Consider the following 55,264-nt stretch of genomic DNA (forward strand, 5'->3'; position numbering starts at 1 on the left):
TGCACTCTGATGCCCAGTTTGCAGGCTCTTCTTCTGTTCCGGCTCACGTGGAAATGATGGGTCTGATCGGTATGGGAAATAATCCTATGGTTGGAGCTACTGTTGCGGTTGCTGTAGGCATCGAAGAGTGTGCTGCAGCAGGCAAGTTTTAAAGAGACTTTATAAAATAAATTTATGGGAGCGTTGCAAAACAGGTGGAGAATCATCTGTGGAGCAGCGCTCCTTTTTGTTCTGATATGCAGAGGGCTGCTGCAAATTCGTTTCGAATTTTTGTTACAAATTTCAAATTTATTGACATTTTTTTCCAGAAATGATATCATTAAAGAATTCTGCGCCAAAAAGTGACAAAATAATCGGATTTGTCATCAGACGGGCAGAAAACACATCTGTGTGACGAATATTATGAGGACAAAAGTGGAGGAAGAGAGAATGAGCGACGAGAAAAAAACAGTGCCCAAGAAGAAAGGAAAAAGGTTGAAGAAAAGACTTACCGGTTCAACATCCATTAAGAAAAGGCTTTTAGCCAGTGTGATCGGTTTGTCAGTAGCCATAACCGTTCTTTGCGGAATTGCCAGTGCTGTCATTTCATACCGCGAGGCTTTGAGCAACATGAATACCCGGTTGAATGAGAATGCAGCCGCCTACTGTTCTTCTATTGAAAATGCCCTTGAAATATACAGAAGCCGGATATATACCATTTCCCAGGACCCTGTGGTAACCAATAGGAATGTTTCCGAGAAGAAGCGCAACGAGGCTTTTGCCGAATACTGTAAAAAGTACGGTTTCATCGAGTTGGATATTGCTGATGCGACAGGACGCTCCTCCGTTGGTTTGGATGTGAGCCAGAGTGACTTTTTCCAGGAAGCCATGGGAGGAAATACCTACATATCTTCTACGATGATCAGTCCCACTATCGGCAGAGTAGTTTTGATGATTTCTGCTCCTATTACCAGGGGCGGAGAGACGCAGATCGTTTATGCTGTTTTGGATGCTGAAGTATTTACTAAAATGATTGACACAGTATCGGTTGGAAAATCCGGCTATGGATTTATTACGGATAAGGCTGGAAAGATTATTGCCCATGAAAGCCATACCGTTGTAGTGTCTCAGACAAACTACATTGAAAAGGCCAAGGAGGATTCCTCTTATTCCGAACTGGCTGCCATGAGCCAGAAAATGATATCCGGCGAAACCGGCACGGACAATGTCCTTATCAACGGTGTGAAGCATGTTGTCAGCTATACACCTATTCCCAATACCAATGGCTGGGCCATCGGGGTTACAGCGAGATCGACTGAAATGTTGGGCGGATTTTATATTTCTATTGCCATCACAGCCGTAATGACTCTTTGCTTTATTGTTCTCTCCATTGTTGTTTCCGTGAGGATTTCCAAGCCTATTGTGGATCCGATTGTGTCTTTGGTGGGCAGAATTGAAGCGCTTGCAGAAGGAGATCTGCATACAGAGGTACCTCAGATCAACACTGCCGATGAGATAGGAACGCTGTCTAAATCCTTTACTACAACAGTGAACTTTTTAAAGACCATCATTGAGGAAATTTCCTATATCCTGTCTAACCTGGAGGAAGGAAATTGTAAGGTAGAAACGAGCCAGGAGTATTCCGGTGATTTCGTTGCCGTTAAAGATTCCTTAAACCAGATTGTGCAGAATTTAAACTCTGTGTTCAGCGTGATCAAGGATGCGTCCAATCAGGTGGCTTCCGGCTCTGATCAGATTTCCAGCGCTTCCCAGTCCCTCGCTTCCGGTGCATCAGAGCAGGCCTCCACAGTGGAGCAGCTCAATGCCTCCATCACCGAAGTGGCCCGCCAGGCGGGAGAAAATGCGGATAACGTTCGCAAGGCTACAGGCTACGTTTCTCAGGTTGATAAAGGAATCGAAAAAAGTAATGAGCGGATGAATGACTTGAATTCAGCTATGGGAGACATAGCTGCGTCTTCTAAAAGAATCACTTCTATCACAAAGGTCATTGAAGACATCGCCTTCCAGACCAATATTCTGGCTTTAAATGCTGCTATTGAAGCAGCACGGGCCGGAGAGGCCGGAAAGGGCTTTGCCGTTGTTGCCGATGAGGTGCGCAATCTTGCGGCTAAGTCTTCTGAGGCGGCAAAGGAAACGGCTGAACTGATCCAGCATTCTTCCGAGATGGTGTTAAGGGGAGAGACCATTGCCAGAGAAACGACTCAGATTCTTGGAACGATAGCAGAAGAGGCCAGACTGGCAGATCAGACTATCCAAAAGATCGAGGTGGCTTCCACAGACCAGGCTCAGGCCATCGAGCAGATCAACCAGGGCCTGTTCCAGGTATCCGCCGTTGTACAGACCAATGCGGCTACCGCTGAGGAGAGCTCTGCTTCCAGCGAAGAACTGGCTGCTCAGGCACTGGCATTGCAGCAGGAAGTGAATAAGTTTAAGCTGAAGGAAGAGGAAGCTTTGCCTGTATGGGAAGATAAGGCGGAAGAGGTAACCTGTGCTGTTGCGTTTGATTCTTCATTTGATTATGAGGAGAGTTCCTGGGATGCAGGGAAGTATTAAGGTTTGTGGCAATGCGCTTTTATAAAGTGTCTAATCCAGGCTTGACATGTATATAGGCCTATACAAAAATATCCAGAGACTGATGCGGGAGAATTTCTCCTTCAGCCTCTGGATATTTTTATTGAAAGAGGTTTTTGACTGCGGAGACAGCCATTTACCAGGTGATATTATGAAAGTATTGTGTTATACTATCTGCAAAAGGTGGTGAAAGCATGGATTTATTTATTCCAAAAGAAACTTTGGATATATTGTCCTACAAATCAGCATTGGGAAGAAGTTTAAAGCAAATTTCGTTACAGGCGACGCCTTTCGATGCGATATTAGAAGACGTTGCCAGATATAGAGCAAGTTATATTGATATATTAATACAGGAAAACTTGATTGGCTCCAGATTTAAAAGCGATGATTCTATTATGCGTAAATATGAAAAAACGATCAAAACTGGCGGTGGATTCAAGCAATGTTTTAACGACGTTCTTGGGTTCAGACTTCGATTTGATCAATACCCGGAAGAATACCCGGATTATTTTAGAGTTGTTGATTTACGAAAGGGAAAGAAGATAGATGATGGTTATCGCGCGATCCATCTGTATTATCAAAGGGATAATTTAGCCTATCCGATTGAGGTGCAGTTGTGGTGCGGAGAAGATTATTTATTTAATATATGGAGTCATCAATACGTTTACAAGTATAAAAGTGGTGAAATAGGACGAATACTTTATGAAGAGTATGCAAAAAAAGAAATTTGCAGCAAGCAGGAATTTTTGGAACGTTTGAAATATTGGGAAGGTGAATTGTATGGGAGATAAAAAGATATATATTGTAGCTAAAATTTTTGATAAACAGGGCTGTCTGGCCTATCAATGCAAGACAGTGAATGAGGCAAGGTGCCTTCCCGGAACACTGGAGGCATTGAGGGCTGATGGGGTGCAGATTGTTGTGCTGGATGATCCGGATATATATTCTGAATATGCCCCCTATTCTTACATAGAGGATATGAAGGAATTTATTGATAAAGTCAGCCAAATGAACCGTGTTGCATAAGTACGGAGCTGTTGCAAAAGCAGATCAATCATCTGCCAAAGCAGCAGCTCCGTTTTTATAACTTCTGCGGATCAACATTTTAGGTTGAATATTAATCTTTCTTTTAATATAATAAGATAAAGTTCAATTACAGAACAACATACATTCACAGGAGGCTATTATGAGAGATGAAACAAAATGCCTGCATGCCGGATACCATCCCGGAAATTCGGAGCCGCGGGTTGTACCCATTGTGCAAAGTACGACTTATGTTTATGATTCCACAGAAGAGGTTGCGGCGGTATTTGATCAGCCGATGAAATCTCTGATCTATTCACGCTTTGGTAATCCTACAGTCATGGCGGTAGAGGATAAAATCGCTGCATTGGAAGGCGGTGCGGGCGCCATGTGCACCACTTCAGGACAGGCCGCAACACTGCTGGCAATACTGAATATATGCAGTGCAGGGGATTCCATTATCAGCACCTCAGAAGTTTATGGCGGTACCATTAATCTGTTCTCATCAACTCTCAAAAAGCTGGGAATTGAATGTGTTTTTATCAATAAAAACGATTCCGACGAAGAAATTGGAAAGGCATTTCGCGAAAATACAAAGGCAGTGTTTGGAGAAACCATTGCAAATCCTGCTTTGACGGTTCTCGATATCGAGAGGTTTGCCCGCATTGCACATGAGCATCACGTTCCGCTTATTGTGGATAATACTTTTGCAACGCCGATTCTTTGTAAGCCCTTTGAATTTGGAGCTGATATTGTCATTCATTCCACTTCGAAATACATGGATGGACATGCCGTTCAGATTGGCGGTGTGATTGTGGACAGCGGCAAGTTTAACTGGGCAAACGGGAAATTCCCGGATTTGACGGAACCGGATGAGACTTACCACGGTATTTCCTACACCGAGACATACGGAGAAAAAGCATATATTATAAAGGCCAGAATGCAGCTGATGCGTGATTTTGGCGTATACCCTGCTGCCCATTCGGCATTTTTGCTCAATCTGGGTCTGGAAACTTTGGCAGTGAGAATGGAACGGTATTGCCAGAATGCAATGGAAGTTGCACACTATCTGGAGCGCTCTGATAAAGTTGAATCCGTGAATTATCCAGGTCTGGAAAATAACGAAGATCATGGGCTTGCGAAAAAGTATTTAAAAGGATGCAGCGGGGTTATTTCATTTATTATCAAAGGCGGAAAGGAAAATGCCATAAAGTTTATGGATTCCTTACAACTGGCCTCTAATGAAGTTCACGTAGCCGATATACGGACCTGTGTTCTTCATCCGGCGAGTGAAACACACAGGCAGCTTACGGACGAACAGCTGCGCGCTGCCGGTATATCCAGCGGAATGGTGCGGTTATCTGTAGGGTTGGAGAATATTGACGATATTATTGCTGATTTGGAGCATGGCCTTTCAAGCATTTAAAATAGTTAAGAGGCATATTGAATGCATAGAATTATTGATAAAGATCAGCATAAGTAAGAGGAGCTGCTTTGAAACAGCTCCTCTTTTAAAATGGAACAAATCCTGTGATCAAACAGGCCATTCAAAATCAAAATATTGCCAGTTGATAGAATATAAAGTATACTATAGGAATATAAAAACACATTCCCATAGTCGGAAGGACCGCAGTAAAAAGCACTGCCTTTTAACATAAATCTGAAAAGCGATTTCTGCTAAGTTATACCATGAACCAGATGAGAATAAACAGCTCTCAGAAATTATTTCACCAAATCCCCATATTCCGGATGCTTTTCAAACCACGCAACCGCATAGGAGCAGGTAGGAACAGCCTTTTTTCCCTGGGAACGAAGCTGTTTGGCGGCGGCCTCTAAAAGCTGCCCTGCAATACCCTGTCCTCTGAGGGAATCATCTACAAAGGTGTGATTGATATTGACCGTATTCTGGTCTACATCGGGGAAGGTGACCTCGGCCAGCAGATTATCATTGGAATCATAGAGCGCGATTTGGTTTGGATTATAAGTGAAGTTCATTATGATTTCCTCCTGTCTTTGTAATAAATGGATTATATCATTTATTTTATGGAGTATCAAGGAGGGATCAAAGACTGGATAAAACAGATAAAAGGAGAGTCAGGATATGAGCTATTTAAACGGAGTTACGGGTTACAGAAAGGACTTGCTGAATACCCGTTCCATCATAAAAAGAGGAAATTATGCGGTCATTGAGCCTGACGGTCTGGTGAAGAACACGATTCCTGGTTTTGAAAAATGCCAGGTGACCATACTCTCTTCCCCAAAACTGGGAGCTTCCTTTGTGGACTATCTGGTTGGAATTGAGCCGGAAGGGTATCATCATGAAGGCTTTGGGCAGCCGGGAGAGGAAGTCTTCTTTTACTTATTTGAAGGAAATGTAAAGGTATGGAATCAGGAGAAAGAGGAGGTGCTTAAAGACGGAGGATATATTTTCTGCCCGGAAGGCACAAAGCTCTTTTTCGAAAATATCGGTGATAAGCCTGCAAGAGGATTTCTCTATAAAAGAAAATACCGGAGAATTCCGGGGCATGAAGCTCATACGGTCATTGGAAACATCAACAGCGTTCCGGGAATCGCCTATGAGGGCATGGAGGATGTGATGGTAAAGGATTTCCTGCCTTCTGCCAAAGACTTGGGATTTGATATGAATTTCCACATCCTGTCCTTTAAACCGGGAGCCGGCCACGGCTATATCGAAACCCATGTCCAGGAACATGGGGCTTACATCTATTCCGGAGAAGGGATGTATGTGCTGGACAATGAGTGGATACCAGTCAAAAAGGGAGATTATCTCTTTATGGGAGCTTACTGTCCCCAGGCGGCTTACGGCGTAGGACGGGATGAGGAGTTTGCATACATTTATTCCAAGGACTGCAACCGGGATATGGATTTATAAAAACGGGGAATGCAGTGCTTCATCCCCCGTTGATACAGTTTATATAACGGTCATTTGCGACCTGCCAGCTCACTACGTGGAACCAGTCTTCTATATAGGCGGCCCGGTCAGTAAACCGCTTTAAGAAATAGGCGTGTTCCCAGACATCAATTCCTGCCACAACACAAAGGCCGTCGGTAATGGGAGTGTTCTGATTGGGTGTCATGACAATTCTCAGCCTGCCGCCCGGTTCCACCACCAGCCAGGCATACCCGGAGCCAAAGACAGCCAGGGCATAAGCCTTGAATTCGTCAAAAAACCGTTCCACCGACCCAAAGTCCCGTATAATAGCCGGATACAGGGCCTGTGCCTCGGTCCGGGTTTCAGAAGGGGTCATGCCGTAAAAATAAATCAGGTGATTATAAACGCCTCCGCCGTAATTGATAATTCCCTGCCGGACTGGATCAGGAAGCAGTGAAGGATCTCTCAGCAGCTCTTCCAAAGACAGGTTTTGAAGCTCCGGATAATTGTTTAAGATGGCATTTAGGTTTGCCACATATCTTTGTAATTGCCTGTCATGGTGAATGTACATGGTCTGGGTATCAATATAAGGCTCCAGTGCGTCGTAGGCGTATGGAAGAGGGGGATTCACAAATGGATAATGTTCATTCATAGATTGCGTTCCCGTTTCTATTATTTGTATATGTATATTCAGCGGGGGAAAATATATGATGGATAAGCCGGGACCAAAAAACACGGCAGCAGGAAAGTGCCATGCAGCATGGCTATAGGTTATGCCTATATCCAGTTCCTGTTTATAGATATTAACACTACTTTTTAAAATGGGATATAATACAAATCAGACAGATGTAAAACAAAAAAGACCCGGAAAAACAGGAGGAGATAAAATGGCTAAGAAAGTAAGAACAGAAAGAAATTTTAAATTTGAAACATTGCAGCTTCACGTAGGACAGGAGAGTCCGGACCCGGTTACAGATGCGAGGGCAGTTCCCATTTACCAGAGCGCTTCCTATGTGTTCCATAACTGCGACCACGCAGCAGCCAGATTTAACCTGACAGATGCAGGCAATATTTACGGAAGACTGACCAACCCCACCCAGGGCGTTTTTGAGCAGAGAATGGCAGCCTTAGAAGGTGGTTCAGCAGCTCTTGCAGTTGCTTCCGGCGCAGCGGCAGTTACATATTCCATCCAGAACCTCACAAAAAACGGAGATCACGTGGTAGCCGCTAAGAATATTTACGGAGGAACCTATAATTTACTGGAGCACACCCTTCCGGAGTACGGCGTGACCACCACCTTTGTAGACCCTTTTAACTATGAAGAGCTGGAAAATGCCATTCAGGAAAACACGAAGCTGGTTTTCATTGAAACCCTTGGAAACCCCAATTCCGATGTAGTTGACATTGAAAAGATCGCTGGAATCGCCCATGGGCATAAAATTCCGGTAATTATAGATAATACCTTTGGAACTCCTTATCTCATAAGACCTATTGAGTACGGAGCGGACATCGTGGTACATTCTGCCACCAAATTCATCGGAGGCCATGGAACCACCATCGGCGGAGTGATCGTGGAAAGCGGCAAATTTGACTGGGAGGCTTCCGGTAAATTCCCAGGTCTTACAGAGCCAAATCACAGCTATCATGGAGTCACCTTTACAAAGGCAGCAGGCCCGGCAGCATTTGTGACAAAAATCCGCGCCCTTCTCCTTCGTGATACAGGAGCCACTTTATCCCCGATTCATGCATTTACCTTCCTTCAGGGCCTGGAAACTCTGTCCCTGCGTGTGGAGCGCCACGTGGAAAATGCATTAAAGGTGGTGGAGTATTTGAAAAATCATCCCCAGGTTGAAACCGTGCACCATCCTTCTGTTTCCCAGGATGCTGAACAGCAGGAATTGTATAAGAAATACTTCCCGTCAGGAGGCGGTTCTATTTTCACCTTTGAAATCAAGGGAGATGCCAGAAAGGCAAAAGACTTTATCGACCAGCTTGAGCTGTTTTCCCTTCTGGCTAACGTTGCAGATGTGAAGTCCCTGGTCATTCATCCGGCTTCCACCACCCATTCCCAGATGACAGAGGAAGAGCTGGCAGGCTCAGGAATTAAGCCGAACACCATCCGCCTTTCCATAGGAACGGAAAACATTGCGGATATTATAGAAGATTTAGACGAAGCATTTAAGGCCGTCCAGTAAGTAAAGCGACTCATTTGACTGCGGGATCAAAAAATGGCTGCCATGGCTGTGGCAGCCGTTTTCCCATGGAAGGAGGAAGCCATGACATTACAGCAGCTTCGCTATGCCGTATGCATTGCAAATGAAAAATCCATGAACAAAGCAGCCTCCCGGCTCTTTATCACCCAGCCCAGCTTATCCAGCACCATCCGGGACCTGGAGGAAGAAATCGGCCTCCAGATATTTCTGCGTTCCAACAGAGGGATCGTGATCACTCCGGAGGGAGAAGAGTTTTTAGGATATGCGAGACAGATGCTGGAACAGTACCGGCTGCTGGAGGAGCGTTTTGTAAAAAAGGAAAAGTTCAAGAAGAAATTCAGCGTATCCACCCAGCATTACACCTTTGCGGTCCAGGCATTTATCGAGATGGCAAAGGAGTTTGGAATGGAGACCTTTGAGTTTGCAGTCCATGAGACAAAGACGTATGAAGTAGTGGAAAATGTGAAAAACCAGAAGAGTGAGCTTGGCATCCTGTACCTGGATGATTTCAACCAGAAAGCCATCCGGAAAATTCTTTCCGACAATGAACTGGAATTCATCGAATTGTTCCAGTGCGGAATTTACGTGTATTTATGGGAAGGAAATCCCCTTGCGGGGAAAGAACGGATCGAATTTGAAGACTTGAAGAACTACCCCTGTCTCTCCTTTGACCAGGGAACAAACAGCTCCTTTTACTTAGCCGAAGAGGTGTTCAGCACCTATGAATACAAGCAGATCATAAAGGCAAACGACAGAGCCACCATGCTCAATCTCATGGTGGGATTAAACGGCTACACCCTCTGTTCCGGAATCATCTGCGAGGATTTAAACGGAGACAAATACAGGGCAATTCCTCTTGACACCGAGGATAAAATGAGGATCGGCTACATTAAAAAGAAGAAAATGCCCTTGAGTATTCTGGGTGAAAAATATATAGAAGAATTGAAAAAATACCAGGAACGGGTTCTCTGAAACCTAAATGTAGTATTCAGGAGTGCTCTGTGCGTTATCTAAAATGTCCTGGAGAGTAATGCCGCTTAAATAATTGAGTATGACTTCGGAAAGCCCCTCCCAGATGGGAATGGTTAAGCATTCCGCCTTGCGGTGGCAGTCATTTGGCTCATTGTCCAGGCAGGCAACGGGGTTTAAGCTTCCCTCTGAACTCAGGAGAATCTCTGCAATGGTGATCTGGGAAGGCTGTTTGGACAGCATGTAGCCGCCCATATGGCCCCGGTAGGTAATGAGCAGACCGCTGCGGTTTAAAAACGGAACAATCTGCTCTAAATATTTTTTTGAAATGCCCTGTCTCTCGGAAATGTCCTTCAGCGCGATGAATTCCTGGTTGTAATGCTGGGCTAAATCGATCATCATCCGGAGAGAGTAGCGGCCGCGGGTTGATATTTTCATAAGTGCACCACCTTAACTGACATAATTATGGGTTAATACCTATTTTACCACAGGCAGAGTAGGTATTCAACTGGTGAATGGATTTCTTTTTGATAGGAATAAGCTATAACAGGCTATTGTTTTTTAGTAATAGCTCTACACGGCTTAAGGGTGATATCCTTATGAGGAATAAATGTTATAGTTCTGCATGGCCAAACTGTAACGATAAAATTGAGAAAGCGGTGAATGAATATGGAATACGGAATTTCTACAAGGTGTTTATACGGCAATGGAGAGGAGAATCAGGTTGACCGTTCGGGGGCGGTCAGCTTCCCCATCTATCAGTCGGCCACCTTTGCCCATAAAGGAGTCGGAGAGAGCACAGGCTATGATTACAGCCGTCTGCAAAACCCTACCAGGGAGCAGCTTGAAAAGGTAGTGGCTTCCTTAGAGTACGGCGTGGATGCCCTGGCATTTTCCAGCGGCATGGCAGCCATTACAGCGCTGATGGAGCTGTTTTCCCCTGGAGACCACATCATTACAGACTGTGATTTATACGGAGGAAGCATCCGTCTCTTTGACAATATCAGCAAAAAGAACGGGCTCACCTTCAGCTCAGTGGACTGTTCCCGCCAGGGACATGAGGAGTTTGAAAAGCTGATCAGCGAAAATACAAAGGCAATCTTTATCGAAACCCCGACCAACCCTATGATGAATGTCATAGACATTGAAAAGCTGGCGGAGACTGCAAAGAAATACAACTTACTTCTCATTGTGGACAACACCTTTTTATCCCCTTATTTCCAGAATCCTTTAAAGCTGGGGGCAGATGTGGTGGTTCACAGCGGGACCAAATATCTGGGAGGCCACAATGACACCATTGCAGGATTTCTGGTGACTTCTTCTCCGGAAATCGCAGAGAGGCTGAGATTTCTCATTAAGACAGTGGGCTCCGGACTGGCTCCTTTTGACAGCTGGCTCATTTTAAGGGGAATCAAAACCCTTGGAATCCGTATGGAACGGGCGGAGAAAAATGCGGGAAGGCTGGTGGAGTGGCTTTGTCAGGAAAAGAAGGTCACAAAGGTGTTTTATCCGGGAATCCCGTCAAGCAGAGGATATGAAATCTGTAAAAAGCAGGCCAGGGGCTTTGGCTGCATGGTGACATTTGAAGTGGAAACAAAGGAACTGGCCCACAGGATTTTAAAGGATGTCAGGCTGATTCATTTTGCGGAGAGTCTGGGAGGAGTGGAGACACTGATCACTTACCCCATCACCCAGACCCACGCCGATGTGCCAAAGGAAGTTCTGGCGGCAAACGGAGTGACGGACCGGATTCTGCGGCTTTCCGTAGGAATTGAAGATATAGAAGATCTTATAAAGGAATTGGAGCGTGTGTTTTATGTGTAAGAAAAATCACAATTTTGATGAAATCATTGACCGGAAGAATACGAGCTGTATCAAATATGACTTTGCTGTCCAAAGAGGAAAGCCGGAGAATATCCTCCCCCTGTGGGTGGCTGATATGGACTTTAAGGTGTCGGAAAAGGTTTTGGAGGCCATTCGTCAGCGGGTGGACCACGGCATATTCGGCTACAGTGAGTCGGGAGACGAGTACTTTGAAGCGATTCAGGGCTGGATGGAAAGAAAGCACGGCTGGGCCGTGGAACGGAACTGGCTGGTCAAGACTCCGGGAGTGGTCTATGCCCTGGCAATGGCGGTAAAGGCTTTTACAGAGCCCGGAGATGCCGTCCTCATTCAGCAGCCGGTATATTATCCTTTTGGCGAGGTCATTAAGGACAACGACAGGGTCATTGTGGACAGCTCCCTGGTTCTGGGTGAAGACGGAAAGTATCACATGGATTTTGAGGATTTTGAAAAGAAGGCAGAGGAGAATCATGTGAAGCTGTTTCTGTTATGCAATCCCCACAATCCGGTGGGAAGGGTCTGGAGCAGGGAGGAGCTGGAGCGCCTGGGAGAAATCTGCATACGAAAAGACATCATCATTGTCAGCGATGAGATACATCAGGACTTTGTGCTTCAGGGAAAACACCAGGTATTTGCGGATATAAGCAGGGAACTGCGGGACAGGACCGTTACGTGTACGGCTCCCAGTAAGACCTTTAACCTGGCCGGACTTCAGGTTTCCAATATTTTTATTTCCAATCCCAAACTGAGAGCCAGATTCCGCAAGCAGATGTCCGCTTCCGGCTACAGCCAGTTAAATGTCTTAGGCCTTACAGCCTGTGAGGCTGCATACCGGTACGGCGGGGAGTGGCATGATCAGCTTATGGAATATTTAAAGGCAAATCTCTCTTATGTAAGGGAATACTTAAAAGAAAAGATCGGCAAAATCAAGCTGATTGAACCGGAAGGCACTTATCTGGTCTGGCTGGATTTTAAGGAGCTGGGTCTGACGGAAGAGGAGAGAGAGGACTTGATTGTCAACAAGGCAGGGCTCTGGCTGGACAGCGGTGCCATGTTCGGGCCTGCGGGAGAAGGCTTTGAACGAATCAACATCGCCTGCACACGGTCCACTCTGGAACTGGCTTTACAGAAGCTGGAACAGGCTGTAAATGCTTTGTAAAAGATTTTCATAAATAAAGTATTGACACATTTCGTATGATGTATTAATATAAATATATCATATAAACCTATTAAACATATAGGAAATGAGAGAATGGTCAAACAGGAAAGAGCGGGTGCCATTCGGGCAGCCGCTTCTTGCCATATCATTTCCTGTAAAATAAAAAAATATATAAGCGGAGGTAAGGAATATGGGAAAGATCAAAGAAAGCGCAATAGAACTGATTGGAGGAACACCGTTACTGAAGTTAAACCGCTACAGTGAAGTGGAAGGAATTGAAGGAGTTACCCTTTTAGCGAAACTGGAATACTTAAATCCGGCTGGCTCTGTAAAGGACAGAATCTCTCTTGCCATGATTGCAGATGCAGAAGAAAAGGGGATTTTAAAGCCCGGAGCGACCATCATTGAGCCAACTTCCGGAAATACGGGAATCGGCCTGGCTGCCGTAGCCGCTGCCAAGGGCTACCGCACCGTTTTGACTCTTCCGGATACCATGAGTGTGGAGCGCAGAAATTTATTAAAGGCTTACGGCGCAGAACTGGAGCTGACCGAGGGAGCAAAGGGCATGAGAGGTGCCATTGAAAGAGCGGAAGAGCTGAAAGAGACCATACCCGGTGCCGTTATCTTAGGACAGTTTGATAACCCTGCCAACCCCAAGGTGCACAAAGAAACCACCGGCCCGGAGATTTGGGACCAGACCGACGGAAATGTGGATATTTTTGTGGCAGGCGTTGGAACAGGCGGAACCATCACAGGTGTTGGAGAATACTTAAAAGAGAAGAATCCGGGAGTTAAAATCGTAGCAGTGGAGCCGGCAAGCAGTCCTATACTTTCCGGAGGAAAGCCAGGACCTCATAAGATTCAGGGAATCGGTGCAGGTTTTGTACCGGCCGTGTTGAATACCGGAATTTACGATGAAATCATCACCGTTGAAAATGATGATGCTTTTAAAGAAGGAAAGACATTTGCAGTAACAGAGGGAATTTTGGTTGGAATTTCTTCCGGAGCCGCCTTAAGGGCTGCAAAGCAGTTGGCAGAAAGACCGGAAAACAAGGGAAAAACCATTGTGGTCCTGCTGCCGGATTCCGGTGACAGATATTTGTCAACCCCCTTATTTGGCTAAATGTCCGTCCTGACAGGTGATTGTATGATACAGAGAAACAGGCTTGTAAGCCAATTTAAAAAGATGGTGGAGTTTGATTCCGAAACCTACCAGGAACGGGAAATCGCCGATTATCTGACGAAAGAGCTGGAGCAGCTTGGATTTTTGGTACGGGAAGATGATGCAGGGCTTCAACTGAAAGAGAAGATACCTTCCTACGGTGACGCCGTTCCCACGGGAAACTTATACGGATTCTTAAAAGGAAACAGGGATTCTGAGCCCATATTGCTGTCAGCCCATATGGATACGGTAAAGCCGGGCATTGGGAAGCGGGCAGTTGAAGATGAAAACGGAAGGATTACCTCGGAAGGAGATACCATACTGGGGTCTGATGACCTTTCGGGAATTGCCGCTATCCTGGAAGCAGTGAGAGTGATCCGGGAAAACAATCTTCCTCATCCGGATATTGAGGTACTGTTTCCTGTTGCAGAAGAAAATTACGGAAAGGGCAGCCAGCTTGCCGATTACTCTAAAATTAAATCAAAACAGGCATACGTGTTTGATTTAAGCGGAGAAATCGGCCTGGCCGCTACAGCCGCGCCCACTCTGCTTTCCTTTGAGATCAAAGTGAAGGGGAAAAATGCCCATGCAGGTTTTTGCCCCCAGCTTGGAATCAATGCCATTGAAATCGCAGCCAGGGCTATCGCACAATTAAAGCAGGGCTGGGTGGATGAAGAAACCACTGTAAATATCGGAAAAATCAGCGGCGGGAAACAGACCAACATTGTTTCCGACGAGTGTGTGGTATTGGGAGAAATCCGCAGTTTAAAAGACAGTAAGGCAATGGAGCAGTGGAACAAGGTCAGAAAGGCCTTTGAAGAAATGGCTTTGGACTTTAAGGGAAGCTGCGAAATTCTCTTTGAAAAGCAGATCGAGGCTTATGAAATAGGTGATGAAGAGGAAGTGGTCAGACGTTTTAAAGAGGTGTGCGCTTCTTTAGGACTGAAGGGAACGACCCAGTATACCCTGGGAGGAAGCGATAACAATCACTTTGTCCGAAACGGAATAAGGGGAATCGTGGTTTCCTGCGGAATGAATGAAGTTCATACGCCTGATGAATACACCACTGCAGAGGAGCTTGAGCGGAGCGCCCGCCTGGCCCTTGGACTTTTGACCTGGGAATGAAATAGAGAATAAAAGAAAAACGTGCTGTAAAATCCTTTATGCCGCTTGTATTTTGGCATTGGATTTTACGGCACGTTTTTTCGAATAACAGGTATGGAAAGGAAGGGTATATATTGACAATGGCATACTGATATGCTAGTATGTAAATGACAGCGTTGATGGTTTTAACGATGAAATGCCAGCCGGAAACGGCAATCATATACAATATAATTTAAGGAGGTTTCACCGATATGAAGATGACATTTAGATGGTTTGGAGAAAACGATGACAGTGTTTCCTTAAAGCAGATCCGCCAGATTCCTGGCTGTTCAGGTCTGATGGGCGTGCTGACCCAGTATGCAGCAGGAGAGGTATGGCCTCTGGAGGTAATCCAGGAATATGTAAAACAGGTTCATGATGCAGGGCTGGAAGTGGAAGTGATTGAAAGTGTTAACGTGCATGAAGACATTAAGATGGGTCTTCCTTCCCGTGACAAGTATATTGAAAATTATATCACTACCATCCGCAACCTGGCTCAGTGCGGCGTTAAAGTGATCGTTTATAACTTTATGCCTGTATTTGACTGGCTGAGAACAGATCTGGCTCATGATATTGAAGACGGTTCCAATGTGTTATATTATGATGATGCAGAGCTTCAGGGCATGACTCCCTTAAAGCTGGTTGAAAATACCACAAAAAATTCCAAGGGATTTTCTCTTCCTGGCTGGGAGCCGGAGCGTTTGAGGGAACTGGAAGGCGTTCTGGAAATTTATAAGAATATTTCCGCTGATCAGTTGAGAGAGAATTATAAATATTTCCTTGAGAAAGTGATTCCGGTTTGTGAGGAACTGGGAATCCGCATGGCAGTTCATCCCGATGATCCGGCATGGCCTATCTTCGGACTGCCAAGAATTGCTCATTCTCAGGAGGATTTTGACAAGATCATCAATCTGGTGGACAGCCGTGCCAACGCGCTTTGCTTATGTACAGGCTCTCTTGGCTCCAATCCGGCCAATAACATTCCGGAGATCATCCGCCACTTTGGAGAGCTGGACCGCATTGCCTGCGCTCATGTGCGCAATGTGAAGTTCCTGGGAGAGAAGAAGTTCAGGGAAGCTTCCCACCTTTCTTCTGACGGAGATTTAGACATGTTTGAAATCATGAAAGCGCTTCATGACACAAAATTTGATGGATATGTCCGTCCGGACCATGGCCGCATGATCTGGGGAGAAGAAGCCAGACCGGGTTATGGACTTTATGACAGGGCACTGGGAATCATGTATTTGAATGGAATCTGGGAGTCCTTGGAGAAAATGAATAAGTAATAGAAATACAGGGGTGCTGTCTGATAGCAATAGTGGTTATCGGGCGGCATCCTGTTTTTATTTATTTGGGTTGTTTGGTTCCTGGCGTTTTTCCTTTTCAAATTCCAGCTTATATGCTATTATAAAACATATCTTTAGATCATTTTTCTGAGTATTTTAATTATTTTCTATAAAATCATTTTTAAAATCCCATAACGTGTTACCCCTTTCTCAAAGCAATCATCCCTGTATTCCCTTCTTGCAACAGAGTGTATGGAATGCTATAATTTCCATATAACAGACTGTTGTTGAATTTTGAAATACAGACTCCATAATCTCCATTGGTGATGCTCTGCGGAAAGCATATTGCAGCAGGACATCTCAAAAGGACTTCCTGTTGTTTATGATAAATATAATAACAGAAGTACAAAAGGAGGTTTTGCCTGTGGAGGTAAGTCTTGAAAGGGCCATGCGCATATCCGGCTTAAATGCCCAATATGACAGACATGCCAAAAATCTGTTGTCGCAAAAAATTGTTTTAGCTTATATTCTCGTAAATGCAGTTTCTGAATTTGCAGGTTTGGAACCGGAAGACGTTATACCCCTTATTGAAGGGGACCCGGAAGTATCAATGATTCCTGTTAATCCGGGAGAAACGAACAGCCCGGAGGAAGAGAAAAGCGGGGCGTTGAGAGAGATTGCATCGGCTATTGACGGATGCAGTACAGAAAGCGGGATTCCTTACGAAGGCAGGATCACCTATGATGTCCGTTTCTTTGTGCGGGTTCCGGGAAAAGAGGAAAAGGTCAAAATTATTGTGGACCTGGAAGCCCAGAAGAACTTTTATCCGGGTTATGATCTCGTTACGAGAGGGGTTTTTTATACTTCCCGTATGATTTCTGCCCAGTTGGATACGGAATTTGTCATACCCCATTATAATGATATTAAGAAGGTGTATTCCATCTGGATATGCATGAATTCACCACAGAAGGCCAGAAACACCATTACGGAGTTTTGCATGGAGAAAAGGAATATTGTAGGGAACTCCGGTGATTTAGGCAGATATGATTTACTCAGTGTCATTATGGTGGGATTGCCGGAAAAACTGACGGAAGAAGGTCGGGAATTAAAGCTGCACAGGCTTTTGGGAACGTTATTTTCAGACCGGATGCCTGTTGACAGGAAAAAGGAAATCTTATCCCAGGAATTTGGGATTTCCATGACACTGGATTGGGAAAGGAGTGTTAATATTATGTGTAATTTGAGTGAGGCTATTGAGGAGAGGGGAATAGAAAAAGGGATAAAAACAGGACTGGAGAAGGGGATAGAATCAGGGGTAAAGGCTTTGATTGAAACGTGTATGGAACTTGATGTTTCCAGAGAGGATACCTTGATTCGGCTGGTACAAAAATTTTCAATGACAAAGGAAAATGCAGAGAGATATTTAAATCAGTATTGGAATAAGGTATAAGGCCTTGTCATACTGCTGGCTGTATACATTGATACGGTAAAGAAAAAGAAATCTTAAAACTTCAGACAGGCAGCCCCGGAAATGAACGGGCTGCCTGTTTTTTCTTATAAACCGTTATAAATTGACGTTTGAGTACAAATTTGATAATATTTACTGAAGAGCGTATGGTATGATGAACCATATAGAAATGGAGTTGAGCAAATGCAGAAAAATACATCTCAGTCAAGGCCTCTTTCAGAAAAAACAGCGGAGAGAATCAGGCAATATATTGAAGAAAATGGATTAAAGATTGGCGATAAATTACCCAATGAGTTTCAATTAGCCGAAATTTGCGGCGTGGGAAGAAGCACCATTCGGGAGGCTGTTAAAATTCTGGTATTTGAGCAGTATGTTGAAATCGTGAGAGGCAGCGGCACCTTTGTTTCAGAACCAATAAGCATTCAGGAAGACCCTATGGGGCTCACCAAATTTAAAAATGATTTTAAGACTGCGCTTAACTTTTTTGAAGTACGTCTGATGCTGGAACCGGAAATAGCTTCTCTGGCAGCGGCCAATGCGACCTATGAGGACTGCCAGAAGTTACTGGAGCTCTGTGAGGCTGTCGAACAATTGATTTCAAAGGGGGAATCCCATCTTGATGCAGATGTGGCCTTTCACAATCAGATCGCAGTCTGCAGCAAGAATAATATTGCGAGCAATGTGATGGAAGTTGTAACAAAAGGAGTGTCTTATTTTGTTATGGCTACAGGAAACAGCCTTGCCCATGAGACTTATATCTATCACCGGAAAATTGCAGAATCCATTGTAGCAGGAGATTCGGTTGGGGCGAGGTGTCATATGATCACCCATTTAAACGGTCCCAGAAGCCTGATATTAAAGAAGCTGGAAAATGGGGAAGAGGCTTGATCACAGCCAAGACGTAAGATGATTTAAAAGACATCAGACATAAAAAGTGAAAAAGAGAAAGACATCAGACGTATATAACAAAATCTGATGTCTTTTTTTGTGGCTTTTTACTAAAAATTAAAGAAATATTGACTTATCAATAGGTATATGATAATATGACACATAAGACGTCTTACTAATATTAAGTAAAAATAAGGAAATACCCATGCAAAGAAGAAACCGCCCTATGAACCGATGCAGGATTGATGGGCGGAGGTTTACAAAAGCTTTAAAAGGAGGCAAGGATGAATCATTTATTTGACATTTCAGGCAAAAAGGCAGTCGTGACAGGAGGCAGCCAGGGCTTGGGAAGAGGCATGGCGGAAGCTTTGCTGGAAAGCGGATGCGAGGTAGTTCTGATCGCTCACAGCGGGGAAGTCATGAAGGTGGCAGAAGAGTACAGGAATAAGGGATATCAGTGCCACGGAGTTCAGGGCGATTTTTCCAAACGGGAAGACGTTTATTCCTCTTTTGAAGAAGCTTTAAAACTTCTGGGAACCATCGATATTCTGGTCACTGCCGCCGGAATTCAAAGACGCCATTCAGCAGAGGATTTTCCCATAGAAGACTGGGATGCGGTTATGAGAGTGAATCTGGATGCAGTCTTTATCCAGTGTCAGCTGGCCGGAAGGATCATGCTGAAAAAGGGATATGGCAAGATCATTAACATCGCTTCCATGATAAGCTTTTTCGGAGGACAGACTATCCCTGCCTATGCGGCAGCCAAGGGCGGAGTGGCTCAGTTGACGAAAGAACTGACCAATGACTGGGCGGGCAGAGGTGTCTGTGTCAATGCAATTGCACCGGGTTATATGGCAACGGAAATGAACACAAAAATCATGGAAGATACAGTTCGAAACGAACAGATTTCCAACAGAATCCCCATGGGAAGATGGGGAAAACCCGCCGATATGAAGGGGGCAACCATCTTTTTGGCATCGCCTGCCAGTGATTACATCAGCGGTGCAATCCTGCCGGTTGACGGCGGTTATCTTATTAAATAAAAGGAGAATGAAGTGATGAAAAAAGGTAAATTAGTTTTAGCAGGAATGTGTATGGCGTTGGCTTTGGGAATGATGACAGGCTGTTCTCAGGCGCAGAAAAGTGAATCTGCCCAGACATCTGCAGAAAAAGCAGCAGACGGTGCAGGAGAAAACAAAGATTCTTCTGATGGAAAAGTAGTGATTGGAGTATCCACAAAGACCAATACAAATCCATTTAATATAGAAGTGGCAGATGCCATCAGCAAGGCGGTAAAAGAAGGGGATGAGGTCATTTTTACCGATGCCCAGCAGAATCAGGCCAAGCAGATCAACGATGTGGAAGATTTAATACAGCAGGGCTGTAATGTCATTTTAATTGCTCCTGTTGACTGGCAGGGAACCAGAGGAATGCTTGAGGCCTGCCAGCGCGCGGGAGTACATGCCATCATCATAGATCAGAATATACCGGAAGAAGATGCAAAGATCGCTTCTGCTGTCGTGTGCTCCGATAATTACAATGCAGGAAAGCTCTGCGCAGAAGACCTGGTGAAAAAGTTAGACGGAAAAGGGGAAATAGTCATCTATGAAAGCTCCATCTCAAAGGCCGGACTGGACCGCGTTTCCGGATTTGAAGATTACATAGCCGATTACCCTGAAATCAAGGTTGTAAACAGACAGGATGGATTGGGACAGATTGAAGCCTCTCTTCCGGTTATGGAGAACATGCTTCAGGCCAATCCTGACATTGCCGGAGTATTTGCATTCAACGACCCTGCTGCCATTGGCTGCATTGCTGCCATTGAAAGCGCAAATAAAATCGGAGACATTCTGGTATACGGTGTGGACGGTTCCGAGCAGGGAAGAAAGATGGTCGTTGATAAGAAACTGGAAGGAACAGCCGCACAGTTTCCAAGTGAAATAGGCAAGCAGGCAGTGGAAACAGCCTATAAGCTGATGAACGGAGAAATCGTAGAAAAGTTAAACTTAATTCCGGTCAAATTCATCAATATTGAAAATGTAAACCAGTAATCTGGCTGCAGTTTGGCCGTGTATGCCGACGTTTCTTCTGTAGCACGGCCAAACTGCAACGCAGCTTTTATAGGAAGGGAATGCACAAATGGAATATGTACTGGAAATGCAGAATATCTGCAAAAGCTTTCCTGGAGTTGTTGCGCTGGATGGGGCAGAACTGAAAGTGAGAAAAGGGGAAGTCCATGCTCTGATGGGAGAAAACGGAGCCGGAAAGTCCACGCTCATTAAGGTTTTGGGCGGCATCTACCACGCGGAAAAAGGCGATATCTATATTGATGGAAAAAAGGTGACCGTTGATTCGGTGATCCAGGCGGAGCGCTTGGGAATCAGCATCATCCATCAGGAGATCAGCCTGGTAAACAACATGACCATAGCAGAAAATATTTATCTGGGAAGAGAACCTCAGGGAAAATCCGGCTTATACAGCGGCAGGCAGACCGTAAAACAGGCAAGAGAAATCTTAAAGGAAATGAACCTGGAAAGCCTGGACCCTGAAAGGTTGGTGGGGACCCTCAGCATTGCCCAGATGCAGATGGTTGAAATCGTGCGGGCTGTTTCAAAAGACCCCAAGATCATTGTCATGGACGAGCCTACGGCCTCTCTGACGGACAGGGAAGTTGACAGTTTGTTTGCCTGCATTGAGAAACTGAAAAAGAAAGGCGTTGCCATTATCTATGTTTCACACAGGATGAATGAAGTGTTCCACATTTCCGATATGGTAACTGTGTTCCGGGACAGCAAGTATATCGGAACAAAGGCAATCGGAGAAACAACTCCTGACGACATCATTAAAATGATGGTGGGCAGGGAGCTGACGGATTTATACGCCGGGGAAATCCAGTACGGCACCACGGATATTTTTGAAGTCAAAAATTTAAAGAATAAGTATTTAAAGGATGTGAGCTTTGCTGTAAAAAAAGGCGAGGTGTTCGGCATTTCCGGTCTGGTGGGAGCAAGGCGGACAGAGCTCGCCCGTGCCATATTCGGAATTGATAAGCTGGACTCAGGAACCATACTTCTGGAAGGAAAGAAGGTCAATCCAAGGAATACCAAGGAGGCTATAGAAAGAGGAATATCCCTGGTTCCGGAAGACAGAAAAAAAGAAGGGCTGATTTTGGCCCAGACAGTGAAATTCAATATGTCCATAGCAGTCCTGGATAAATTTATTCACGGTGTGAATGAGAATCAGAAGGCTGAGGAAGCCTTTGTGGAAGAAAACATCAAGCTGCTTTCCATTAAAACGCCTGGAACCGGACAGACTGTAAAAAACTTAAGCGGAGGAAACCAGCAAAAGGTGGTCATTTCAAAATGGCTGGCAACCAAACCCAGGGTGCTGATCTTAGATGAGCCCACAAGGGGAGTGGATGTGGGTGCAAAGGCTGAAATTTACGGAGTCATCAATGACATAGCAAAACAGGGTGTTGCAGTGATTATGATATCATCGGACTTGCCGGAGGTCATTAACATGAGCAGCCGTATTGCCGTCATGCATGAAGGCAGGCTGGTAAAGATCCTGGATTCAAAAACAGATGATATCACACAGACAAATATTATGTTTTATGCAACGGGAGGAAAAAAATAATGGCCGCTAAAACTATTTTTATTAATATAGAAAACAAAATGCAGAAGGTACCTGTTCTTAAGCCGGTCGTTAATTTTGTAAAGCACAATATGGCTACGATCATCGCATTTTTCGTCATGTCACTTGGGCTGGCTATTAAATCCCCGGCATTTTTAAATGTAGATAATATGGTAAACGTGCTCCGGCAGGTCTCCATCAATGCCATACTCGCCATTGGAATCACCTACACCCTGATCACCATTGGCGTGGACTTATCCATAGGCTCTACCGTTGCCATGAGCGGCGTGCTGGCCGTAGCCATGTCCAGCTCTCTTGGCGTCAATGTGTGGGTCGCCATTTTATGCGGCATTTTGTTAGGCGCAATTGCCGGATTTTTCAACGGATTCGTCATTTCCAGAACCGGAATGCCGCCGTTTATCGTAACCCTGGCAACGCAATTGAGCATCAGGGGAATCGCGTATGTGATCACAGGCGGAAAGCCCATCACCTCCACGGACAACGTATTGAATTACATAGGAAACGGCTATCTTTTTAATATCCCTGTACCTGTAATCATCATGGCTGTTGTAGCCGCTGTTGCCGCCGTAATATTAAATAAAACAAAGTTTGGCCGCCATATGTATGCCACAGGCGGAAATAAGGAAGCGGCCATTTATTCCGGAATCAATGTTAAAAACGTTCAATTATCCGTATACGTGATCTGCGGAATCCTGGCAGCGATCTCCGGAATTATTTTAGCTGCCCGGTTGTATTCCGGCCAGCCCACAGTAGGGGTTGGCTATGAGGGAGATGCTGTGGCAGCAACTGTCGTAGGCGGAACCAGTTTCAGCGGAGGCGTGGGAACCATTGGCGGCGTTATGCTGGGCTCTCTGGTGATCGGTGTCTTAAATAATGGAATGAACCTGCTGAAGATTCCGTATTATTACCAGTTAGTTGTAAAAGGCCTTGTTATCTTACTGGCTGTATACATTGATACGGCGAAGAAAAAGAAATCTTAAAACTTCAAACAGGCAGCCCCAAATCAAAGGGACCGCCTGTTTTTTTGTGTATCCGGAATGTAAGATTCCGGTAAATATATTAGGTTGAGCCGGCAGAGAAGTCATTCAGGGCAACTCCGCCGACTTAGTGGAAACATATGTATAGCAGCGCTCTGACCGCCAAGTGGGTTTCTCTATGTTTATGATATGATTATACCGGGGAAATATGAAGGAATTTTGACCAGGTTCTAAAGAAATTATGAAATCAATGAAGAAAATGTGACAAAAATTGGAATTGTAACCGCATGGATATTGCGGATACTATCGTAATAACAGTAAATTATCAATAAGAGAAACAGGGATTGATTATTCACATAAAGTATGGTATCTCTATATTTAGTTAGTTTGATCTAACTTGTGAAAATGATGAATGATCAGCCATAAAATATAAATCATAAAAAGCAAATCAGGATGATGGAGGTAAAGACATGTCACTTGAAAGGAAATTGATTGAATATTGCTCACCCACATTGGCTTCACTGAAAACGGCAAATCTGTTCAACCATTCCTTTTCGTCGGAGGAAGAACTGGAAAAGCAGCTTGCAGAGCTGAACAGCCTGTTGAGGAAAAAGGGGATTTTTCTTCAGGTTCTGTTTAAAAAAGAAAATAAGGCGCTTATCTATGTTTTCCGCAAATCCCGCCTGCAGGCAGAGTTAAACCGGCCGGCCGTAAAGCGTTTTCTCAGTAAATACGGATATGAGCATATGGATGTGGACTACGGACTGAACCGGCTCAGTGAGAGACTGGGAGAAGACGGGGCATTTCCCCACGAGATCGGCATATTTTTAGGATATCCTTTAGGTGATGTGGTGGGCTTTATCCAGAATGCGGGAAAGAACTGCAAGTGCCTGGGCTGCTGGAAGGTATACTGCAATGAGTGTGAGGCGAGAAAAACCTTTGCCAGATACCAGAAATGCAGGGCAGTTTATTCCAGGCTCTGGAATGACGGAAGAAGCGTCATACAGCTTACGGTGGCAGCATAAAAGAAAAAACCTGATTTCAATGAAGAAATCAGGTTTTTATTTTTATGACCTATCCGGGAATCGAACCCGGGTTTCCGCCGTGAGAGGGCGGCGTCTTGACCGCTTGACCAATAGGCCTTTCCTTGTCATCGCTGACAACTTCATTATAATATCACAGGAATTGACATTTGTCTACTTCTTTTTTCGTAAAATAAAAAATAATCTGCGGCCATAATTGTCAAAAACAGAGGTCTTATGATATACTTCTCCATAAGCAGAAGGGAGACGGTGAAATGGACTTGAAGAAACGGGAAATCCAATACGATTATTTACGGACCCTGGCAGTTTTTGCAATTATCATGGTACATGCCATTCCTTCAGAAACCTTAAATTCCAGGCAATGGCTGTTTTCTGCTGCTCTCATGCCGGTGCTTCTGGCCTTTGTGGGCATTTTTTTCATGATCAGCGGCATGTTCTTTTTAAAGACAGGGACAGAGAATATTCTTTTATTTTATAAAAAACGGTTCCATTCCATAGTCATTCCCTTTGTATGCTACAGCGGAATTTATTACTGGTATTACAATGTATATTTAAGCCAGGAGAAAACCGGAATTTTTGAACATTTATCCCGGTTTATAAAAGCGTTTATAACAGGAACCATACCCATGGCTCCCCATATGTGGTTTATGTACGTGATCATATCCTTATACCTTTGCACGCCGTTTCTAGCCCGCATGGCAAATGCCATGAGCGATAAGGACTTAAAGCTGTTTCTGGTTTTGATGATTTTTGTCCAGGGGATGTGCACCTACCTTCCTTCTCTGGGGTTGGAGGTGGGGGAGAGTTTTCAGTATGTCATATTTAAAGGCTGGCTCATTTATTTTATGCTGGGTTATGGCTGGAAGCGGCTTTATGGCGGAAGGTCCTGTCTGCCCTTTGCCGTACTGGGGCTTGCAGGCTTTGGAGTGACCATGTTCCAGAAGATTGCCACGCCCTATTTTACGCCGGGAATTCACGACATTGCCCCTTCTATGATGGCAATGGCCTTGTCCATCTTTGTGTTTTTTGAAACCTTTGGAAATGTAAAAGTCCCTGTCCTCACCCGGTTTGCTGGCTTTGTCAGCCGCTATAGCTATTCCATTTACCTGATTCATTACCTGGTTTTGGGGCAGCTCGCCAGGGGGCTGGTGGAAAAGACCGTTATCCGCCATTATTACGTGCCTAAAATCTTTTGTGAAACAGCCGTCACATTTTTGATTTCTCTGGCAGCGGCCTGGATTCTTGACAGCACGGTCATAAAGGTATTAAAAAGGGTGTCGGGAAGATGGTTTTTCGGAAAGAAAGACAGGGAAAGGAGAAACTGATATGGCAGGAAAGAACAGTTGTGAAGACTGTATTTACTATAATTATAATGAAGAATATGAATACTACGAATGCGAGATCAATTTAGATGAAGATGAACTGATGGGATTTTTAAGCAATTCCCATTACATCTGCCCTCATTTCCGTTTTGGAAATGAATATTCGGTGGTCAAAAAACAGATGTAGGGAAAAATCCCTTCATTCCCCCATAAAAAGGGAGGAGCCGGTGTTCCTCCAGAGAACACCGGCAATTATGAAAAAAATTTTTCTTATCTCAAAGTATGTTGGCAACATCTTTTCTCGATGGTTTAAGTATAACCGTTAAATATGAAGAGAGTTTGACCAGCCTGTAACAATATTATGACCAGAGTGTGAACACGGAAAGCTCAGATTCGTATCATTCACTGAAGTGGTAGCTGTCTAAAAGCTGTTTTTTCATGTGCCACAGCTCATTGGATAAATCCACATGGACCTCATGGGGGTTTACAAGACGGCGGGACTCATCCCAAAGGGTATTTAACTCTTTCTGACAGTAATTCCGGATATCCATAACAGCGGGAGAGGAATAAACACAGGCACCGCCCTTAAATACAGGAACCAGAAGATCCCTCATGGTGTAGGAATTAGGCGCCAGATGGGTCTTTTTCCATGTCTCAATGGGGTCAAAGAGAAGGAGGGAATTGCTTTCCTGGAAAACCTCTCCTTCCAGGCAGATTAAGTCAGCGATAATCTTTCCGGTTTCCCGGTTGTAAATCCGTTTGATAGCCTTGTTGCCCGGATTTGTGATCTTTTCCGCATTTTCAGAAAGCTTGATTTTAGGAACGAACTGGCCTGTCTTTCGATCCATAATGGCAGCCAGCTTGTAAACGCCGCCAAAGGAAGGGCAGTCCTTGGAGGTGATCAAGTTGGTTCCAACTCCCCAGGAGTTAATGGTCGCACCCTGAATCTTTAAGCTGTTGATCAGGGTTTCGTCAAGGTCATTGGAAGCGGAGATAACGGCATCTGTAAATCCTGCCTCATCAAGCATCTTTTTGGCCTTTTTAGAAAGGTAAGCCAAATCCCCGCTGTCTAATCGGATGCCGTAAAAGGTGAGGGGAATGCCGGCTTCCCGCATTTCCTTAAATACCTTGATGGCATTGGGAACACCGGATTTTAAGGTGTCGTAGGTGTCCACCAGGAGAATGCAGGCCGAGGGATAAAGCTTTGCATATCTGCGGAATGCGGTCAGCTCATCGGGAAAGCTCATGATCCAGCTATGGGCATGAGTTCCTTTTATGGGAACGCCGAACATTTTTCCCGCAAGTACATTGGAGGTGCCGATGCATCCTGCAATCATGGCTGCCCTTGCGCCGTAGATTCCCGCATCAGGCCCCTGAGCCCGGCGAAGGCCGAATTCCATGACGCCGTCTCCGTCTGCCGCATAGATGACTCTGGCAGCCTTTGTGGCAATCAGGCTCTGGTGGTTGATGATATTTAACAGGGCCGTTTCAATTAACTGGGCTTCCATAACAGGTGCGATGACCTTGACGAGAGGTTCACGGGGAAATATCACCGTTCCTTCGGGAATCGCCCAGATGTCGCCGGAAAATTTAAAGCGGAGCAGATATTCCAGAAAATCCTCTTCAAACAGGCCTGTTGACCTTAAATAGTCCACATCCTCCTGTTCAAAGCGAAGTTCCTTGATGTATTCAATGACCTGCTCTAAGCCGGCGCAGATCGCATACCCGTTTCCGCCCGGATTGCTGCGGTAAAAGGCATCGAAGATTACGGTCTCGTTGGCATCCTTTTCTTTGAAGTATCCCTGCATCATGGTCAATTCATAGAGGTCCGTTAATAAAGTTAAATTGCGCTGGCTCATAAATTTTCTCCTTTGCGAATCTTTTTCGCACATTATACCATAATTTTACAAAAAGACAATGGAATCGACAAAAATTTAACGATCAATCAAATTACAAAAGAAACGAATAAATTTCATAAAAAGATTAAATAAACAAAATTAATATATACAATTTGAAAATTAATAAATAATTTAAAAGTTTTTGAAAAAAAGTCTTGCAAAATACACTTAAATAGTATATAATAAAGCCATAAACAAAGGATAATACAAAAGAAAATAAATCAACCCCATTTTCCATATTGCTCCGGAAGATGGAAGAGAACAGGAGGCGATTCCACCGAAGACATAAGTACAGCCTGATTTGCAAAAACAAAGTTCAGGCAATAGGAAAAACCGTATTACCCAGCTTCAATTCATACCAGGTGATGAATAAATGCGAGAGCATGGATGAAACCAGGAAAGGATCTGAAAATCTTATATCTGTCTATGATTGGTTATAACTGCAGAGAATATTCATCGTACCCGTCATTTCATAAGGAATTTGGTTCGTACGAAATTTGATTTTCACTGAGAGTTTCATAACACATATAAATAATGAAAAGTGATACAGAGGAAAAGGATTAAAGATGATGGTTTGAGCGAGGGGAAGCGGCAGAAAAGTTCATATGGAGCATTCAAAGGAAACCGAAATAAAAACCAGAAGAGAGAGGTATATAAGGACCAATGGATGAAAACGTGTAGAACGGGTATCGAATTTCATGAATATGAATCGGTACCCGTCCTTTTTATGCCGAAGGCTTCTTTGTGGATTACTTGTGGATAAATATAAAAATAACCTTGACATTTCTTTTTCCAATCTCTATAATTACAAGATATATAGGTGTTATCATCCTCATAAGTAACAAAAACTTTGATGGAGACAGTAGTACCAAGGGGAAATCCAAAGAGAGCCGGGGTTGGTGGAAGCCTGGCGAGAGTAACCTGGATACGAATATCACTCCGGAGTTTCCGGCTGAAGTCAGTAGGTCAGGACGTATTTTCTGCGTTAAGGGAAAGCATATGTCGGTATGCGGTAATGGGTGGTGCAGCGAAGATAGAATTCAACCTTCGTCCTGATTACAGGATGGGGGTTTTTTTGATAAGAAGAAACGGAGGTCGCAAAAGATGTACAAGAAAGTCCCTGGAGACTTAAACTTTGTAGCGAGAGAAAAGGAAATTGAAAAATTCTGGGAGGACCATGACATTTTCAAAAAGAGCATGGAAGAGCGCAAGGATAAGGAAACCTATACGTTTTATGACGGTCCGCCAACTGCCAACGGAAAGCCCCATATCGGCCATGTGCTGACCCGCGTCATCAAGGATATGATTCCCAGATACCGTACCATGAAGGGATACAACGTGCCACGTAAGGCGGGCTGGGATACCCACGGACTTCCGGTGGAGCTGGAAGTGGAGAAGATGCTGGGCCTTGACGGCAAGGAGCAGATCGAAGAATACGGCCTGGAGCCTTTTATTAAATATTGCAAGGAAAGCGTCTGGAAATACAAAGGCATGTGGGAGGATTTTTCAAAGACCGTAGGCTTTTGGGCCGACATGGATGATCCTTACGTGACCTATGAAAATAATTTTATTGAATCTGAGTGGTGGGCATTGAAGCAGATCTGGGAAAAGGGCCTGTTATATAAGGGCTTTAAGATCGTTCCCTACTGTCCGCGCTGCGGAACCCCATTATCCAGCCATGAGGTAGCTCAGGGCTATAAGGATGTGAAAGAGCGTTCCGCCATCGCCCGTTTTAAAGTAAAGGGAGAGGATGCCTATATCCTGGCATGGACCACAACTCCGTGGACCCTGCCCTCCAATGTGGGACTTTGTGTAAATCCCGATGAGACGTATGTAAAGGTAAAAAGCGGAGAATATACCTATTATATGGCAGAAGCTCTCTGCGAAAAAGTCTTGGGAGAAGATTACACTGTTTTAGAAAGATACACTGGAAAAGACTTAGAATACAAGGAATATGAGCCGCTGTTTGACTTTGTGCAGCCGGATAAAAAGGCATATTTCGTAACATGTGACCATTACGTCACCTTGACCGACGGCACAGGCGTGGTTCACATCGCTCCGGCCTTTGGTGAGGATGACTCCAAGGTGGGTAAAAAATACGATCTTCCATTTGCCCAGTTAGTCAACGCAGCCGGTGAAATGACCGAAGAGACCAAGTGGGCGGGAACCTTCTGTAAAGATGCCGATCCAAAGATTTTAAAGGATTTGGACGAGAGAGGTCTTTTATTCTCCGCTCCTGTATTTGAGCACAGCTATCCTCACTGCTGGAGATGCGATACACCTCTCATCTACTATGCGAGAGAGTCCTGGTTCATCAAGATGACTGCTGTCAAGGAAGACTTGATCCGCAATAATAACACCATCAACTGGATTCCGGAAAGTATTGGAAAAGGCCGCTTCGGCGACTGGCTGGAAAATGTCCAGGATTGGGGAATCAGCAGAAACCGTTACTGGGGTACTCCCCTCAATGTGTGGGAATGTGAGTGCGGACACCAGCATTCCATCGGAAGCATTGAGGAATTAAAGAAGATGTCTTCAAACTGTCCGGATGAAATCGAGCTTCACCGCCCATACATCGACGCAGTGACCATTGCCTGTGAAAAATGCGGCAAGCAGATGAAGCGTGTTCCGGAGGTGATTGACTGCTGGTTTGACTCCGGCGCCATGCCATTTGCACAGCATCACTATCCATTTGAAAATAAAGAATTATTTGAACAGCAGTTCCCGGCAAACTTCATTTCAGAGGCCGTGGACCAGACAAGAGGCTGGTTTTATTCCCTTCTTGCCATTTCCACTCTGATTTTTAACAAAGCCCCTTATAAGAATGTCATTGTTCTGGGACACGTCCAGGATGAGAACGGACAGAAGATGAGCAAATCCAAGGGAAATGCCGTCGATCCGTTTGAAGCTCTGGAAACCTACGGCGCAGACGCCATCCGCTGGTATTTTTATGTGAACAGCGCACCATGGCTGCCGAACCGCTTCCATGGAAAAGCTGTTATGGAAGGCCAGCGCAAATTTATGGGTACCTTGTGGAATACGTATGCATTCTTTGTGCTTTACGGGAATATTGATAATTTTGACCCTACAAAATATATTTTGGAATACGAAAAGCTTCCTGTTATGGATAAATGGCTGTTATCCAGGCTCAACACTCTGGTGGAAGACGTGGATTCCAGCCTGGACGGATACCAGATTCCTGAGGCTGCCAGAGCGCTCCAGTCCTTTGTGGACGATATGAGCAACTGGTATGTGCGCAGAAGCCGGGAACGTTTCTGGGCAAAGGGCATGGAGCAGGATAAGATCAACGCTTACATGACTTTGTATACGGCTCTTGTGACAGTGAGCAAGCTGGCCGCTCCTTTGATTCCGTTTATGAGCGAGCAGATTTATCAGAATCTGGTTTGCAGCGTGGATCAGAGCGCCCCAGAAAGCGTTCATTTATGCGACTATCCGGTTGCAGATAAAGGCTGCATCGACAAAAAGCTGGAAGAAAACATGGATGAGGTTTTAAAGATCGTTGTCATGGGCCGCGCCGCCAGAAATACAGCCAACATCAAAAACCGCCAGCCAATCGGCCGTATGTTTGTAAAGGCACCCCATACCCTGCCGGTATTCTATCAGGAGATCATCGAAGAAGAGCTGAATGTAAAAGAAGTCCTCTTTACCGATGATGTGAGGGATTTCACCTCCTACAGCTTTAAGCCTCAGTTAAAGACAGTGGGACCAAAATACGGAAAACAGCTTGGCAGCATCAAAACAGCTCTCAGCGAAATCGACGGAAATCAGGCTATGGACACCTTAAATGAAACGGGAGCCCTTACCTTTGAATTTGATGGCACCCAGGTGGTGCTTACAAAAGATGACCTTCTCATTGACACCGCTCAGACGGAAGGCTATGTATCTGAGGGAGATAATTTTGTTACCGTTGTGCTGGATACCAATTTGACACCGGAGCTGATCAGAGAAGGCTTTGTCCGTGAATTGATCAGCAAAATACAGACCATGCGTAAGGAAGCCGGTTTTGAGGTGATGGATCACATCCTGGTATACAGTGAAGGAAATGAAGCAATTGCCGATATTCTGCAGGCTCACAAGGACGAAATAAAGGGAGAGGTTCTTGCAGAGGACATCATCCTTGGCAGAACTGCCGGATATGTGAAGGAATGGAATATTAACGGTGAAGATGTAACATTAGGTGTGGAGAAGTCTCAGTAAACAATTAGGAGGAAACGTAGTATGAAAATGGGATTTGATAAGGATTCTTTTAAAAAGAGCGTCATTCTCAACGTGAAAAATATTTACCGCAAGACAGTGGAAGAAGCCACCATGGAGCAGATGTACCAGGCCGTTGCCTATGCGGTAAAAGATGTGATCATCGACGAATGGATTGCCACCCATAAGGAATATGAGAAAAATGATGTAAAGACCCTGTATTATCTGTCCATGGAATTTCTCATGGGCCGTGCCCTGGGCAATAACATCATCAGCTTTATGGCAAGGGATGAGGTAAAGGAAGTTCTCTGCGAGCTGGGCTTTGAATTAAACGCCATTGAAGACCAGGAGCCGGACCCGGCTCTTGGAAACGGCGGTCTGGGCCGTCTGGCAGCCTGCTTTCTGGATTCCTTATCCACTCTCGGATATCCTGCTTACGGCTGTGGCATCCGTTACCGCTACGGCATGTTCAAACAGAAAATTAAAGATGGCTTCCAGAACGAGGTTCCCGATAACTGGCTGAAAAACGGCTACCCATTTGAAATCCGCCGTGCGGAATATGCCACAGAAGTAAAGTTCGGCGGCTTCGTCAAAACCGTATGGGAAAACGGAAAAGAGCGGTTCGTTCAGGAAAATTACCAGTCCGTCCGTGCGGTTCCTTACGATATGCCCATCGTAGGCTACGGCAACAATGTGGTCAACACCCTGCGTATCTGGGATGCAGAGGCTGTCAATACCTTCAGCCTGGATTCCTTTGACCGGGGTGACTATCAGAAGGCTGTGGAGCAGGAAAACCTGGCAAAGACCATTGTGGAGGTTCTCTATCCCAACGATAACCACTACGCAGGAAAAGAGCTGCGCTTAAAACAGCAGTACTTCTTCATTTCCGCCAGCGTTCAGAGAGCGGTTATGAAGTACATGGAAAAACACGACGACATACATAAGTTCTATGAGAAGACCGTCTTCCAGTTAAACGATACTCACCCGACGGTAGCGGTTCCGGAACTTATGAGAATTCTTTTAGACGATTTCAGCTTAAGCTGGGATGAGGCATGGGAGATCACGACAAAAACCTGCGCCTACACCAACCACACCATCATGTCCGAAGCCCTGGAAAAATGGCCTATTGAGCTGTTCTCCAGACTGCTTCCCAGAATTTATCAGATCGTAGAAGAGATCAACCGCCGCTTCCAGCAGAAGATTTCCCAGATGTATCCGGGAGATCAGAATAAGCTGAGCAAGATGTCCATTGTATACAACGGTCAGGTCCGCATGGCAAATCTGGCTATTGTAGGCGGATTTTCCGTAAACGGCGTTGCAAGGCTTCATACGGAGATTTTAAAGAATCAGGAATTAAAAGACTTCTACCAGATGATGCCGGAGAAATTCAACAATAAGACCAACGGTATCACCCAGAGGCGTTTCCTGCTTCACGGCAACCCCCTTCTGGCTGACTGGGTCACCAGAAAAATCGGCGATGACTGGATTACAGACCTTTCCCACATCCGCCGTCTGGAGGTCTATGCAGATGACCCCAAATGCCAGCAGCAGTTCATGGATATCAAGTACCAGAACAAGGTGCGTCTGGCGAAATACATCAAGGAGCACAATGGCATTGAGATCGATCCAAGATCCATATTCGATGTGCAGGTGAAGCGCCTTCACGAATACAAGCGCCAGTTGATGAACATCCTCCATGTGATGCATTTATACAACCAGTTAAAGGATAATCCTAACCTGGATATGGTTCCGAGAACCTTTATCTTCGGTGCAAAAGCGGCTGCAGGCTATAAGAGGGCGAAACTGACCATCAAGCTGATCAATGCGGTAGCGGAAGTGGTCAATAACGACAGAAGCATCGGCGGCAAGCTGAAGGTAGTGTTTATTGAAGATTACAAGGTATCCAATGCGGAAATCATCTTTGCGGCAGCCGATGTCAGCGAGCAGATTTCTACAGCCAGCAAGGAAGCTTCCGGAACCGGAAATATGAAATTCATGTTAAACGGCGCTCTGACCATTGGAACCATGGATGGTGCCAATGTGGAAATCGTGGAAGAAGTGGGAGCTGAAAATGCCTTTATCTTCGGCCTTTCTTCCGACGAGGTAATCCGCTACGAGACCCAGGGCGGATACGTGCCCATGGAAATCTTCAACAACGACTACGAAGTCCGCAGAGTCCTGATGCAGCTCATCAACGGCTACTATTCACCTCAGGACCCGGAACTGTTCCGCGATATTTACAATTCCCTGTTAAATACCCAGAGCAGCGACAGGGCGGATATGTACTTTATCTTAAAGGATCTTCCTTCTTATGCGGAAGCACAGAAGCGGATCGATAAGGCATACCGCGACGAGGCATGGTGGGCAAAGGCGGCTATGCTCAATGTGGCTAAGAGCGGCAAGTTCACCTCTGACCGCACCATCGAAGAGTATGTAAGAGATATCTGGCATCTGGAAAAAGTAAAGGTAGAGCTGGACTGATTTTCTTAGAGAAGCCAAGTGCAGCGCCGGCTGAATTTATAAAATTGTCGTTCAACGAACCGCAGGCGAGTCGAACTTCCTCAAAAAGGCGTTCCGGAGTGATTCCGGGGCGTCTTTTTGCATATATTGAAATACCTGCAAACATGCCCTTGTATTTTAGATTTGTATTTTGGACAGTAGACAGGAATGCAAAGCGGTGAGGTGAAAAAAATAGTGAAAAAAATAATCATGGCCTGTATTTTGAGCCTGTTGCTTCCATATATAGTGACTCTTGCATGGACCGGAAAGATCGAGGAGCAGAAAAAAGCTCCTGTCATCACCAGCGGAAAGAAAATCCTTTTAGACCGGAAAGGCGGACAGTCCTACATGGATGCAGAAGAATACCTGCCGGGAGTGGTGGCGAGGCAGATGCCGGCTGATTACGGAAAAGAGGCGCTGAGAGCCCAGGCCATTATTGCCAGAACATACCTTTATAAAAAGATGGACGGACGGGCAGAAATAAAGGAGTCAGAGCTTCATATGGAGTACCTGGAGGAGAGTGAGATGAAAAAGCAGTGGGGAAGCGAGTCATTTGTGACCAGCTATCAGGCCGTGGAGGAAGCGGTCCGTTCCACGGCAAAGACCGTTATGATGTATGACGGAAAGCTGGCAGACCCTCTGTTTCACAGGGCCAGCACCGGAAGGACCAGGGCAGGTGATGAAAACCATCCCTATCTGCAGCCTGTTGACAGCGGGCGAGATGTGGAGGCAGAAGGTTTTCTGACCGTAACTGTATTCACCAGAGACGAATTTGCGGAAAAAATCAGCCGGATATCGGGAGAGGTTCCAATCAAAGCGGATCAGGTCCCGGAAAGCATTCAGATCATTTCCAGAGACGAGGGCGGATATGTGGAACAAATCCAGATCGGAACCAGGAGCTTTACCGGAGAAGAAGTCCAGTATGCATTGGGACTTTCTTCCCCTTCCTATGGATTTGAGGAATATGAGGGAAATATCAGGGCAGTGACCCAGGGAATCGGCCATGGATACGGCATGAGCCAGTATGGCGCTAAGTGCAGGGCAGAGGAAGGGTGGACAGCAGAAAAAATTCTCCCTTATTTTTATAAAAATATTGTTTTAATTTCTGAATAACTCTTTCACTCTTGGTAAGAATATTATCGAGGTGATAAACGTGAAAGATAAAGTAAGTCAATTGTTCAAGGATAAAGTATTCCTTGTCCTATTGGTTCTAGGCCTGCTGACTATAGTAGCTGCGGCAGGTGTCATTACCGTACAAAGAGGAAATGGGGCCGGTGAAAGTCCATATCTGCAAGTGCCGGATCAAAGCGGCATGATTGTGGAAGAAACGGCGCCCCAGAAAACACAGGGAGCTGTTGCAGGAAATTCCAACGCAGCAAAGAATTTGGAAGAGGAAATGCAGGTGGCAGATTCCCCGAAAGCCACTGCAAAGCAGGAAGACCAGACCCAGGCTGTAAAAGCCGGCACCGGCAAAAACGCCGCCCAGTCCCTGACGCTGAATTTCAGCGATGCATCCAGGATGACATGGCCTGTACGGGGAAATGTGATTTTAGATTACAATATGGAGTCCACCATTTACTTCCCAACCCTGGATCAGTATAAATGCAATCCGGGAATTGTCATTCAGGAAGATGTCAGCACTCCGGTTGTGGCTCCTGCCAATGCAAAGGTAGAGAAAATCAGTTCCAATGAAGAAATCGGAAACTATGTTATTTTAAACATGGGAAACGAGTACAAAGCCATCTGCGGCCAGTTAAAGGAACTGCAGGTAGTGGAAAATGAGTATATCAAAGAAGGACAGGTGCTGGGTTACGTTGCAGAGCCCACCAAATATTATTCTGTAGAAGGCGCCAATGTATTCTTTGAATTAACTCACAAAGACAAATCCATTGATCCTCTGGATTATATGGAGTAAAGAAAACTGAAGCTCTTAAAAAATGTTATAAAAAAATAATAATTTGTTCATAAGCGATTAAGACTCATCTGCTATACTTAACCCAATAACCAACGGGGAGTGCAGCTATGAACATACTGTTTTTTTTAACACCTAAGAGTGAAGTGGCTTATATTTATGAAGATGAAACCCTGCGCCAGGCGCTGGAGAAGATGGAGTACCACAAGTACGCCGCAGTGCCTGTCATCAGCAGACGGGGAAAATATGTGGGTACCATTACAGAAGGGGACATGCTCTGGGGAATCAAGAACAAGTTCAGCTTAAGCTTGAAAGAAGCGGAGCGTGTGACGGTTCAGGCCATTGACAGAAGGTCAGATAACCGTCCCGTGTATGCGGATTCCAAAATGGAAGACTTAATCGGCAAGGCCTTGAACCAGAACTTTGTGCCCGTAGTGGATGACCAGAAAAATTTTATCGGAATCATCACCCGGAAGGACATTATCCGTTATTTTTACGAAAAATCCGGTGATACAGACCGGTAGATCAAGAAATGCGCTTTGAAATGGCTTTTTAGCCGGTCAGGGCGCATTTTTTATGCCATTTTGCCGGTTTGCCTGGTTCCTCCCTTTTGGCTCAGGGAATAAAAGACAGGGTTCTGAGGCATAATTTCCTTTATGAAGGTCAAGTAGTGGAAACCAAAGGAAGGCTTTGAGCAAAATACGAGGTGAGAAGATGAAATCGATTTGGACGGAAACAGCCTCCATCCCCCGGAGGAATCCCCTTCCGGGAAACAAGAGGACTCAGGTTGTAGTCATAGGAGCAGGGATGGCGGGAATATTGACAGCCTATTACTTACAGAGACAGGGATTTCATGTGGTGGTTCTGGAGGCGGAACGGATAGGAAGCGGCCAGACCGGATTTACCACGGCAAAAATTACATCCCAGCACAATATGATCTATAAAAAGATGGAAAAGGCCATGGGAAAGGAAATTGCAAGACTGTACGGCAAGGCCAACCAGCTTGCGGTGGAAGAGTACGGAAAGCTGATCAGGGCCCATTCTATCCAGTGCCATTATGAGACAAAAGATGCGTATCTGTATTCGGTCAGGGAATCAGCAAAGCTGCTTCGGGAAGCGGAGTGCGCCATTGGCCTGGGACTTCCTGCTTCGTTTGAAGGGGAGCTGGATCTGCCCTTCCATGTTCATGGAGCAGTGCGGTTTTCCGGACAGGCCCAGTTTCATCCCCTGGAATTTTTAAGGGATGTATCTGCCGGACTTACGGTATTTGAGAGGACGAGAGTCATCAAGGTCAACGGTCATGAGGTGGTGACGGACCGGGGAGTGGTAAAGGCGGATAAGGTGGTATTTGCCACGCACTATCCCTTTGTCAATGTTCCGGGATTTTATTTTGCAAAAATGTATCAGGAAAAGAGCTATGTGCTGGAGCTGGAGTCAGTAAAACCCCTTCCGGGAATGTACCTGGGAACTGATTCCAAAGCGTATTCCTTCCGCAGCGCCGGAGATAAGCTGCTGATGGGATATGGAAGCCACAGAACCGGAAAGCTTCCGGAGGAAAATCCTTTTGCAGTGATGAAACGGCTGGGAGAGCATTTGTTTCCGGGGACAAAGGAAGGCGGGAGGTGGACCGCTCAGGACTGCATGACCCTGGATGGAATTCCGTATATCGGAAAATTTTCCGGGAGCAGACCCGACTGGTACGTTGCTACCGGCTTTGGGAAATGGGGTATGAGCTCTTCCATGGTGGCTGCCAAGCTTTTAAGCGTCCAGATTGCAGGAAAAAGGACTCCCTATGACCGGGTGTTTTCTCCTCAAAGACATCATCCGGCTGCTTCTGCCAAGAGACTGGTATTTCATGGCATGGAATCCGTAAAGGGTCTTTCTTCCGGAGTCTTGCCCGGAGCCGTAAACTGTCCCCATCTGGGCTGCCGCCTTGTCTGGAACAGGTATGACAAGCGGTGGGAGTGCCCCTGCCACGGTTCTTCCTTTGAATTTAATGGAAAAATCTCATCTGGCCCTGCACAACAGAGTATTCCATTCATAGATTGATATTAGAAACTTTCGAATAATGAAAGGAGTCATACATTCTATGGATTGTTACACGAAACAAAGCTTTCCGGAAGCCTTTTCCGGCATGGGCGAAGGCCATTGGGGTCCTGCTATGGAGTTTGATATGTCCATGGTCCCCGGAACGGTAATCCGTCCTGATATGCCCCTGGGTTCCGGTCCGGCCAGAACTGACCATATACCTGTTGACCAGATGTCAGTAGGAAATACACAACCCCCTGTCAGCCCCTGTCCCTGGATTCATCCAATGGAAACGGTGATCCCGGAGGAAGAGGTCTGTCTGGAAGAACCCCAGGAGGTATCTTCAACCCAGTGTCCGTCAATGCCTGAAAAATGCTGTCCGACAAAATGTCCGTCAGCACAGAAAGAGGCAAAACAGGTTTGCCCGGCCATGCCTGAGAAAATCTGCCCGGCTAAGTGCCCGGCGGCCATGCCTGAGAAAATCTGTCCGGCCAAGTGCCCGGCCATGCCTGAGAAAATCTGTCCGGCCAAGTGCCCGGCCATGCCGAGAGAGATCAAGCCGGTGCAATGCCCTCCAATGCCTGAAAGAATCTGCCCGGCTAAGTGTCCCTCCATGCCTGAAAAAATCAGCCCAGCCAAGTGCCCGGCTATGCCTGAAAAGGTCTGCCCAGCCAAGTGTCCTTCAATGCCGTGTCCTTCCGGAAACAAGTGTGAGTCTCCTATGATGTGTCCGGATTCATGTGCCAGATCAGCCCGGAGAAAGAGGCCGGAAATGCCCATGTGCAATCCGCCGGCTATGCCGTATGAAAACATTGACCAATTTCCAGTGGGTATGGCCTATGTGCCATGGCAGCAGTGGCAGCAGGTTTATTCTGTTGAAACAGCCATAAACAGAGGAACCATTTTCCCAGATCTGGATAAACCGTTTACAATGGAGGGGTGCCGGAGATGACAGGATATAGTGTTGATTGCAATGCATTGTTGCAGCAGGTGTATGAAGCCAGCTTTGCCATGGATGATGTAGTTTTGTATCTTGACACCCATCCCGGTGATCAGGATGCCTTAAACTATTTCTATTATGTGTCAAATATGAGGCAGCAGGCCGTTTTGGCCTATGAGGCCCAGTGTGGGCCGTTAATGGTCGACGGGGTCATGGATGCAAATTACTGGTCCTGGATCAATGATCCATGGCCATGGGAAGGAGTGTGCGGCTGATGTGGAGATATGAAAAGAGATTGCAGTATCCGGTAAATATTAAAACTCCCAATCCCAAGATGGCTATGTTTATTATGAGTCAGTATGGGGGCCCAGATGGAGAAATGGGCGCCTCCATGCGCTATCTGTCCCAGAGATATGCAATGCCTTATAAGGAGTGCAAGGGGCTTTTGACCGATATTGGAACAGAAGAACTGGCTCATTTAGAGATCGTTGCCACCATCGTTCACCAGCTCACCAGGAATTTAACACCGGAGCAGGTGGTGGAATCCGGTTTTGGTCCATATTATATTGACCATACTACTGGTATCTGGCCCCAGGCAGCAGGAGGAGTTCCTTTCAATGCCTGCGAATTCCAGTCCAAGGGTGATCCCATTACTGATTTAGTAGAAGATATGGCGGCAGAGCAGAAGGCCAGGAGTACTTATGACAACATCCTGCGTGTTGTAACGGACCCTGACGTCTGCGATCCTATCCGCTATCTGAGAGAACGGGAAATCGTTCACTTCCAGCGCTTTGGAGAAGCTCTAAGAATTACCCAGGATAATCTGGACAGCAGAAACTTCTATGCTTTTAATCCAAGTTTTGATATTAAAACAAAATGCTGAAAGTGATGAGCACAATTTCTTCTTGATACTATAATCAGTGATATACCTGAATATTGTTTTGTTTTTCAGCATTCCATAATAGTGATATTGGTTTGGATCAAGAGCAAAATACGATTTACGGGTTATATACACGGTGGGAAAGAGTAAGCTGTACTCTTTGTCAAAGACAATAAAAAGGGCTAATTTAGATATCAATATCTAAATCGGCCCTTTTTCAGTAAGGTTTATTATATCTTGTCTTATATTATAGAATTCATCCGGTGCCAAATAATGTAATTCAAGTGTTTATTTTTGATTATATCTTTCCAGGCATGCCTGATAAAATATAATCCATGCAAAACCAAAACCGTTCCGATTGCTGCCGGGCCGTTTTTACATTTTATATATTAATTTATCGAACAATCACACATCTGACTGTCTGCAGGTACTGACCGTTTTCAACAGTCATATAAGTTATTCCGGCGAAGTTTTCATTAGCTATGATATTATTAAGTCCTCCGCTGGAACTTCTAAGCACTGCACAATAGCCGCTGAATTCCGAGCCGCTTTGCAGTTTATATTCACCGGCAGGAATGTGATATCCGACTTTGAACATATTTCCTTTGGTGTAGTCGATTTGTGAAACTTCACTGATAGGTGATAAGGTTCCGTTGGTAAAATTCAAATACTGTCCGTTTGTTACGGTTATAATCGCATTGTAAGGAAAGTTATCATTTTCAATAATACTTTCGTAATTTCCGCTGTTGTCAGAAGCAATTTCATAATATACGCCAGAATCGCTGGTAGAGAATAATACATATTCCCCGGCGGCGATGTCCGTGCCGACTTTATATGTGCCTGGGCTGATGACCGTTGAAGGAGAAGATGTAACGGTGCTCAACTGAACAGATGTGCTTGCGCCGGAGTTATTCACCCATGCTCCGTCCGCGCCAACGTGGTATCCGTCGGGCGTTGTGGTATTGGCAAGCATATACCCTGATTCATTGAAATAATAGGATTTGCCGTCAATTGTCTGCCAGCCTGACTTTGTGTAGCCTCCATCGTCGTTCTGATACCACCAACCGGTGGTGTCCTGTTTCCATTCTCCGGCAAGGACCGCAGTACTCATAACTGCAGATAGGATAGCGGTTGCAATTAATAATTTTGTCTTTCTCATTTCATTGCCTCTTTTCTTTTGTTTTTATTAAAAAGCCAGCGGCTGTTTAACATTAATTCCAATAGTCCTTGGGCATATCCTGTATAATTTCATAAGCATTTTGATGGGGCTGTTCAATACACCAGTACCGGGCAGATTTTAATAATCCCTTCCATAAAGCCATTGTGCTTCGGCGCGCTGAAATATATAATCATTTCCGCGTTCCCGCCGCAATTCTTCAAAAAAGGACGTATACTCTTCTGTTTTGCACGAGATATTTGTCTTTCTTTTTTGTGATATCTCCTCTTCGTGAATTTTAGGGAAAAAGATATTTTCCAGCTCTGTTTCCGGCTCTGACGGTTTTCTGGTTGTTCGGCAAATATACTGAAACCATATTTTATAATCGGCCAAGGCATTGTTAGCAGCCCTGGCGGAAAGATGAAAAGCGCTGCGAATTTGGTCGGCGCTTTCGTATCCGTATTTATGTATTAAGATTCTGGGGGCCAAGAGATAGCTGGTGAAGTAATCCACGATATTTTCAAATTCCTGGCTCGTGGATGGGATACCCAGTATATGGTGGCCCAGCTCATGCATTAAAGAAAACCGAATCCGGCTTAAAAGAATTTTTTCATTATAAGCAACGATCCTGTTCCATGAAAAGGCATCGTTGGTGCATAGCTTGCACATTTCATATAATTCTTGATTTTTCCCCCTTAATTCGGCATAACTATACAGCTTGAAATTGTAGTGTTCCAAAATTTTTGAACAATCGATAGGGAGGGTTTGGATGCTGCAATCTTTATAAACTTTAAAAATACCCCCCAGTACTTTCTCCCGTATTTCAGGAGACAGATCCGTGTAGCATAAAATATTGCGCAAATAAATCAGTCCTTAATTTTCGATTTCGGACAGAAGCTGTATCAAGCGCATTTTTTGTTCTACAGATAAGGTCTTTCCATTTCTGGCAACCAGTTTTTCGAAATCAGCATAAGAATGAGAGCTGCTTTTTGGATTGTCCTGAACAGACAATTCTTCTAATTCGTCCACTGTAATGCCTAATTCCCTGCATATTCTGATTACCACATCGACGCTGGCCTTACCGATACCTGTTCTATTTAAAATCGTATACAGACTGGTATACGGTATATCGCATTTTTCTGCAAAAGCCCTCAGACTATAGCCCTGTTCTTTTATAAGTTGTTGAATAATTTGCTCTCTTTCCATGTTATCACCTCTTTCCAAGTGATTTTATTATATACGAATTTGCGAATATTGTAAATAGAAAAAGACGCAAAGACAAATAAAATCAACGGAAAATGGTAAAATTTATTCTCACGTGAAAATATTGTGCTTGACAATGGTTGCATATGAGAATATAATACAGGAAAGATATTCGCCAGTGCGAATACGAAACAGGAGGTGATGAGATGTATCCCAATTTGCTGACAGCCATGAAGGTGAAAGGAATAACTTTTGCGCAGATCGCGGATTTACTCGGATACAGGCATCAGACAATAAGTGAAAATTTTCAGGAAAATACTGAAAAAGGCATTTACTTTGATGATGCTCAAAAAATATGGAAGGTATTTTTCCCTGAATATGATTTCATCTGGTTATTTAGAAGAACAAAAGATGAATCCCAATAACAAACGTATGTTCGATAATATTAATATACCATTACCAGATATGCATGTCAACAAAAAATCTATTGGTGAGGTGAGGGGATGTCAGAAAGATCAGAAATTTTCACAAGAAAGGTATGGTGGTATCTATAAAAACAGCAATCAAAGAAAAGCCTCACCCGGTCACAAACCGGTCATGCAAGTCTTGCCGGCACCAACCTCATTGTCCGGAACGAAGCCGGCGGTATATCTGCAAGGATTATAAAAAGAGGGGATGAAGCACTTAACAAGCACGGTTTATCAAGATGGAAAAGAGCTGAATTCAGGCAGGGACAAGATCATACGGCCTTAGTTGGGGATATTTGAGGATTATAAAAATTTTGATGAATTAATGTTATGTTAAAATCCGCAAGGATTAAACTTTGAAAGCAGAGAGGTGGCGGAGTAACGTGGATATAAAAATAACCAAGAAGTTGCTGGAGGATTATAAAAGGATTAAGCGGGAAATTCCTATATTGGAAGCAGAACTTCAGGAGATGCTCACAACGGATTCCGGAATTGTGAGTGATACTGTTTTGGATTATCGGAGAGGATACCCAAAGGTTCGGAGTGTTGCGGGCTTTAACTGGATTTTATATGAGTGCAGGCAGAAAGATCTGGAATGCAAACAGGAAAAAGTCAAAGCAGTGGAACAGTGGATCGATTCCATTGAGGATGTGCAGGCCCGCTGCGTCTTCCGCATGAGATACATAGACGGTATGAACTGGGTGAAGATAGCAATTAAAATTGGATATGGCGGAAACGATGATTATCCAAGGCGGCATATTCGGGACAGGTATTTACGGAAAAGTGAAATCAATTAATAAAAGTGCCGTTTCCGCCGCAAATGCCGTTTTATAATACAATCAGGTTACCAGGACAGACGATGTCCGCCTTACTTCGGCTGCCAGGTGTAACAGCCTGCCGGCTGACTTGCCCGGTTTATGCTTTTTCCGAAAAAGAAACCGGGCGAAAAGATGTTCCTGAAATCCTGACGAGGATAAACGGTCATCTACCCCGCCATGGGTATAAATGGCAGAATCCCAATACCCGGAGAGCGGGAATAAACATCTAAGGAGGAATGAACAATGGAATGGTTAAAAGCAATTTTAAGAAATTCTGAGATCAAAGACGGGAAGCTGGATATGGAAGCTGTCATGAAAGCGGTCAATACAGCGTTCCCGAAACATGCAGTACCGAAACAGGTCTACAATAATAAGGTTAAGGAACTTCGTACAGCCAACACAGCAATTGCTGATTTGAAAAAGAACAGTGCTGAAAATAAAGAACTCCGGACCAAAATCAAAGATTATGAAATAGAAATCAAAAATTTGAAAGAGGCTGCTGTTAATACCCGGAAAGAATATGCTCTGAAAAATAAGCTTAAGGAGTCAGGCGTATTGGATGCCGGCTACATTATCTATAAATATGGCGGACTGGATCAGTTTACCTTTGATAATGAGGGAATTCCGGTTGACATTGATGATGTATTGAATCCAATAAGAGAATCTTTTCCCTATTTATTCAAGACAGAAGGCGGAGGAGATTCAGCCAAGGAGAATGATTTGCCAAAGACAGATTTAACCTTAGGCAAAGGGGAAACCTGCAGCGTGATAATTCAATGCATGCCAAGGAATTGACTGTTAAAGCCGGCTTGACCTTTGTATATAAGAGGGCAAAGGGTTTTGTGAAAGAAAAGCATGTACTTAAGAAGGGTGTGAATTGTTTGAGGCAGAAATCGAAAGGATTGACAAACGTATGATTAATGATGTTTACATAGGCATTTTGGAGGAATGCAAGGCGGTAAATGATAACACTGCATTTTATCGTGATAATACACCGCCGGACTTCACACCTCCAGCTTTCCTTGCAGAGCTGATAGATTTCTCTTCTCAGAGGTCTATCAATGGCAAACAGAAAGTTTCCGCCCAATTTGACCTGAAATATTTCCCTGACGGAGAGCCCAGGGAATATAAAAACAAATGCATACAGATGCAAGAGGAGCTTTCCAGACACTTCCGTGTCCTGGAAGGAGGATTTTATATCAAAGACCGGTCATTTAAGGTGACTGATGACACTTTACATTTTCAGTTCACGGTTAAGTACACTGAGGCCATGGTCACAGGGGAAACACCCATGCAGGAGCTGGAAACCAATACGAATTTTAAGGAGGATTGACATGGCAGGAACATGGACATCACAGAATGAGATTTTACCAGGTGCATATATCAATGTAGCTACAAATGAGATTTTATCGATCACGCCAGGAGAGCGTGGAACGGCGGTTATCCTGCAGGAATTGAGTGCGGGAACGGATGGGATCATCTATTCCATTACAGCTAAAGACCAGAACTATCCGCAAGAAGCAACTGCAGCCGATAAGAAACTGGCAAACCTGGCCCTTCAAAGCGCAAAGAAAGTAATGCTTTATAAGCTTCCGTCATCACACGATGAGGAAGATTTGACAACTGCTCTGGAGACGTTAAAAACCCAGAAATTTGATACATTAGTCTATCCCTATGATACGGGAAGAGAAGCAGAAAAAGCGAAAATTGCAGCCTGGATCAAGATTATGAGAGATGATGAGGGGGTGTGCTGCAATACGGTACTTGCGAACTGCGAAGGAGAGAGTGAGGCAGTCATTAATGTTGTGCAGGGATTGAAGCTTTCAGAGACAGAAAACCTTACAGCGGCAGAGGTTACAGCCTTGGCAGGCGGAGCTGCGGCAGGTGCTGGAATTACCAACTCCAACACTGGAAAAAAGGTGACAGGAGCCATTGATGTTGTCCCCAGAATGACACGGTCAGAAATGGAAGAGGCTGTTGCTGCCGGAAAGTTTATTTTCAAGGTGGACAATGCACAGAACGTAACCGTTGTGGCAGATGTTAACTCTCTTACAGTAACTTCTCCGGAAAAAGGGCAGATGTTTAAGAAAAACAGGGTCGTCCGCACTCTTGACGGAATCCGAAATGATATATCTTCTATTTTTGAAGGTTCTTATATCGGAAAGGCGGATAATACGGAATCTGGCAGACTGCTGTTAAAGTCCTTCCTGGTAGATTACTTAACTGCTCTGCAGAACATAGGAGCGATTCAGAATTTTGAAACAGGCGATGTGGCTGTAGAAAAAGGTGCGGCCATTGATGCGGTGCATGTGGCGGCAAATATCCAGCCGGTTGACAGCGTAGAAAAGATTTACATTAATGTGAACTTATCATAAGGAGGCAGAACATGGGAAATTATACAAAAATTACAGATTTAGTTACCGGATGCGAAGGAAGTGCTTTTATTACAACAGATGGCCAGAACCGGTATTTCTTTGAAATGTCCAAGATTGATGCGAGCATTGAGTTTACAGTTATCGCAAAAAAACTGCTTGGGCATCGGATGAAGCAGCACAAGGTAGTAGGCGCTGAAGGAAAGGGAACTATGACTTTGTACAATGTAAGCCCTGCAGCACTTGTCGTTTATCAGCAGTATATCAAAGAAGGCAAGGTGCCCCAGATCAGCATTCAGATTACCAACGAGGACCCTTCTTCCACCATTGGAAAGCGTACCGTAGTGATGAGGAACTGCATATTGGCAAAGACGCCGGTGGTCTATCTGGAGGACGGCAGCGAAGAGCTGAATACCGTAGATACGGATTTCACATTTGACGATCTGGACGACCTGGAAAGCTATGTTTTACCAGAAAATATGAGATAAGAGAGGGAACATGGAATGAGCAGTTTAAAAGCATTTTTAAATCCAATTAAGATTGACAACAAAGAAGTAATCGTATCAGAGAGATTTCAGGAAGACGGGAAACCGGCACCGTTTATCATCCGCCCGGTGACTCAGGAAGAGAATGAAGAACTTTTAAGAAAACACCGGAAGACGGTGAAAAAGGGAAAAGAAGAAAGGGAAGTATTTGACCAGATTGGGTACAGTCATGAACTTGCAGCGTGTGCTGTCGTATTCCCGGACTTAAATGATACAGAACTGCAAAGAGCTTATGGCGTACTTGGAGCCACAAAGCTGCTTAAGAAAATGCTTCTGATCGGAGAATTTGCCACTTTGGCGGAGGAGATAAGAAATCTTTCCGGCCTGGATGAAGATATCAATGAGGACATTGAAGAAGCAAAAAACGAATAAAGCAGGGCGATAGCGAAATGAATCTGGCGCATTTCGCTCTGCAGAAGCTTCATATACTGCCTGGCGCTCTGTTAGCCATGGATGAAAAGGAAAGGGCATTTATTTATGCCAGTATACAGTTGAGGGTGGAGGAAGAGAAGAAACTGGCTGCAGGAATGAAGAAATAAGGAAGGAGGTGGGATATGGCTACATTAGACACAATGATTTGGCTGGTTGAAGGCTACAGTTCTATAGTCAAAAAAATTGTTTCTGGTACTGACAGAGCCACCCAGGCTTTGAACAGCGCTGGTAAAAGTGTTGATAGATATAATAACAGTCTGAAAAACACCGGCGATTCGGTTTCTCTCGCTATAAAAGGGCTGACAAAATTAGTTGGGTCCATAACTACCCTTGAAAATGCCCAAAAAGTCATGAATCTGACCGATGCATATATCAATACAGATGCTCAGCTAAAAATGATTAATAAAGATTCAGAGGCACAGTTGGGACTTCAGAATAAAATCTTTGCAGCAGCCAACCGGTCCAGAGGTTCTTATAATGATATGGTTTCAGCAGTAACTAAAATGAAACTTAGTGCTGAAAACAGATTTAGCAGCAATGATGAGGCCATTGGATTTACAGAGCTGCTGCAAAAATCAGTGAAATTATCAGGTGGTGGAGAATCAGATCAAGAGTCCACTTTTTCACAGCTGACACAAGTGATGGCATCGGGGAAAATGCAGGGAGATGAATTTCAGTCTGTCATGGAAAATGCTCCCATGGTGGCAGATGCCATTGCAAATTACATGGGAAAGACAAAGGATGAGTTGAAAGCCATGTCAGCGGAAGGGTTGATTACATCAGATATTATTAAAGGAGCCATGTTTGCAGCCGCTGGTGAGATCAATGACAAGTTTTCCAACATGGGCACGACCTTTTCGGAAGTATGGACAGGAATTCAAAATGTTGGGAATCAGGCATTTGCCGGAGTGTTTGGAAGGATCAATCAAATGCTTAATTCTGATATGGGGGCAGCGGCTATCAATAATCTGGGAGCGGTTATATATATGGCTGCTGATGGATTTAATATGCTGCTTGATGTAATAGAATTTGTTGGCAAGAATCTGGACATTCTCGCTCCCATTGTTTTAGGGATTGCGGCTGCATGGGCTGTATACAATGCGGCTTCTGGAATTGCCTGGCTGAATACACTCAAAAATGCTGGAGCCATGATTCTTAAGGCTTCTGCAGACGGGCTTGAGACTGCCGCAATTATAGCCCTTATATGGGCACAAGAAGGTTTTAATGCTGCAATGGCAGCTTGCCCTATTACCTGGATTATTGGAGCCATAATTTTGCTTATAGCCATTTTTTATGCCGGTGTTGCTGCGTTCAATCATTTTGCAGGTACAAGCATAAGTGCAACTGGATTAATAGTCGGGGCTCTCTTTTGGGCAGGTTCGGTGATTGTGAATTTACTCATTGGTATTTGGAACTTCTTGGTGGGGCTGGGGATTGATGTAGTGAATCTGTTTATCTCATTTGTTGAATTTTTGGCTAATGTTTTTAACAATCCGGTCCTCGCTATTATACGTTTATTCGCCGATTTGGCTAATTTTGTCATAGGTGTGCTGCTGTCGATTGCGTCAGCTATTGATGCAGTATTTGGAAGTGATTTTTCAAAAACAGTTAGTGGCTGGTCATCTGAGGTCGACAGCCTTAAGTCGGCTCTTACAGATGATAAAACGATAACCCTTGATAGAGTTGATAAGTCAGCTATGCAGTTTGACCGACTGAACAATGAATCTGCTTTCAATAAGGGATATGACATAGGGAAAGGTTTTGTCGATAAGGTTTCCGACCTCTTTTCTATGCCTGATATGGAAGAAATGGGTGGAATCCCCGGTATGGGGGACATGGGTGGAATTCCCGGCATGGAGGATACGGGCGGAATGTCAGATATGGGGCAATTCGCCACAGCCGGAAACCCAGCCACTGTCAAAGGAACGGAACAGGGAGGCGCTGTAAAAATCGACAACCAGGAGGATACCGAATGGCTGAGGAGGCTGGCAGAAAGAGATTATGTTGCCCGGATTGCGCAAAATACTCTTGCTCCTAACATCAGAGTGGAGTTTTCCGGGCCGGTAACTAAAGAAACAGATGTCAACGGGGTGGCGGCTCATCTGGGAGACATTCTCAGAGAGCAGATCGCAAAGGCACCGGAAGGAGCGTATTCATAATGTCTTATTCAATTTATTTCAAATACGGCAGCAAAAAATACAAGCTTCCGGTGAACCCGGAAGAAATCAAACGAAGCAGGGAACTGCAAATCGATACATATCAGGTACTTGGCACCGGTCAGGTGTCAGTACCTGCCCATTGCGGGCTTGAAAAATTCAGTTTCGAAGCTGAATTTCCCGGCCAGGAATATCATTATGTAGAAACCGCCGGGAGATTCAAGAATGCTGATTATTATGAAAAAATGTTTCGCAAGGCGCAAAAGAACAAAACGCCTATCCGTTTCATTGCTTCTAATGAGATTACGGACGATATAAGCTGCCTGGTACTGGTGCAAAGTGTGGAGTCTGTGGAGAAAGCAGGAGAGGAAGGGGACAAATATCTGACAATTTCATTACTTGAATACAAAGCGCATGGGAAGAGATATATCGGCGTGCAAACGCTGAGAGAAATTATAAGCCAGCCGGAAAATACCACCGATCAGGTGAGTCCTGAGGTAACAGAAAACAAGACCTACACGGTTGTGAAGGGGGATACTCTCAGCGGGATTGCAAAACGGTTTTATGGGAGCGGATCGCAGTACAGCAAAATTGCATCTGCAAATCCCGGTGTTAAAAATCCGAACCTGATATATCCCGGCCAAGTGCTCACAATACCATCATAGGAGGGCCGGCATGGAGCTATTGATTGAAACACAAGGGAGCATTTATGACATATCGGATATGTGTACGGATATATCATGGTCTGACGCTCTCAACGAAGGTGCCAGCACTCTTGAAGTATCATATATCAGTGATGGATTGATCGTTCAAAACGGTGATGTCATTCGTTTGACGGATAACAACCAGGTGGATGGCATATTTTTTGGAATCATATTTAAGGTTTCCAGTGATGAAAGCGGGATAATCAAGGTGAAAGCCTATGACCAGCTTCGGTATGCGAAAGCAAAAGAAATCATTGTACTTGAGGGAGGTACGCTTAAAAATCTGGTTCAGAATATGTGCACGTTCCTCTCTCTAAAACCGGGAACCATGGAGGGCCCCGGATATATTCTTCCCACAATTGCCAATATGGACATGACATGGCTTGATCAGGTAAACAGGGCCATTTCTGACACTTTGCTTAAAACCGAGGAAAAGTATTGCATGCGTGACGAATATGGCTCTGTATGTCTTTGGAACATGCGTAACCTGCAGATGCCTTTGGTCCTTGGCGATAACAGTCTGTGCACAGGATATAGCTGGGAACGATCCATTGATGAGGAATTTTATAACCGGATTAAAGTGGGGTGGAAGGACGAGGCTTCTGGCCGGTTTGATGTCAGAACCTCCATTGATCAGGAATCCATGAATAAATATGGATTTTTGCAGTATTTTGAAACTTCCCCTTCCGGGGTGGATAATGAAGCGAAAGCCCAGGAGCGGGCTAACAACCTGCTTAAGCTTTACAATCATGAGAAAGAAACTTTAAAGCTGGAGTGCCTGGGTGATTTGAGAGTTCGTTCCGGTAACAGTATTTATGGAAGCATTGCTGATCTGTCCATGGAGCGCCGGTTAATTGTAAGGAAGGTTACGCATAATTTTTTGCCTGTGCACAAAATGTCGGTGGAGGTGATACTTGATGAGTGATGATAACTCGGCAAACGGATTATTTAATGTAATAAAAAATATTGTTGACAACTACTTAAGCAACCGTCAGGTAACTTCGGTGATGATTGGAGTATATAACGGGTCCGCCGTAGTGATCAATGAGCGGCTGCCATTGCCAATGAGCATGATAAAAGGCAACACGGCCGGTCAGCTTGTGAACGGCGACAAGGTGGTATTGCTCCGAAATGACGGCGGACGGGAGTATTTTGTGATGGAAATCATGGGAAAGCCGTATGGGATAAAAGAGGATGCTTATGGCTAAATTAACAACCAGTTTACAGATGAAAGGCCGGACATTTTCCGGCCGGACATATAAAATATTTGATGATAAAATCGCGGGTTTTATAGAGGAGCGGGAAGCGCTTAAACAGACCATACATAAGACTTTGGAAACAGAGCAGTATGAGTATCCGATATACAGCTTTGATTACGGAATCGCATGGAAGGAACTGGTGGGCCAGGAAAGGGCTTACGTCAGGGCGGAAATGAAGCGGATGATACAAGAAGCTCTGCTGACGGACAGCAGGATTACTGATGTGGACGGATTTGACTTTTCTTTTTCCGGTGATGCCTGTAAATGTACTTTTCATGTCGGAAGTGTGTATGGAGAAATGGAAATAGAAACGGAGGTGCAGATATGAGTCAAACTTATGAAGAAATATTACAAGGCATGCTTGACCGCGTTCCCAGCAATGTGGATAAGAGAGAGGGCAGCGTTATCTATGATGCTCTGGCACCTTGCGCTTTCTTTCTGGCACAGCAGCAGTTTTTACTCGATAACTATATAGATTTGGTATTTTCCAATACGGCAGTCGGTGAATACCTGGATAGGGCCGTTGCAGATCACGGTGTGACCAGAAAAGCAGCTACAGCAGCCGTGAGACAGGTTTCAACAGATATGGACGTAAATATAGGGTCTGTCTGGGGGATCAATGATCTTACATATAAAATAACGGAACTGATAGCTGAAAATTTGTATAAAGCCGAGTGTACGACTGTGGGGGCGGTTGGAAACTGGTACACAGGAACGCTAAATCCGGTATCAAATGTTATCGGTGCCACTGCTACCCTTGGGGAAGTAATTACCGCAGGGACAGAGGAAGAAACGGATGAGGCATTAAGGGAGCGCTTTTATAATAAGGTTCGGATGCCTGCTACGTCAGGTAATGCCTATCAGTACAAGCAATGGGCCCTTGAAGTGTCCGGTGTGGGTGATGCAAAAGTATTTCCTCTGGATCGTGGTCCGGGGACTGTTACAGTATTGGTGGTGGATAATAATAAGGGAATAAGCAGTGGATTGCCGGATATTGTAGCAGAACATATTGAAGAGGTCCGGCCTATCGGTGCAACTGTAGCAGTGGAAAATCCAGCCGCAAAACAAATCGGTATATCCGCATCGGTTATGCTTGACGGAAGCAAAACTCTGGAAGAGGTGGAGACCGCATTTAAGGAATCCCTTAGAGATTTTCTTTCCGGAATGGTTTTTAACTCTGGTAATATCAGCTATGCAAAGATGGGAGGTCTGTTATTAGATACTCCTGGTGTGGAAGACTATGATGAACTAATGGTCAACTCCCAAATTGGGAATATCATGATAGAAAATAAGGAAATTCCTGTGGAAGGTGTCATAACATTGACGGAGGCAGACTGATATGGATTTAATGACGTTATTGCCAAATTATTACGAGAAAAACAGGACCATGAAGGAGCTTCAGGAGATTCTGTCAAAGGAAGCGGAAGCGCTTGATGTAAAGTTAAGTACAACAATATCGGAATGCTTCATCAATACTGCCAGTGAAATGCTGCCGCGGTATGAACGGATCTATGGGATAAAAATAGAGACTGCTAAAACCGATGCATTTCGGCGGGAAAGAATTAAGGCAAAGATTGCAGGAACAGGTACATCTACGAAGCAAATGGTGCGGGAGGTTGCAAGAAGTTATTCTAATGGAGAGGTTGAGGTTATAGAGGATAACGAAAACAGCAGATTTACAATTAAATTTGTTGGTACGTTAGGAGTGCCGGGAAATCTTGCTGATCTCAAACTGACGATTGAAGAAATAAAGCCTGCTCATCTTGCAGTGAACTATGAATATGTTTATAACTCATGGGGAAATACAAGTGCTTTGACTTGGGAGCAGGCTGGAGCTTACACGTGGAAACAAATAAGGACGGTGAATATATAAATGCAGAATACATCTAATTTAGGGCTTAAAAAGCCAGAAACAAACGAATATATAAATATTTCGGATCTTAATGAAAATGCAGACATTATTGATGCAGCAATGAATACAAAAGTTACTGTTGCTGGGGGCGATATTTCTGAAACTGTAATTGAAACATTAAAAACGATTGAAACCCAATTCCCCGTACCTAGCGCTGGAGAAGACTCCAAAACCTTTCTAGGAAAGGTAAAAAGGTTTATTCAGGATTTTAATGATTTTAAAACAGGGGTTCTTACCCTGGGTCACTTGGTGAATAATGGCCAGACCACAGAGCCGGGTTTTGCTCTGGATGCCAGATATGGAAAGACGCTTTATGATCTGTACGCTCAATTAAATGCTAATTTAGCATCTAAATCACTTGTGACGGTACCCCTTTTATTAAATTCATCTGTACATTTTATAAAACACATGGGGATGGTATATCTAACACTGAATTTAAGTGCCGGTGATATACCGGCGTTGCCTGTATATGAGCGTGTTACTTTGCCAATACGAATACCTGAAGGTTTTTATCCTGTTTACAATTTGTTTTTTATAAAACTCGTGATTGACAATAGAGAGCAGGAGGGTGCATTCCTCAATATACATGCTGATGGTACAATAGAAATCTGTACAAGATATAATACCTTATTTCCCAATACCTATAATTTAAATGTTTATGGAGCATGTAATTATAGGGCTAAATAATCATTTTATTATATTATCTTTGTCCAGTTCCAGCCAAATGTACTGCGTTTCCTCCCAAAAGCTATTGACGGAAAGTTATATTGCATACACATTACACTAATATTACTACCGCTAGCAAATGCTATAAAAACATACTTGTCACCTATGTTTCCGACGGAGGGAAAATAATCAGTCTTATTATTATCAGATGTCACACTGAAATCATATATTCCATCAGATATTATGCTGTCAGTCCATATGGCAGAAGTGGGTGTTTTACGGGTCAAACATTTAAGCAAATCGCTGGTATTAGCTTTGCTACTCATATTAGCATTTAATTTAGTCGGTAGTAGACCAAAACAGCCCTACCTTTTACAATGATGTAGAAGGAGGGCTTTACTAATGATAGAGCAGATATTGGAAAAGGTAATCAATGCCATGACACCGCACCTAGACAGTAGTCAGATGGAGCAGCTGCATAATGCGCTGTACATTAATTTCCATGGCATAGAGGTGCAGAAAGAATGTTATGAACTGGCAGAGACGGGCATGGATGGGGATGCTTTAAAAATTAAGATGTTTGTAGCCAGTAAAAAGGCTGTCAACAGGCAGGATAATACGCTGAAGCAATACACAATGGAAATATGCAAGATGTTGGATTTTTTAGGAAAAAGGATTGAAGATATTACAGCAATGGACCTTCGGTATTATTACGGGGTTATGCGGGAGTCTTACGGAATTAAAATGACTACAATGCAGACTCGGCTGCATTATCTGTCCAGTTTTTGGGACTTCCTTACCACTGAGGAGCTGGTGACCAGCAATCCGGTAAAGCGTGTAGGGATTTTGAAGCTTGCTAAGACCATTAAAAAGCCGTTCTCTCAGGAAGAAATGGAGGCTTTAAGAGTTAATTGTTCCGTTCTCCGTGACAGAGCTTTGATGGAGTTTCTGTATAGTACAGGGGTCAGGGTATCAGAACTGGTGGCGTTGAATGTTGGTGACATTGAAATGGGCCGTCAGGAACTCTTCGTATTTGGTAAAGGCAGCAAGGAAAGAAAGGTGTATTTAACTGATAATGCTAAATTTTATTTAAAGAGATATCTAAAGGAAAGACAGAATACAGAAGGCTTGGCTGAGGAAGCTTTGGCAGAACAACCATTATTTATAACATTGGATAAACCACATGATCGCCTGACAGTTGCGGGAATCCAGTACATGTTTCGTCAACTCGGCCAGCGATCTGGAGTGAAAAAGGTACATCCACATCGATTCCGGCGAACGATAGCAACGGACCTGTTAAACAGGGGGATGCCCGTGGAACAGGTGTCAAAACTTCTGGGACATGAAAAGCTGGACACTACGATGATTTACTGTACTGTTCAGGAAGAAAACGTGAAAGAATCTCACCGGAAGTTTGCCTGAGAAATTGAATTTTTAGCTGATTTTAAGCAGCCGAAACGGATGCTTTATTAAGTTTACCCTTCTGGTAGCTTAAAGGTCATAGTGATACGATATGGGCCGTTCTGGCTGACTGAATTAAATGCTAATAAAGTTAATAACACAGGCGGGGATATTACTGGAAATCTTAT

The 55,264-nt window shown here is 44.5% G+C and carries 56 protein-coding genes and 1 tRNA gene; 49 read left to right on the forward strand and 8 right to left on the reverse strand.

Annotated features, from left to right (window positions below; genetic code table 11):
- The 5 genes from QM657_RS17600 to QM657_RS17620 all read left to right on the forward strand — a co-directional run.
- Window positions 1-152, forward strand: a 152-nt coding sequence (locus QM657_RS17600; protein WP_415068061.1) for a GGGtGRT protein, incomplete at its 5' end; no start/stop codon positions are given.
- A 277-nt stretch (window positions 153-429) separates the two neighbouring features.
- Complete coding sequence (locus QM657_RS17605) at window positions 430-2,553, forward strand: methyl-accepting chemotaxis protein (RefSeq protein ID WP_415068008.1); 2,124 nt, start codon at window positions 430-432, stop codon at window positions 2,551-2,553.
- 212 nt (window positions 2,554-2,765) lie between these two features.
- On the forward strand, window positions 2,766-3,362 hold the full coding sequence (locus QM657_RS17610) for a hypothetical protein (protein ID WP_415068009.1): 597 nt from the start codon (window positions 2,766-2,768) through the stop codon (window positions 3,360-3,362).
- On the forward strand, window positions 3,352-3,597 hold the full coding sequence (locus QM657_RS17615) for a DUF6718 family protein (RefSeq protein ID WP_415068010.1): 246 nt from the start codon (window positions 3,352-3,354) through the stop codon (window positions 3,595-3,597). The genes QM657_RS17610 and QM657_RS17615 overlap by 11 nt, the downstream gene beginning before the upstream one ends.
- A gap of 160 nt (window positions 3,598-3,757) precedes the next feature.
- Window positions 3,758-5,020: an O-acetylhomoserine aminocarboxypropyltransferase/cysteine synthase family protein gene (locus QM657_RS17620; protein WP_415068011.1), complete on the forward strand. Its 1,263-nt coding sequence runs from the start codon at window positions 3,758-3,760 to the stop codon at window positions 5,018-5,020.
- Between the two features lie 296 nt (window positions 5,021-5,316).
- Here QM657_RS17620 and QM657_RS17625 read toward each other — a convergent pair whose 3' ends face one another.
- Window positions 5,317-5,589, reverse strand: coding sequence for a GNAT family N-acetyltransferase (locus QM657_RS17625; protein ID WP_415068012.1), 273 nt, complete (start codon window positions 5,587-5,589; stop codon window positions 5,317-5,319).
- A 106-nt stretch (window positions 5,590-5,695) separates the two neighbouring features.
- On the opposite strand from QM657_RS17625, the gene allE reads away from it, so the two are divergent.
- The gene (gene allE / locus QM657_RS17630; RefSeq protein ID WP_415068013.1) at window positions 5,696-6,487 is read left to right on the forward strand and encodes a (S)-ureidoglycine aminohydrolase; all 792 of its coding nucleotides are present in this window, start codon (window positions 5,696-5,698) and stop codon (window positions 6,485-6,487) included.
- A 19-nt stretch (window positions 6,488-6,506) separates the two neighbouring features.
- On the opposite strand, the gene QM657_RS17635 is transcribed toward allE, so the two are convergent.
- The gene (locus QM657_RS17635) at window positions 6,507-7,139 is read right to left on the reverse strand and encodes a superoxide dismutase (protein WP_415068014.1); all 633 of its coding nucleotides are present in this window, start codon (window positions 7,137-7,139) and stop codon (window positions 6,507-6,509) included.
- A gap of 235 nt (window positions 7,140-7,374) precedes the next feature.
- Here QM657_RS17635 and QM657_RS17640 point away from each other — a divergent pair, with 235 nt between their 5' ends.
- Together QM657_RS17640 and QM657_RS17645 are read left to right on the forward strand one after the other, a co-directional pair.
- The gene (locus QM657_RS17640) at window positions 7,375-8,682 is read left to right on the forward strand and encodes an O-acetylhomoserine aminocarboxypropyltransferase/cysteine synthase family protein (RefSeq protein WP_415068015.1); all 1,308 of its coding nucleotides are present in this window, start codon (window positions 7,375-7,377) and stop codon (window positions 8,680-8,682) included.
- Window positions 8,683-8,763: 81 nt separating this feature from the next.
- Entirely contained in the window at window positions 8,764-9,672 is a 909-nt protein-coding gene (locus QM657_RS17645; RefSeq protein ID WP_415068016.1) for a LysR family transcriptional regulator, read from the forward strand.
- Window positions 9,673-9,675: 3 nt separating this feature from the next.
- On the opposite strand, the gene QM657_RS17650 is transcribed toward QM657_RS17645, so the two are convergent.
- Complete coding sequence (locus QM657_RS17650) at window positions 9,676-10,107, reverse strand: RrF2 family transcriptional regulator (RefSeq protein WP_415068017.1); 432 nt, start codon at window positions 10,105-10,107, stop codon at window positions 9,676-9,678.
- Window positions 10,108-10,338: 231 nt separating this feature from the next.
- Between QM657_RS17650 and QM657_RS17655 the strand changes: the two genes are divergently transcribed.
- The 12 genes from QM657_RS17655 (at window position 10,339) to QM657_RS17710 (ending at window position 24,273) form a co-directional block, all read left to right on the forward strand.
- The gene (locus QM657_RS17655) at window positions 10,339-11,493 is read left to right on the forward strand and encodes a trans-sulfuration enzyme family protein (protein ID WP_415068018.1); all 1,155 of its coding nucleotides are present in this window, start codon (window positions 10,339-10,341) and stop codon (window positions 11,491-11,493) included.
- Window positions 11,486-12,670 carry a MalY/PatB family protein gene (locus QM657_RS17660; RefSeq protein ID WP_415068019.1) on the forward strand — a complete coding sequence of 395 codons (1,185 nt, stop codon included), beginning with the start codon at window positions 11,486-11,488 and terminating at the stop codon, window positions 12,668-12,670. The genes QM657_RS17655 and QM657_RS17660 overlap by 8 nt, the downstream gene beginning before the upstream one ends.
- Window positions 12,671-12,860: 190 nt before the next feature.
- A complete protein-coding gene (gene cysK, locus QM657_RS17665; RefSeq protein WP_415068020.1) occupies window positions 12,861-13,793 on the forward strand; it encodes a cysteine synthase A in 933 nt (310 codons plus the stop codon).
- 24 nt (window positions 13,794-13,817) lie between these two features.
- The gene (locus QM657_RS17670; RefSeq protein WP_415068021.1) at window positions 13,818-14,957 is read left to right on the forward strand and encodes a M20/M25/M40 family metallo-hydrolase; all 1,140 of its coding nucleotides are present in this window, start codon (window positions 13,818-13,820) and stop codon (window positions 14,955-14,957) included.
- Window positions 14,958-15,187: 230 nt separating this feature from the next.
- Window positions 15,188-16,261, forward strand: coding sequence for a mannonate dehydratase (uxuA, locus tag QM657_RS17675; RefSeq protein WP_415068022.1), 1,074 nt, complete (start codon window positions 15,188-15,190; stop codon window positions 16,259-16,261).
- 424 nt (window positions 16,262-16,685) lie between these two features.
- On the forward strand, window positions 16,686-17,711 hold the full coding sequence (locus tag QM657_RS17680; protein ID WP_415068023.1) for a hypothetical protein: 1,026 nt from the start codon (window positions 16,686-16,688) through the stop codon (window positions 17,709-17,711).
- 201 nt (window positions 17,712-17,912) lie between these two features.
- Window positions 17,913-18,617, forward strand: a complete 705-nt coding sequence (locus QM657_RS17685; protein WP_415068024.1) for a FadR/GntR family transcriptional regulator — start codon at window positions 17,913-17,915, stop codon at window positions 18,615-18,617.
- Between the two features lie 284 nt (window positions 18,618-18,901).
- On the forward strand, window positions 18,902-19,660 hold the full coding sequence (locus QM657_RS17690; RefSeq protein WP_415068025.1) for an SDR family oxidoreductase: 759 nt from the start codon (window positions 18,902-18,904) through the stop codon (window positions 19,658-19,660).
- Between the two features lie 15 nt (window positions 19,661-19,675).
- A complete protein-coding gene (locus QM657_RS17695) occupies window positions 19,676-20,668 on the forward strand; it encodes a sugar ABC transporter substrate-binding protein (RefSeq protein ID WP_415068026.1) in 993 nt (330 codons plus the stop codon).
- An 88-nt stretch (window positions 20,669-20,756) separates the two neighbouring features.
- On the forward strand, window positions 20,757-22,253 hold the full coding sequence (locus QM657_RS17700) for a sugar ABC transporter ATP-binding protein (protein ID WP_415068027.1): 1,497 nt from the start codon (window positions 20,757-20,759) through the stop codon (window positions 22,251-22,253).
- A gap of 38 nt (window positions 22,254-22,291) precedes the next feature.
- Complete coding sequence (locus tag QM657_RS17705; RefSeq protein ID WP_415068028.1) at window positions 22,292-23,251, forward strand: ABC transporter permease; 960 nt, start codon at window positions 22,292-22,294, stop codon at window positions 23,249-23,251.
- A 467-nt stretch (window positions 23,252-23,718) separates the two neighbouring features.
- Window positions 23,719-24,273: a DUF3793 family protein gene (locus tag QM657_RS17710; RefSeq protein WP_415068029.1), complete on the forward strand. Its 555-nt coding sequence runs from the start codon at window positions 23,719-23,721 to the stop codon at window positions 24,271-24,273.
- Window positions 24,274-24,318: 45 nt separating this feature from the next.
- Here the strand turns inward: QM657_RS17710 and QM657_RS17715 are convergent.
- Window positions 24,319-24,390: transfer RNA gene (locus QM657_RS17715), tRNA-Glu, on the reverse strand.
- Between the two features lie 155 nt (window positions 24,391-24,545).
- Between QM657_RS17715 and QM657_RS17720 the strand changes: the two genes are divergently transcribed.
- Together QM657_RS17720 and QM657_RS17725 are read left to right on the forward strand one after the other, a co-directional pair.
- Entirely contained in the window at window positions 24,546-25,616 is a 1,071-nt protein-coding gene (locus tag QM657_RS17720; protein WP_415068030.1) for an acyltransferase, read from the forward strand.
- A gap of 1 nt (window position 25,617) precedes the next feature.
- Complete coding sequence (locus tag QM657_RS17725; protein ID WP_415068031.1) at window positions 25,618-25,800, forward strand: DUF6472 family protein; 183 nt, start codon at window positions 25,618-25,620, stop codon at window positions 25,798-25,800.
- A 211-nt stretch (window positions 25,801-26,011) separates the two neighbouring features.
- Here the strand turns inward: QM657_RS17725 and QM657_RS17730 are convergent, their stop codons facing one another.
- Window positions 26,012-27,472 (reverse strand): nicotinate phosphoribosyltransferase, encoded by a 1,461-nt coding sequence (locus tag QM657_RS17730; protein WP_415068032.1) that lies wholly within the window; start codon window positions 27,470-27,472, stop codon window positions 26,012-26,014.
- Between the two features lie 1,143 nt (window positions 27,473-28,615).
- On the opposite strand from QM657_RS17730, the gene ileS reads away from it, so the two are divergent.
- The 9 genes from ileS to QM657_RS17775 all read left to right on the forward strand — a co-directional run bounded on the left by ileS (window position 28,616) and on the right by QM657_RS17775 (window position 39,988).
- Window positions 28,616-31,729, forward strand: coding sequence for an isoleucine--tRNA ligase (gene ileS / locus QM657_RS17735; RefSeq protein WP_415068033.1), 3,114 nt, complete (start codon window positions 28,616-28,618; stop codon window positions 31,727-31,729).
- Window positions 31,730-31,750: 21 nt separating this feature from the next.
- Window positions 31,751-34,207 (forward strand): glycogen/starch/alpha-glucan phosphorylase, encoded by a 2,457-nt coding sequence (locus tag QM657_RS17740; RefSeq protein WP_415068034.1) that lies wholly within the window; start codon window positions 31,751-31,753, stop codon window positions 34,205-34,207.
- 210 nt (window positions 34,208-34,417) lie between these two features.
- Window positions 34,418-35,338 carry a SpoIID/LytB domain-containing protein gene (locus QM657_RS17745; RefSeq protein WP_415068062.1) on the forward strand — a complete coding sequence of 307 codons (921 nt, stop codon included), beginning with the start codon at window positions 34,418-34,420 and terminating at the stop codon, window positions 35,336-35,338.
- A gap of 40 nt (window positions 35,339-35,378) precedes the next feature.
- Window positions 35,379-36,140 (forward strand): peptidoglycan DD-metalloendopeptidase family protein, encoded by a 762-nt coding sequence (locus tag QM657_RS17750; RefSeq protein WP_415068035.1) that lies wholly within the window; start codon window positions 35,379-35,381, stop codon window positions 36,138-36,140.
- 107 nt (window positions 36,141-36,247) lie between these two features.
- A complete protein-coding gene (locus QM657_RS17755; RefSeq protein ID WP_415068036.1) occupies window positions 36,248-36,661 on the forward strand; it encodes a CBS domain-containing protein in 414 nt (137 codons plus the stop codon).
- Window positions 36,662-36,851: 190 nt separating this feature from the next.
- Window positions 36,852-38,186, forward strand: a complete 1,335-nt coding sequence (locus QM657_RS17760; RefSeq protein WP_415068037.1) for an FAD-dependent oxidoreductase — start codon at window positions 36,852-36,854, stop codon at window positions 38,184-38,186.
- A 40-nt stretch (window positions 38,187-38,226) separates the two neighbouring features.
- Window positions 38,227-39,117 carry a spore coat associated protein CotJA gene (locus QM657_RS17765; RefSeq protein ID WP_415068038.1) on the forward strand — a complete coding sequence of 297 codons (891 nt, stop codon included), beginning with the start codon at window positions 38,227-38,229 and terminating at the stop codon, window positions 39,115-39,117.
- On the forward strand, window positions 39,114-39,380 hold the full coding sequence (locus tag QM657_RS17770; RefSeq protein ID WP_415068039.1) for a spore coat protein CotJB: 267 nt from the start codon (window positions 39,114-39,116) through the stop codon (window positions 39,378-39,380). The genes QM657_RS17765 and QM657_RS17770 overlap by 4 nt, the downstream gene beginning before the upstream one ends.
- Window positions 39,380-39,988 carry a manganese catalase family protein gene (locus QM657_RS17775; RefSeq protein WP_415068040.1) on the forward strand — a complete coding sequence of 203 codons (609 nt, stop codon included), beginning with the start codon at window positions 39,380-39,382 and terminating at the stop codon, window positions 39,986-39,988. Before QM657_RS17770 ends, QM657_RS17775 begins: the two co-directional genes overlap by 1 nt.
- 391 nt (window positions 39,989-40,379) lie before the next feature.
- Here QM657_RS17775 and QM657_RS17780 read toward each other — a convergent pair whose 3' ends face one another.
- The 3 genes from QM657_RS17780 to QM657_RS17790 form a co-directional block, all read right to left on the reverse strand.
- On the reverse strand, window positions 40,380-41,096 hold the full coding sequence (locus QM657_RS17780) for a hypothetical protein (RefSeq protein ID WP_415068063.1): 717 nt from the start codon (window positions 41,094-41,096) through the stop codon (window positions 40,380-40,382).
- Between the two features lie 186 nt (window positions 41,097-41,282).
- Window positions 41,283-42,002 carry an ImmA/IrrE family metallo-endopeptidase gene (locus tag QM657_RS17785; protein ID WP_415068041.1) on the reverse strand — a complete coding sequence of 240 codons (720 nt, stop codon included), beginning with the start codon at window positions 42,000-42,002 and terminating at the stop codon, window positions 41,283-41,285.
- 12 nt (window positions 42,003-42,014) lie between these two features.
- Complete coding sequence (locus QM657_RS17790) at window positions 42,015-42,347, reverse strand: helix-turn-helix domain-containing protein (RefSeq protein WP_415068042.1); 333 nt, start codon at window positions 42,345-42,347, stop codon at window positions 42,015-42,017.
- Between the two features lie 203 nt (window positions 42,348-42,550).
- Between QM657_RS17790 and QM657_RS17795 the strand changes: the two genes are divergently transcribed.
- From QM657_RS17795 to QM657_RS17880, 18 genes are all read left to right on the forward strand, one after another.
- Window positions 42,551-42,769 carry a DNA-binding protein gene (locus tag QM657_RS17795; RefSeq protein WP_415068043.1) on the forward strand — a complete coding sequence of 73 codons (219 nt, stop codon included), beginning with the start codon at window positions 42,551-42,553 and terminating at the stop codon, window positions 42,767-42,769.
- Window positions 42,756-43,010 carry a hypothetical protein gene (locus tag QM657_RS17800; RefSeq protein ID WP_415068044.1) on the forward strand — a complete coding sequence of 85 codons (255 nt, stop codon included), beginning with the start codon at window positions 42,756-42,758 and terminating at the stop codon, window positions 43,008-43,010. Before QM657_RS17795 ends, QM657_RS17800 begins: the two co-directional genes overlap by 14 nt.
- A gap of 184 nt (window positions 43,011-43,194) precedes the next feature.
- Complete coding sequence (locus QM657_RS17805; protein ID WP_415068045.1) at window positions 43,195-43,608, forward strand: hypothetical protein; 414 nt, start codon at window positions 43,195-43,197, stop codon at window positions 43,606-43,608.
- A gap of 264 nt (window positions 43,609-43,872) precedes the next feature.
- Window positions 43,873-44,424: a phage scaffolding protein gene (locus QM657_RS17810; protein ID WP_415068046.1), complete on the forward strand. Its 552-nt coding sequence runs from the start codon at window positions 43,873-43,875 to the stop codon at window positions 44,422-44,424.
- Window positions 44,425-44,542: 118 nt separating this feature from the next.
- Window positions 44,543-44,962, forward strand: coding sequence for a DUF6838 family protein (locus QM657_RS17815; RefSeq protein ID WP_415068047.1), 420 nt, complete (start codon window positions 44,543-44,545; stop codon window positions 44,960-44,962).
- A gap of 1 nt (window position 44,963) precedes the next feature.
- Window positions 44,964-46,004: a phage tail sheath C-terminal domain-containing protein gene (locus QM657_RS17820; RefSeq protein ID WP_415068048.1), complete on the forward strand. Its 1,041-nt coding sequence runs from the start codon at window positions 44,964-44,966 to the stop codon at window positions 46,002-46,004.
- Window positions 46,005-46,015: 11 nt separating this feature from the next.
- Window positions 46,016-46,489 carry a phage tail tube protein gene (locus QM657_RS17825; RefSeq protein WP_415068049.1) on the forward strand — a complete coding sequence of 158 codons (474 nt, stop codon included), beginning with the start codon at window positions 46,016-46,018 and terminating at the stop codon, window positions 46,487-46,489.
- 15 nt (window positions 46,490-46,504) lie between these two features.
- The gene (locus QM657_RS17830) at window positions 46,505-46,918 is read left to right on the forward strand and encodes a phage tail assembly chaperone (RefSeq protein ID WP_415068050.1); all 414 of its coding nucleotides are present in this window, start codon (window positions 46,505-46,507) and stop codon (window positions 46,916-46,918) included.
- Between the two features lie 17 nt (window positions 46,919-46,935).
- Complete coding sequence (locus tag QM657_RS17835) at window positions 46,936-47,085, forward strand: hypothetical protein (RefSeq protein ID WP_415068051.1); 150 nt, start codon at window positions 46,936-46,938, stop codon at window positions 47,083-47,085.
- Window positions 47,086-47,100: 15 nt separating this feature from the next.
- Window positions 47,101-49,137 (forward strand): tape measure protein, encoded by a 2,037-nt coding sequence (locus QM657_RS17840; RefSeq protein ID WP_415068052.1) that lies wholly within the window; start codon window positions 47,101-47,103, stop codon window positions 49,135-49,137.
- Window positions 49,138-49,187: 50 nt separating this feature from the next.
- Window positions 49,188-49,799 (forward strand): LysM peptidoglycan-binding domain-containing protein, encoded by a 612-nt coding sequence (locus QM657_RS17845; protein WP_415068053.1) that lies wholly within the window; start codon window positions 49,188-49,190, stop codon window positions 49,797-49,799.
- A 10-nt stretch (window positions 49,800-49,809) separates the two neighbouring features.
- The gene (locus QM657_RS17850; protein WP_415068054.1) at window positions 49,810-50,763 is read left to right on the forward strand and encodes a hypothetical protein; all 954 of its coding nucleotides are present in this window, start codon (window positions 49,810-49,812) and stop codon (window positions 50,761-50,763) included.
- On the forward strand, window positions 50,756-51,046 hold the full coding sequence (locus QM657_RS17855) for a DNA helicase (RefSeq protein WP_415068055.1): 291 nt from the start codon (window positions 50,756-50,758) through the stop codon (window positions 51,044-51,046). The genes QM657_RS17850 and QM657_RS17855 overlap by 8 nt, the downstream gene beginning before the upstream one ends.
- On the forward strand, window positions 51,039-51,425 hold the full coding sequence (locus QM657_RS17860; protein ID WP_415068056.1) for a DUF2634 domain-containing protein: 387 nt from the start codon (window positions 51,039-51,041) through the stop codon (window positions 51,423-51,425). Before QM657_RS17855 ends, QM657_RS17860 begins: the two co-directional genes overlap by 8 nt.
- Window positions 51,422-52,435, forward strand: a complete 1,014-nt coding sequence (locus tag QM657_RS17865) for a baseplate J/gp47 family protein (protein ID WP_415068057.1) — start codon at window positions 51,422-51,424, stop codon at window positions 52,433-52,435. The genes QM657_RS17860 and QM657_RS17865 overlap by 4 nt, the downstream gene beginning before the upstream one ends.
- Before the next feature lies 1 nt (window position 52,436).
- Window positions 52,437-52,970, forward strand: coding sequence for a putative phage tail protein (locus tag QM657_RS17870; RefSeq protein WP_415068058.1), 534 nt, complete (start codon window positions 52,437-52,439; stop codon window positions 52,968-52,970).
- Window positions 52,971-53,696, forward strand: a complete 726-nt coding sequence (locus tag QM657_RS17875; RefSeq protein ID WP_415068059.1) for a hypothetical protein — start codon at window positions 52,971-52,973, stop codon at window positions 53,694-53,696.
- A gap of 381 nt (window positions 53,697-54,077) precedes the next feature.
- The gene (locus QM657_RS17880; protein WP_415068060.1) at window positions 54,078-55,097 is read left to right on the forward strand and encodes a tyrosine-type recombinase/integrase; all 1,020 of its coding nucleotides are present in this window, start codon (window positions 54,078-54,080) and stop codon (window positions 55,095-55,097) included.
- The last annotated feature ends 167 nt before the right edge of the window (window positions 55,098-55,264 follow it).

The organism is Lacrimispora sp., assembly GCF_047605665.1.
Taxonomy (GTDB): Bacteria; Bacillota; Clostridia; order Lachnospirales; family Lachnospiraceae; genus Lacrimispora.

Bases quoted from the DNA above. Each gene is read 5' to 3' on its own strand.
- QM657_RS17625 (WP_415068012.1), bottom strand. From the start codon at position 5,589: ATGAACTTCACTTATAATCCAAACCAAATCGCGCTCTATGATTCCAAT.
- QM657_RS17870 (WP_415068058.1), top strand. From the start codon at position 52,437: ATGGATTTAATGACGTTATTGCCAAATTATTACGAGAAAAACAGGACC.
- QM657_RS17605 (WP_415068008.1), top strand. From the start codon at position 430: ATGAGCGACGAGAAAAAAACAGTGCCCAAGAAGAAAGGAAAAAGGTTG.
- QM657_RS17835 (WP_415068051.1), top strand. From the start codon at position 46,936: ATGAATCTGGCGCATTTCGCTCTGCAGAAGCTTCATATACTGCCTGGC.
- QM657_RS17720 (WP_415068030.1), top strand. From the start codon at position 24,546: ATGGACTTGAAGAAACGGGAAATCCAATACGATTATTTACGGACCCTG.
- QM657_RS17685 (WP_415068024.1), top strand. From the start codon at position 17,913: ATGCAGAAAAATACATCTCAGTCAAGGCCTCTTTCAGAAAAAACAGCG.
- QM657_RS17615 (WP_415068010.1), top strand. From the start codon at position 3,352: ATGGGAGATAAAAAGATATATATTGTAGCTAAAATTTTTGATAAACAG.
- QM657_RS17635 (WP_415068014.1), bottom strand. From the start codon at position 7,139: ATGAATGAACATTATCCATTTGTGAATCCCCCTCTTCCATACGCCTAC.
- QM657_RS17620 (WP_415068011.1), top strand. From the start codon at position 3,758: ATGAGAGATGAAACAAAATGCCTGCATGCCGGATACCATCCCGGAAAT.
- QM657_RS17775 (WP_415068040.1), top strand. From the start codon at position 39,380: ATGTGGAGATATGAAAAGAGATTGCAGTATCCGGTAAATATTAAAACT.
- cysK (WP_415068020.1), top strand. From the start codon at position 12,861: ATGGGAAAGATCAAAGAAAGCGCAATAGAACTGATTGGAGGAACACCG.
- QM657_RS17860 (WP_415068056.1), top strand. From the start codon at position 51,039: ATGGCTAAATTAACAACCAGTTTACAGATGAAAGGCCGGACATTTTCC.
- QM657_RS17765 (WP_415068038.1), top strand. From the start codon at position 38,227: ATGGATTGTTACACGAAACAAAGCTTTCCGGAAGCCTTTTCCGGCATG.
- QM657_RS17865 (WP_415068057.1), top strand. From the start codon at position 51,422: ATGAGTCAAACTTATGAAGAAATATTACAAGGCATGCTTGACCGCGTT.
- QM657_RS17725 (WP_415068031.1), top strand. From the start codon at position 25,618: ATGGCAGGAAAGAACAGTTGTGAAGACTGTATTTACTATAATTATAAT.
- QM657_RS17655 (WP_415068018.1), top strand. From the start codon at position 10,339: ATGGAATACGGAATTTCTACAAGGTGTTTATACGGCAATGGAGAGGAG.
- QM657_RS17810 (WP_415068046.1), top strand. From the start codon at position 43,873: ATGGAATGGTTAAAAGCAATTTTAAGAAATTCTGAGATCAAAGACGGG.
- QM657_RS17800 (WP_415068044.1), top strand. From the start codon at position 42,756: ATGAATCCCAATAACAAACGTATGTTCGATAATATTAATATACCATTA.
- QM657_RS17790 (WP_415068042.1), bottom strand. From the start codon at position 42,347: ATGGAAAGAGAGCAAATTATTCAACAACTTATAAAAGAACAGGGCTAT.
- QM657_RS17755 (WP_415068036.1), top strand. From the start codon at position 36,248: ATGAACATACTGTTTTTTTTAACACCTAAGAGTGAAGTGGCTTATATT.
- ileS (WP_415068033.1), top strand. From the start codon at position 28,616: ATGTACAAGAAAGTCCCTGGAGACTTAAACTTTGTAGCGAGAGAAAAG.
- QM657_RS17645 (WP_415068016.1), top strand. From the start codon at position 8,764: ATGACATTACAGCAGCTTCGCTATGCCGTATGCATTGCAAATGAAAAA.
- QM657_RS17830 (WP_415068050.1), top strand. From the start codon at position 46,505: ATGAGCAGTTTAAAAGCATTTTTAAATCCAATTAAGATTGACAACAAA.
- QM657_RS17780 (WP_415068063.1), bottom strand. From the start codon at position 41,096: ATGAGTACTGCGGTCCTTGCCGGAGAATGGAAACAGGACACCACCGGT.
- QM657_RS17640 (WP_415068015.1), top strand. From the start codon at position 7,375: ATGGCTAAGAAAGTAAGAACAGAAAGAAATTTTAAATTTGAAACATTG.
- QM657_RS17840 (WP_415068052.1), top strand. From the start codon at position 47,101: ATGGCTACATTAGACACAATGATTTGGCTGGTTGAAGGCTACAGTTCT.
- QM657_RS17815 (WP_415068047.1), top strand. From the start codon at position 44,543: ATGATTAATGATGTTTACATAGGCATTTTGGAGGAATGCAAGGCGGTA.
- QM657_RS17770 (WP_415068039.1), top strand. From the start codon at position 39,114: ATGACAGGATATAGTGTTGATTGCAATGCATTGTTGCAGCAGGTGTAT.
- QM657_RS17850 (WP_415068054.1), top strand. From the start codon at position 49,810: ATGGAGCTATTGATTGAAACACAAGGGAGCATTTATGACATATCGGAT.
- QM657_RS17660 (WP_415068019.1), top strand. From the start codon at position 11,486: ATGTGTAAGAAAAATCACAATTTTGATGAAATCATTGACCGGAAGAAT.
- QM657_RS17700 (WP_415068027.1), top strand. From the start codon at position 20,757: ATGGAATATGTACTGGAAATGCAGAATATCTGCAAAAGCTTTCCTGGA.
- QM657_RS17670 (WP_415068021.1), top strand. From the start codon at position 13,818: ATGATACAGAGAAACAGGCTTGTAAGCCAATTTAAAAAGATGGTGGAG.
- QM657_RS17695 (WP_415068026.1), top strand. From the start codon at position 19,676: ATGAAAAAAGGTAAATTAGTTTTAGCAGGAATGTGTATGGCGTTGGCT.
- QM657_RS17855 (WP_415068055.1), top strand. From the start codon at position 50,756: ATGAGTGATGATAACTCGGCAAACGGATTATTTAATGTAATAAAAAAT.
- QM657_RS17795 (WP_415068043.1), top strand. From the start codon at position 42,551: ATGTATCCCAATTTGCTGACAGCCATGAAGGTGAAAGGAATAACTTTT.
- allE (WP_415068013.1), top strand. From the start codon at position 5,696: ATGAGCTATTTAAACGGAGTTACGGGTTACAGAAAGGACTTGCTGAAT.
- uxuA (WP_415068022.1), top strand. From the start codon at position 15,188: ATGAAGATGACATTTAGATGGTTTGGAGAAAACGATGACAGTGTTTCC.
- QM657_RS17875 (WP_415068059.1), top strand. From the start codon at position 52,971: ATGCAGAATACATCTAATTTAGGGCTTAAAAAGCCAGAAACAAACGAA.
- QM657_RS17705 (WP_415068028.1), top strand. From the start codon at position 22,292: ATGCAGAAGGTACCTGTTCTTAAGCCGGTCGTTAATTTTGTAAAGCAC.
- QM657_RS17650 (WP_415068017.1), bottom strand. From the start codon at position 10,107: ATGAAAATATCAACCCGCGGCCGCTACTCTCTCCGGATGATGATCGAT.
- QM657_RS17825 (WP_415068049.1), top strand. From the start codon at position 46,016: ATGGGAAATTATACAAAAATTACAGATTTAGTTACCGGATGCGAAGGA.
- QM657_RS17710 (WP_415068029.1), top strand. From the start codon at position 23,719: ATGTCACTTGAAAGGAAATTGATTGAATATTGCTCACCCACATTGGCT.
- QM657_RS17880 (WP_415068060.1), top strand. From the start codon at position 54,078: ATGATAGAGCAGATATTGGAAAAGGTAATCAATGCCATGACACCGCAC.
- QM657_RS17760 (WP_415068037.1), top strand. From the start codon at position 36,852: ATGAAATCGATTTGGACGGAAACAGCCTCCATCCCCCGGAGGAATCCC.
- QM657_RS17730 (WP_415068032.1), bottom strand. From the start codon at position 27,472: ATGAGCCAGCGCAATTTAACTTTATTAACGGACCTCTATGAATTGACC.
- QM657_RS17690 (WP_415068025.1), top strand. From the start codon at position 18,902: ATGAATCATTTATTTGACATTTCAGGCAAAAAGGCAGTCGTGACAGGA.
- QM657_RS17740 (WP_415068034.1), top strand. From the start codon at position 31,751: ATGAAAATGGGATTTGATAAGGATTCTTTTAAAAAGAGCGTCATTCTC.
- QM657_RS17820 (WP_415068048.1), top strand. From the start codon at position 44,964: ATGGCAGGAACATGGACATCACAGAATGAGATTTTACCAGGTGCATAT.
- QM657_RS17610 (WP_415068009.1), top strand. From the start codon at position 2,766: ATGGATTTATTTATTCCAAAAGAAACTTTGGATATATTGTCCTACAAA.